The organism is Pseudomonas sp. MF6747, from assembly GCF_963890955.1.
GTDB lineage: Bacteria > Pseudomonadota > Gammaproteobacteria > Pseudomonadales > Pseudomonadaceae > Aquipseudomonas.
In genome coordinates this window covers 227302-282808 of record NZ_CAWPSZ010000003.1, presented here as the reverse complement: position 1 = coordinate 282808, position 55507 = coordinate 227302, and the positions used below count along the sequence as shown (strand labels likewise).

The 55507-nt window shown below is 60.5% G+C and carries 56 protein-coding genes, 1 other RNA gene, 1 pseudogene and 1 riboswitch (2 of these 59 running past the window's edge); of the genes and pseudogenes, 20 read left to right on the top strand and 38 right to left on the bottom strand.

All coding sequences use genetic code 11. From position 1 onward, the window contains the following. From ftsW to rsmI, 11 genes are all read right to left on the bottom strand, one after another. On the bottom strand, positions 1–813 hold the 5' portion of the coding sequence (gene ftsW / locus AACW30_RS05040) for a putative lipid II flippase FtsW (protein WP_106579565.1). It extends 405 nt beyond the left edge of the window; only the first 813 of its 1218 coding nucleotides appear in the window; it begins with the start codon at positions 811–813; its stop codon lies off the left edge, out of view. Further along, positions 810–2156 carry a UDP-N-acetylmuramoyl-L-alanine--D-glutamate ligase gene (gene murD / locus AACW30_RS05035; RefSeq protein ID WP_200624387.1) on the bottom strand — a complete coding sequence of 449 codons (1347 nt, stop codon included), beginning with the start codon at positions 2154–2156 and terminating at the stop codon, positions 810–812. The genes ftsW and murD overlap by 4 nt, the downstream gene beginning before the upstream one ends. A 6-nt stretch (positions 2157–2162) precedes the next feature. Continuing rightward, complete coding sequence (gene mraY / locus AACW30_RS05030; protein WP_003171875.1) at positions 2163–3245, bottom strand: phospho-N-acetylmuramoyl-pentapeptide-transferase; 1083 nt, start codon at positions 3243–3245, stop codon at positions 2163–2165. Continuing rightward, entirely contained in the window at positions 3245–4615 is a 1371-nt protein-coding gene (locus AACW30_RS05025; protein ID WP_200624386.1) for a UDP-N-acetylmuramoyl-tripeptide--D-alanyl-D-alanine ligase, read from the bottom strand. The genes mraY and AACW30_RS05025 overlap by 1 nt, the downstream gene beginning before the upstream one ends. Beyond that, positions 4608–6071, bottom strand: a complete 1464-nt coding sequence (locus AACW30_RS05020; protein WP_169368247.1) for a UDP-N-acetylmuramoyl-L-alanyl-D-glutamate--2,6-diaminopimelate ligase — start codon at positions 6069–6071, stop codon at positions 4608–4610. Before AACW30_RS05020 ends, AACW30_RS05025 begins: the two co-directional genes overlap by 8 nt. Continuing rightward, positions 6071–7813: a peptidoglycan D,D-transpeptidase FtsI family protein gene (locus AACW30_RS05015; protein WP_164487968.1), complete on the bottom strand. Its 1743-nt coding sequence runs from the start codon at positions 7811–7813 to the stop codon at positions 6071–6073. Before AACW30_RS05015 ends, AACW30_RS05020 begins: the two co-directional genes overlap by 1 nt. Further along, positions 7813–8106 (bottom strand): cell division protein FtsL, encoded by a 294-nt coding sequence (gene ftsL / locus AACW30_RS05010; protein ID WP_016974244.1) that lies wholly within the window; start codon positions 8104–8106, stop codon positions 7813–7815. Before ftsL ends, AACW30_RS05015 begins: the two co-directional genes overlap by 1 nt. Then, complete coding sequence (rsmH, locus tag AACW30_RS05005) at positions 8103–9050, bottom strand: 16S rRNA (cytosine(1402)-N(4))-methyltransferase RsmH (RefSeq protein WP_012722289.1); 948 nt, start codon at positions 9048–9050, stop codon at positions 8103–8105. Before rsmH ends, ftsL begins: the two co-directional genes overlap by 4 nt. Beyond that, complete coding sequence (gene mraZ, locus AACW30_RS05000) at positions 9047–9502, bottom strand: division/cell wall cluster transcriptional repressor MraZ (protein ID WP_003171868.1); 456 nt, start codon at positions 9500–9502, stop codon at positions 9047–9049. Before mraZ ends, rsmH begins: the two co-directional genes overlap by 4 nt. A gap of 355 nt (positions 9503–9857) precedes the next feature. Beyond that, positions 9858–10211: RNase P RNA component class A (gene rnpB / locus AACW30_RS04995), an RNA gene on the bottom strand. A 96-nt stretch (positions 10212–10307) separates the two neighbouring features. After that, the gene (gene rsmI / locus AACW30_RS04990) at positions 10308–11213 is read right to left on the bottom strand and encodes a 16S rRNA (cytidine(1402)-2'-O)-methyltransferase (protein ID WP_200624385.1); all 906 of its coding nucleotides are present in this window, start codon (positions 11211–11213) and stop codon (positions 10308–10310) included. Between the two features lie 165 nt (positions 11214–11378). Between rsmI and AACW30_RS04985 the strand changes: the two genes are divergently transcribed. The 4 genes from AACW30_RS04985 to AACW30_RS04970 all read left to right on the top strand — a co-directional run bounded on the left by AACW30_RS04985 (position 11379) and on the right by AACW30_RS04970 (position 14825). Further along, positions 11379–13190 (top strand): penicillin-binding protein activator, encoded by a 1812-nt coding sequence (locus AACW30_RS04985; RefSeq protein ID WP_106579570.1) that lies wholly within the window; start codon positions 11379–11381, stop codon positions 13188–13190. Continuing rightward, the gene (locus AACW30_RS04980; RefSeq protein ID WP_106579571.1) at positions 13190–13561 is read left to right on the top strand and encodes a YraN family protein; all 372 of its coding nucleotides are present in this window, start codon (positions 13190–13192) and stop codon (positions 13559–13561) included. Before AACW30_RS04985 ends, AACW30_RS04980 begins: the two co-directional genes overlap by 1 nt. Positions 13562–13653: 92 nt before the next feature. Next, positions 13654–14247, top strand: a complete 594-nt coding sequence (locus tag AACW30_RS04975) for a phosphoheptose isomerase (protein ID WP_003216190.1) — start codon at positions 13654–13656, stop codon at positions 14245–14247. Next, positions 14244–14825, top strand: a complete 582-nt coding sequence (locus AACW30_RS04970) for a BON domain-containing protein (protein WP_106579572.1) — start codon at positions 14244–14246, stop codon at positions 14823–14825. The genes AACW30_RS04975 and AACW30_RS04970 overlap by 4 nt, the downstream gene beginning before the upstream one ends. Positions 14826–14893: 68 nt before the next feature. Here AACW30_RS04970 and AACW30_RS04965 read toward each other — a convergent pair whose 3' ends face one another. From AACW30_RS04965 to AACW30_RS04935, 7 genes are all read right to left on the bottom strand, one after another. Next, a complete protein-coding gene (locus AACW30_RS04965) occupies positions 14894–15676 on the bottom strand; it encodes an OmpA family protein (protein WP_106579573.1) in 783 nt (260 codons plus the stop codon). A 222-nt stretch (positions 15677–15898) separates the two neighbouring features. Next, positions 15899–16540 (bottom strand): MBL fold metallo-hydrolase, encoded by a 642-nt coding sequence (locus AACW30_RS04960; protein ID WP_200624384.1) that lies wholly within the window; start codon positions 16538–16540, stop codon positions 15899–15901. 55 nt (positions 16541–16595) lie between these two features. Next, the gene (locus AACW30_RS04955) at positions 16596–19325 is read right to left on the bottom strand and encodes a LuxR C-terminal-related transcriptional regulator (RefSeq protein ID WP_119735344.1); all 2730 of its coding nucleotides are present in this window, start codon (positions 19323–19325) and stop codon (positions 16596–16598) included. 285 nt (positions 19326–19610) lie between these two features. Beyond that, positions 19611–20975 carry a DUF1329 domain-containing protein gene (locus AACW30_RS04950; RefSeq protein WP_106579575.1) on the bottom strand — a complete coding sequence of 455 codons (1365 nt, stop codon included), beginning with the start codon at positions 20973–20975 and terminating at the stop codon, positions 19611–19613. 43 nt (positions 20976–21018) lie between these two features. Further along, the gene (locus AACW30_RS04945; protein ID WP_124416454.1) at positions 21019–22878 is read right to left on the bottom strand and encodes a DUF1302 domain-containing protein; all 1860 of its coding nucleotides are present in this window, start codon (positions 22876–22878) and stop codon (positions 21019–21021) included. Positions 22879–23211: 333 nt separating this feature from the next. Then, positions 23212–24894, bottom strand: a complete 1683-nt coding sequence (locus AACW30_RS04940) for a fatty acid--CoA ligase (protein WP_119735342.1) — start codon at positions 24892–24894, stop codon at positions 23212–23214. A 1247-nt stretch (positions 24895–26141) separates the two neighbouring features. Continuing rightward, on the bottom strand, positions 26142–26774 hold the full coding sequence (locus AACW30_RS04935) for a LysE family translocator (protein WP_106578706.1): 633 nt from the start codon (positions 26772–26774) through the stop codon (positions 26142–26144). 84 nt (positions 26775–26858) lie between these two features. Between AACW30_RS04935 and AACW30_RS04930 the strand changes: the two genes are divergently transcribed. The 3 genes from AACW30_RS04930 to AACW30_RS04920 all read left to right on the top strand — a co-directional run bounded on the left by AACW30_RS04930 (position 26859) and on the right by AACW30_RS04920 (position 29698). Next, positions 26859–27824, top strand: a complete 966-nt coding sequence (locus AACW30_RS04930; RefSeq protein ID WP_124416452.1) for a 2-hydroxyacid dehydrogenase — start codon at positions 26859–26861, stop codon at positions 27822–27824. A 30-nt stretch (positions 27825–27854) separates the two neighbouring features. After that, positions 27855–28853: a class I SAM-dependent methyltransferase gene (locus tag AACW30_RS04925; protein ID WP_200624383.1), complete on the top strand. Its 999-nt coding sequence runs from the start codon at positions 27855–27857 to the stop codon at positions 28851–28853. A 50-nt stretch (positions 28854–28903) separates the two neighbouring features. Further along, positions 28904–29025, top strand: a riboswitch (yybP-ykoY riboswitch). Between the two features lie 88 nt (positions 29026–29113). Then, positions 29114–29698 carry a TMEM165/GDT1 family protein gene (locus AACW30_RS04920; protein WP_016974259.1) on the top strand — a complete coding sequence of 195 codons (585 nt, stop codon included), beginning with the start codon at positions 29114–29116 and terminating at the stop codon, positions 29696–29698. A 121-nt stretch (positions 29699–29819) separates the two neighbouring features. Here AACW30_RS04920 and AACW30_RS04915 read toward each other — a convergent pair whose 3' ends face one another. Continuing rightward, positions 29820–30638 carry a M48 family metallopeptidase gene (locus AACW30_RS04915; protein ID WP_145165144.1) on the bottom strand — a complete coding sequence of 273 codons (819 nt, stop codon included), beginning with the start codon at positions 30636–30638 and terminating at the stop codon, positions 29820–29822. Positions 30639–30866: 228 nt separating this feature from the next. Here AACW30_RS04915 and AACW30_RS31485 point away from each other — a divergent pair. Both AACW30_RS31485 and AACW30_RS31480 read left to right on the top strand, forming a co-directional pair. Continuing rightward, positions 30867–32147: pseudogene (locus tag AACW30_RS31485) on the top strand (HAMP domain-containing protein); the annotation flags it as partial. Between the two features lie 15 nt (positions 32148–32162). Continuing rightward, complete coding sequence (locus AACW30_RS31480) at positions 32163–33005, top strand: methyl-accepting chemotaxis protein (RefSeq protein WP_372239320.1); 843 nt, start codon at positions 32163–32165, stop codon at positions 33003–33005. A 104-nt stretch (positions 33006–33109) separates the two neighbouring features. On the opposite strand, the gene AACW30_RS04905 is transcribed toward AACW30_RS31480, so the two are convergent. The 3 genes from AACW30_RS04905 to AACW30_RS04895 are packed head-to-tail and all read right to left on the bottom strand — an operon-like array spanning position 33110 to position 34221. Beyond that, complete coding sequence (locus AACW30_RS04905; RefSeq protein WP_106578702.1) at positions 33110–33730, bottom strand: SOS response-associated peptidase; 621 nt, start codon at positions 33728–33730, stop codon at positions 33110–33112. Between the two features lie 36 nt (positions 33731–33766). Next, entirely contained in the window at positions 33767–34027 is a 261-nt protein-coding gene (locus AACW30_RS04900) for a putative signal transducing protein (protein ID WP_106578701.1), read from the bottom strand. 11 nt (positions 34028–34038) lie between these two features. Continuing rightward, positions 34039–34221, bottom strand: a complete 183-nt coding sequence (locus AACW30_RS04895) for a CPXCG motif-containing cysteine-rich protein (protein WP_106578700.1) — start codon at positions 34219–34221, stop codon at positions 34039–34041. Between the two features lie 131 nt (positions 34222–34352). Between AACW30_RS04895 and AACW30_RS04890 the strand changes: the two genes are divergently transcribed. Further along, the gene (locus AACW30_RS04890; RefSeq protein ID WP_177410108.1) at positions 34353–35516 is read left to right on the top strand and encodes a 1-acyl-sn-glycerol-3-phosphate acyltransferase; all 1164 of its coding nucleotides are present in this window, start codon (positions 34353–34355) and stop codon (positions 35514–35516) included. 120 nt (positions 35517–35636) lie between these two features. On the opposite strand, the gene AACW30_RS04885 is transcribed toward AACW30_RS04890, so the two are convergent. Continuing rightward, a complete protein-coding gene (locus AACW30_RS04885) occupies positions 35637–35894 on the bottom strand; it encodes a hypothetical protein (RefSeq protein WP_106578698.1) in 258 nt (85 codons plus the stop codon). A gap of 183 nt (positions 35895–36077) precedes the next feature. Here AACW30_RS04885 and AACW30_RS04880 point away from each other — a divergent pair, with 183 nt between their 5' ends. Beyond that, positions 36078–36287 carry a hypothetical protein gene (locus AACW30_RS04880; RefSeq protein ID WP_106578697.1) on the top strand — a complete coding sequence of 70 codons (210 nt, stop codon included), beginning with the start codon at positions 36078–36080 and terminating at the stop codon, positions 36285–36287. Between the two features lie 56 nt (positions 36288–36343). On the opposite strand, the gene AACW30_RS04875 is transcribed toward AACW30_RS04880, so the two are convergent. Continuing rightward, entirely contained in the window at positions 36344–36928 is a 585-nt protein-coding gene (locus AACW30_RS04875) for a YajG family lipoprotein (protein ID WP_064450736.1), read from the bottom strand. A 182-nt stretch (positions 36929–37110) separates the two neighbouring features. Between AACW30_RS04875 and AACW30_RS04870 the strand changes: the two genes are divergently transcribed. Both AACW30_RS04870 and mqo read left to right on the top strand, forming a co-directional pair. After that, positions 37111–37344 carry a hypothetical protein gene (locus AACW30_RS04870; RefSeq protein ID WP_200624381.1) on the top strand — a complete coding sequence of 78 codons (234 nt, stop codon included), beginning with the start codon at positions 37111–37113 and terminating at the stop codon, positions 37342–37344. Positions 37345–38068: 724 nt separating this feature from the next. Further along, positions 38069–39577, top strand: a complete 1509-nt coding sequence (gene mqo / locus AACW30_RS04865; RefSeq protein ID WP_200624380.1) for a malate dehydrogenase (quinone) — start codon at positions 38069–38071, stop codon at positions 39575–39577. Between the two features lie 69 nt (positions 39578–39646). Here the strand turns inward: mqo and AACW30_RS04860 are convergent, their stop codons facing one another. The 4 genes from AACW30_RS04860 to AACW30_RS04845 all read right to left on the bottom strand — a co-directional run bounded on the left by AACW30_RS04860 (position 39647) and on the right by AACW30_RS04845 (position 41748). Next, the gene (locus AACW30_RS04860) at positions 39647–39934 is read right to left on the bottom strand and encodes a PA4642 family protein (protein WP_106578694.1); all 288 of its coding nucleotides are present in this window, start codon (positions 39932–39934) and stop codon (positions 39647–39649) included. Between the two features lie 264 nt (positions 39935–40198). Beyond that, the gene (locus AACW30_RS04855; RefSeq protein WP_119736630.1) at positions 40199–40684 is read right to left on the bottom strand and encodes a hypothetical protein; all 486 of its coding nucleotides are present in this window, start codon (positions 40682–40684) and stop codon (positions 40199–40201) included. A 35-nt stretch (positions 40685–40719) separates the two neighbouring features. Continuing rightward, a complete protein-coding gene (locus tag AACW30_RS04850) occupies positions 40720–41187 on the bottom strand; it encodes a WbuC family cupin fold metalloprotein (RefSeq protein ID WP_200624379.1) in 468 nt (155 codons plus the stop codon). Positions 41188–41190: 3 nt separating this feature from the next. Further along, a complete protein-coding gene (locus tag AACW30_RS04845) occupies positions 41191–41748 on the bottom strand; it encodes a hypoxanthine-guanine phosphoribosyltransferase (protein ID WP_025856323.1) in 558 nt (185 codons plus the stop codon). A 164-nt stretch (positions 41749–41912) separates the two neighbouring features. On the opposite strand from AACW30_RS04845, the gene upp reads away from it, so the two are divergent. Further along, positions 41913–42551, top strand: a complete 639-nt coding sequence (gene upp / locus AACW30_RS04840; RefSeq protein ID WP_017138223.1) for a uracil phosphoribosyltransferase — start codon at positions 41913–41915, stop codon at positions 42549–42551. Positions 42552–42553: 2 nt separating this feature from the next. Continuing rightward, positions 42554–43828, top strand: a complete 1275-nt coding sequence (locus AACW30_RS04835; protein WP_106578691.1) for a uracil-xanthine permease family protein — start codon at positions 42554–42556, stop codon at positions 43826–43828. A 128-nt stretch (positions 43829–43956) separates the two neighbouring features. Here AACW30_RS04835 and hisC read toward each other — a convergent pair whose 3' ends face one another. From hisC to AACW30_RS04785, 10 genes are all read right to left on the bottom strand, one after another. Then, positions 43957–45009 (bottom strand): histidinol-phosphate transaminase, encoded by a 1053-nt coding sequence (hisC, locus tag AACW30_RS04830; RefSeq protein WP_200624378.1) that lies wholly within the window; start codon positions 45007–45009, stop codon positions 43957–43959. Between the two features lie 3 nt (positions 45010–45012). Further along, entirely contained in the window at positions 45013–46332 is a 1320-nt protein-coding gene (hisD, locus tag AACW30_RS04825) for a histidinol dehydrogenase (RefSeq protein WP_106578689.1), read from the bottom strand. 127 nt (positions 46333–46459) lie between these two features. Then, complete coding sequence (gene hisG, locus AACW30_RS04820; RefSeq protein ID WP_003188599.1) at positions 46460–47095, bottom strand: ATP phosphoribosyltransferase; 636 nt, start codon at positions 47093–47095, stop codon at positions 46460–46462. A 257-nt stretch (positions 47096–47352) separates the two neighbouring features. Next, entirely contained in the window at positions 47353–48618 is a 1266-nt protein-coding gene (gene murA / locus AACW30_RS04815; protein WP_106578687.1) for a UDP-N-acetylglucosamine 1-carboxyvinyltransferase, read from the bottom strand. 23 nt (positions 48619–48641) lie between these two features. Beyond that, positions 48642–48881 (bottom strand): BolA family protein, encoded by a 240-nt coding sequence (locus AACW30_RS04810; protein WP_008434291.1) that lies wholly within the window; start codon positions 48879–48881, stop codon positions 48642–48644. A 114-nt stretch (positions 48882–48995) separates the two neighbouring features. Then, entirely contained in the window at positions 48996–49301 is a 306-nt protein-coding gene (locus AACW30_RS04805; protein ID WP_106578686.1) for an STAS domain-containing protein, read from the bottom strand. Further along, positions 49298–49948 carry an MlaC/ttg2D family ABC transporter substrate-binding protein gene (locus AACW30_RS04800; protein ID WP_119736621.1) on the bottom strand — a complete coding sequence of 217 codons (651 nt, stop codon included), beginning with the start codon at positions 49946–49948 and terminating at the stop codon, positions 49298–49300. The genes AACW30_RS04805 and AACW30_RS04800 overlap by 4 nt, the downstream gene beginning before the upstream one ends. Positions 49949–49959: 11 nt before the next feature. Further along, positions 49960–50427, bottom strand: a complete 468-nt coding sequence (mlaD, locus tag AACW30_RS04795) for an outer membrane lipid asymmetry maintenance protein MlaD (protein WP_005784855.1) — start codon at positions 50425–50427, stop codon at positions 49960–49962. Then, positions 50427–51224, bottom strand: coding sequence for a lipid asymmetry maintenance ABC transporter permease subunit MlaE (gene mlaE / locus AACW30_RS04790; protein WP_106578684.1), 798 nt, complete (start codon positions 51222–51224; stop codon positions 50427–50429). The genes mlaD and mlaE overlap by 1 nt, the downstream gene beginning before the upstream one ends. Then, positions 51224–52033 carry an ATP-binding cassette domain-containing protein gene (locus AACW30_RS04785; RefSeq protein WP_200624377.1) on the bottom strand — a complete coding sequence of 270 codons (810 nt, stop codon included), beginning with the start codon at positions 52031–52033 and terminating at the stop codon, positions 51224–51226. The genes mlaE and AACW30_RS04785 overlap by 1 nt, the downstream gene beginning before the upstream one ends. Before the next feature lie 320 nt (positions 52034–52353). On the opposite strand from AACW30_RS04785, the gene AACW30_RS04780 reads away from it, so the two are divergent. The 5 genes in view from AACW30_RS04780 to lptB are tightly spaced (at most 8 nt apart) and all read left to right on the top strand, a layout consistent with a single transcriptional unit that may run on beyond the window. Continuing rightward, positions 52354–53328 (top strand): KpsF/GutQ family sugar-phosphate isomerase, encoded by a 975-nt coding sequence (locus AACW30_RS04780; RefSeq protein WP_106578683.1) that lies wholly within the window; start codon positions 52354–52356, stop codon positions 53326–53328. Next, entirely contained in the window at positions 53329–53853 is a 525-nt protein-coding gene (locus AACW30_RS04775) for a KdsC family phosphatase (protein ID WP_106578682.1), read from the top strand. A gap of 8 nt (positions 53854–53861) precedes the next feature. Beyond that, positions 53862–54434, top strand: coding sequence for an LPS export ABC transporter periplasmic protein LptC (gene lptC, locus AACW30_RS04770; RefSeq protein WP_200624376.1), 573 nt, complete (start codon positions 53862–53864; stop codon positions 54432–54434). After that, positions 54421–54996 carry a lipopolysaccharide transport periplasmic protein LptA gene (gene lptA / locus AACW30_RS04765; protein WP_119736616.1) on the top strand — a complete coding sequence of 192 codons (576 nt, stop codon included), beginning with the start codon at positions 54421–54423 and terminating at the stop codon, positions 54994–54996. Before lptC ends, lptA begins: the two co-directional genes overlap by 14 nt. Further along, positions 54996–55507, top strand: the 5' portion of a protein-coding gene (lptB, locus tag AACW30_RS04760; RefSeq protein ID WP_016974288.1) for an LPS export ABC transporter ATP-binding protein. It continues 214 nt past the right edge of the window; 512 of the gene's 726 nt are visible here — the first part of the coding sequence; its start codon is at positions 54996–54998; the stop codon falls past the right edge of the window. Before lptA ends, lptB begins: the two co-directional genes overlap by 1 nt.

Genomic DNA, 55507 nt, shown 5'->3' with positions numbered 1-55507 from the left:
CAGGTAGAACTGCTTCTGCACGCTGTTGCCCAGGCCCACACCCAGCCACTCGCCGCGACCAAAGGCGATCAGCGCCTGGGTCAGCTGGTAGCCGGAACCGAACTGATCGGACCACGGGTCGGTAAAGGTAATCAGACGGGCCATCCGATAAGGCTGCGCCTGCACCAGCACCGTCACGGCGGCCACGGCCAGCACCACCATCAAGGTGAAGCGGAACAGACCGACGCCACCGAGGAACAGCATTGCGGCGGCCGCGCCCATCATCACGACGGTGGCACCGAAGTCGGGCTCCATCAGCAACAGGCCGGCCATTGGGAGCAGCACGATGAATGGCTTGAAGAAGCCCATCCAGCTTTCGCGCACTTCCTTCTGACGGCGTACCAGGTAACCGGCCAGGTAGATCACCACGAACACCTTGGCGATTTCCGACGGCTGCACGTTGAACGCACCGAAGCCGATCCAGCGCATCGAACCGTTCACCTCGCGGCCGATGCCGGGCAGGATCACCATGATCAACAGGCCGAACGCACCGATCAGCATCATCCAGCCCAGGCGCTGCCAGGTGGCGATCGGGATCATCATGGTGACGATGCACGCGCCAAGGCCGATCACCAGATACACCAAGTGGCGGATCATCATGTACAGGGTGTTGCCCGACTGCACGGCGGCCACTTCGGAGGACGCCGAGGTGATCATCACCAGGCCCAGGCCCAGCAGCGCCAGGCAACCGGCGAGCATCGGGAAATCAAGGTCGACGCCACGGCCGGTAATGATCGGCGACGGGTACGGTTTGATGATATTTCTGAAATTCATGCCAAGGCCTCCACGGCGCGAGCGAACAGCTGACCGCGCTCTTCGTAGTTCTTGAACATGTCGAAACTGGCGCACGCTGGCGACAGCAGCACGGCATCACCCGGCTGGGCCAGGGCTTTGCACTGAGCGATGGCGTCGTCCAGGGACGTCGCGCGCACTTGCGGCACGGCGTCACCGAGGGCAGCGGCGATCAAGTCAGCATCACGGCCCATCAGCACCACGGCGCGACAATGGGCAGCCACCGGGCCTTTAAGGTCCTTGAAGTCGGCGCCTTTGCCATCGCCACCGGCGATCAGCACCAGCTTGCCTTCGATATCGGCGCCAAGGCCTTCGATGGCAGCCAGGGCAGCACCGACGTTGGTGGCCTTGGAATCGTTGTAATAGCTGACGCCGTTGAGGTCGCGCACCCACTGGCAACGGTGCTCAAGCCCGGCGAATGTGCGCAGGCTTGCGAGCATGGCGTCGAACGGCAGGCCAACAGCGTGACCGAGTGCCAGCGCCGCCAGGGCATTGGACTGGTTATGCGCGCCACGAATTTTCAGCTCGCGCACCGGCATCAGGTTCTGGAATTCGAAGGCCAGGTATTTCTCGCCGTTCTCTTCGCGGATGCCGAAGGCTTTGAAGTCCGGTTTGCCGAGGCCGAAGGTCCAGCACGGCAGGCCCTCGCCCATCAGCGGACGGCTCAGGGCGTCCTGGCGGTTGACCACCACTTGCCGGGCACCGCGGAAGATCCGGTGCTTGGCCAGGTGATAGGCCGGCAGGCCGCTGTAGCGGTCCATGTGGTCTTCACTCACATTCAACACGGTGGCGACTTCGGCGCCCAGGTCGTGAGTGGTTTCGAGCTGGAAGCTCGACAGTTCCATCACGTACAGCTCGACGTCGTCGCTGAGCAGGTCCAACGCCGGCGTGCCGAGGTTACCGCCCACGGCCACGCGTTTGCCGGCCGCAACCGCCATCTCGCCGACCAGGGTGGTCACGGTGCTTTTCGCGTTGGAACCACTGATGGCCACAATCGGCGCTTTCGCGTTGCGCGCGAACAGGTCGATATCGCCGGAGAGCTTCACGCCACGTGCGGCAGCGGCTTGCAAAGCCGGTGTCGCCAGGGCCAGGCCGGGGCTCACGTAGAGCTCATCGGCGCGGCACAGAAACTCGACATCCAACTCGCCACAACGCACTTCCACGTGCGGGTAGTCACGGCGCAGCGTGACCAGCTCCGGTGGATTTTCCCGCGTATCGGCGACGGCAAACGACGTGCCCCGGTTCGCCAGGAAGCGAACCAGGGACATGCCGCTCTTGCCGAGGCCGACAATGATGCGGAAGTGGTCTGAAGCGATCAGGGACACTCGTTTCTACCTCAGTTTCAGGGTGGCAAGGCCGACCAGTACCAGAATCACGGTGATGATCCAGAAACGGACAATCACGCGTGGCTCGGGCCAGCCCTTGAGTTCAAAGTGGTGGTGAATCGGCGCCATGCGGAACACGCGGCGCCCGGTCAATTTGAAGGAAGCCACCTGGATGACCACCGACAGGGTTTCCATCACGAACACACCGCCCATGATGAACAACACGATTTCCTGGCGAACGATCACCGCGATGGTGCCCAAGGCTGCGCCCAGCGCCAGTGCGCCGACGTCGCCCATGAAGACTTGTGCCGGGTAGGTGTTGAACCACAGGAAACCCAGGCCGGCGCCGATCAGCGCGCCGCAGAACACAATCAGTTCACCCGCGCCCGGTACGTACGGGATCAGCAGGTATTCAGCGAATTTCACGTTACCCGACAGGTAGCAGAAGATGCCGAGCGCGCCGCCGACCATCACCGTCGGCATGATCGCCAGGCCGTCGAGGCCGTCGGTCAGGTTGACCGCGTTGCTGGAGCCGACGATCACGAAGTAGGTCAGCACCACGAAGCCGATGCCCAGTGGAATGCTGGCGTCCTTGAGCATCGGAATGATCAGGGTGGTTTCAACTGCGCTTGGTGCAGTGGTGTAAAGGAAGATCGCGGCGGCAAGGCCGAATACCGACTGCCAGAAATACTTCCAGCGGCTTGGCAGCCCCTTGGAGTTTTTCTCGATCACTTTGCGGTAGTCATCGACCCAGCCGATGGCGCCGAACAACAAGGTCACCAACAGCACCACCCACACGTAGCGGTTATGCAGGTCGGCCCAGAGCAAGGTGCTGATGCCGATGGACGAGAGGATCAGCGCGCCGCCCATGGTCGGGGTGCCGGATTTGGACAGGTGCGACTGCGGGCCGTCATTGCGAACCGATTGACCAATTTGCAGGTTCTGCAGGGTGCGGATCATCCACGGCCCCAGGAACAGCGACAGAGACAGCGCGGTCAGCACACCCAGAATCCCGCGCAGGGTCAGGTACTGAAAGACCGCGAAGCCTTTGTGGAACTGTTGCAGATACTCAGCCAGCAGCAGCAGCATTAATGTTTCTCCGTACTTGAGCCACACAAGGCCGCGACGACGTTTTCCATCACCGCGCTGCGCGATCCCTTGATCAAAATGGTTGTGTGTTTGTCTTGTTCAGCCACGCCCAGCGCCTGGATCAGCTCGGCCTGGGTTGCGAAATGCCGCGCGCCGAGGCCGAAGGCGTCGACGGCGTGTGCCATGTTCGGGCCGACGGCATAGAGCGCGTCGACTTTCCCGCTGGCGTAGGCGCCGACTTCGCGGTGGCCTTGCTCTGCCCAGTCGCCCAATTCGCCGATATCACCCAGCACCAGAACCTTGCGCCCGGCAAAGCCCTTCAGCAGGTCAACAGCAGCATTAATGGAGGACGGGTTGGCGTTGTAGGTGTCGTCGATCACGCGCATGCCGTTAGTCGCCAGTTGCGCGACGGTGCGGCCCTTGACCGGCTGCACTGCGCCCAGGCCGGTAGCGATACCAAACAGCGACACACCCAGGGCATGCGCGGCGGCGGCGGCGGCCAAGGCGTTGGCAACGTTGTGGTTGCCGAGCAGATTCAATTGCACGTGCTCGTCGCCTTGCGGGGTGTGCAAGGTGAAGGACGGGCAGCCTCGGGCGTCAACGGTGATGTGGGAGGCGTGAAAATCAGCGGCGGCATTGGCCACGGCAAACGTCAGCACCTTGCGACCGGCGGCACGTACACGCCAGGTTTCGAAGGCCTTGTCGTCGAGGTTCAATACTGCGGTGCCGGATGCATCGAGGCCTTCAAGGATTTCGCCCTTGGCTTCGACGATTTTCTCTGGGCCACCGAACTCGCCAACGTGGGCGGTGCCGGCATTGTTAATGATCGCCACGTGAGGCTTGGTCAGCGCCACGGTGTAGGCGATTTCGCCGATGCGCGACGCGCCCAGCTCGATCACTGCCGCCGTGTGTTCCGGGGCCAGCTCGAGCAGGGTCAGCGGCGCGCCGAAATCATTGTTCAAGTTGCCACGGGTGGCGAGCACCGGCCCGCGCGTACGCAGGACACCGGCGAGCAGTTCCTTGACCGTGGTTTTGCCGCTGGAGCCGGTGATGGCTGCAACCGGTTTATCGAAGGCGGCGCGGTTCAATGCACCCAACTGGCCCAAGGCCAAACGGGTATCTGCAACCCGCAATTGCGGCAAGGTGGAATCGGTCACTTCACGCTGCACCAACGCCCCCACGGCACCTTTGGCGGCGACGTCGTTCAGGTAGTCGTGACCATCAAAACGCGGGCCGGCCAAGGCGACAAACAATTGCCCGGGCTTGATGTTCCGGCTGTCGATACTGACGCCGTCGAAGCTGCAATCGCTCGACACTACGCGGGCCGACAGGGCCTGGGTCAGTTCGCTGAACGTCATCGCTTTAAGCATGGGCGACCTCCCAGGCGGTCAAGGCATGATCGGCCTCGACCAGATCGGAGAAGGCATGGCGCTCGCCGTTGATTTCCTGATAGTCCTCGTGGCCTTTGCCGGCCAGCACCACCACGTCGTCAGCACTGGCGCTGGCGATCAACTGGGCAATGGCGGCGCCGCGACCGGCCACGAAAGTAGCCTTGGACGCGTCTTTAAAGCCGACACGGATATCGTCGAAAATCTGGCTTGGGTCTTCGCTGCGCGGGTTGTCGTCGGTGACGAGCACGCCATCGGCGAGACGCTCGACGATCTCGGCCATCAACGGCCGTTTGCCGCGGTCACGATCGCCGCCGCAGCCGAACAGGCACAGCAACTTGCCCTTGGCGTGTGGGCGCAGGGCTTCGAGGACTTTTTCCAAAGCGTCCGGGGTGTGGGCGTAATCGACCACTACCAGCGGTTGCGAACCCCCGCCCAAACGCTGCATGCGACCGGCCGGGCCTTCGAGCTTGGGCAACACGCGCAGGATTTCATCCAGTGCGTAATCCAGGCCAAGCAACGCACCGATGGCAGCCAGCACATTGCTCAGGTTGAAACGGCCGAGCAGGGTGCTGCGCAAGTGGTGCTCGCCCTGCGGCGTGACCAACGTGGCGAGCACGCCTTCGTCATTGAATTGGGCTTCGCGGCAATACAGGTACGCGCTGGAGTCTTCCAGGCTGTAGGTGATCAGGCGCGATTCGCTGTCCTCGGCTGCCAACTGGCGGCCAAAAGCGTCATCAAGATTCACCACTCGGCATTTCAGGTCATTCCAGGCGAACAGCTTGGCCTTGGCAGCGGCGTACGCCTCCATGGTGCCGTGGTAGTCGAGGTGATCGCGGGACAGGTTGGTCATCACCGCCACATCGAAAGCCAGAGCGGTAACACGGCCCTGGTCCAGACCGTGTGAAGAGACTTCCATGGCAACCGCCTTGGCACCGGCCTTTTTCAGGTCGGCCAGGGTCGCTTGCACAGCAATCGGGTTTGGCGTGGTGTGCAGGCCGCTTTGCAGCGCGCCATAAAAACCGGTACCGAGCGTGCCGACAATGCCGCAGTGCTGCCCCAGCAGGTCAAGCGCCTGGGCGACCAATTGGGTCACGCTGGTCTTGCCGTTGGTGCCGGTCACGCCGATCAGGTTCAGTTGACGGCTTGGGTCGCCATAAAAGCGCCCGGCGATGTCCGAGAGCTGCGCAGCCAGGCCTTTGACCGGAATCAACGGCACGTCGGTGATTGGCAGCACGGTGGCGCCTTCCACTTCGTACGCCACGGCTGCCGCGCCACGTTGCAGGGCATCGGCGATGTGCGCACGGCCATCGAACTTGCCGCCAGGCACGGCCAGGAACAGGTCACCGGCGCGTACGTTACGGCTGTCCAGGCTCAACTCGCGAATCAGCAGATCGCGTCCGGCGTGGGCAAAAATCTTGTTCAAGCTAAGAGACATCAGCCGCGCCCTCCATTGGCTTTGGCAGCAGCGGCCGGTGGTCCGGCGTTCGCTTGTTGAGTCGGCGGCAGGTTGTCCGGCGTAATGTTCATCAGGCGCAGGGTGCCGGACATCACTTTGCTGAACACCGGCGCCGATACCAGGCCACCGAAGTAGCCGGCCTTGCTTGGCTCATCGATCACAACAACGATGGCGTAACGCGGATCGCTCATCGGGCCGAAGCCGGCGAACAGCGAGCGGTACGAGTTCTCGGCGTAGCCTTTGGTACCGACCGACGTTTTACGTGCGGTACCGGACTTGCCTGCCACGTGATACGCCGGCACCTGGGCACGGAACACGCCGCGCGGTGCTTCGATCACTTGTTGCAGCATGCCTTGCATGGTCTTGGCGACGTTTTCCGGGATCACCTGGGTGGCTTTCGGGGCTTCGTCGACATGGATCAGGCTCAGTGGAACCATGCGGCCATTGTTGGCCAATACAGAGAAAGCGTGAGCCAGCTGGATCGCGGTCACCGACAGGCCGTAGCCATAGGAAAGCGTGGCCGTCTCGGCCTTTTTCCAGTCGCGATAGTTCGGCAGGTTGCCCACGCGCTCGCCTGGGAAGTCCAGACCGGTGGGTTGGCCCAGGCCGATTTTCTGCGCCAGGTGATAGATGGTTTCGCCGCCGATATCGAAGGCGACTTTACTCATGCCGACGTTACTGGAGTTGATCAGAATACCTGTCAAATCCAGCACCGGACCTTCAGTGCGGGACACGTCACGAATGGTGTATTTGCCCAGCTGCAAGGTGCCTGGGTAAACCTCGACTTTGTCGCTCGGCTTCCAGCGCCCGGTTTCCAGGGCCGCACTCATGGAGATGGCTTTCATGGTCGAACCCGGCTCGAACACGTCGATCATTGCGCGGTTACGCATCATCGCCGGTTGCAGGTTGCGACGGTTGTTCGGGTTGTAGGTCGGCTGGTTGACCATGGCGAGGATCTCGCCGGTCTTCACGTCCATGATCACCAGGCTGCCGGCCTTGGCGCCGTTCTCGATGATCGCGTTGCGCAGCTCGCGGTTGGCCAGGTATTGCAGGCGCAGGTCAATCGACAACGCCAAGGGCTTACCGGCCTTGGCGTTTTTGGTGACCTGGACATCCTTGATCAGTCTGCCGCGTCGATCCTTGATGACCTGCCGTTTGCCGGGAACCCCTGCCAGCCATTCGTCGTAGGCCAGTTCCACGCCTTCACGGCCGTGGTCATCGATGTCGGTAAAGCCAACCATGTGCGCGGTGGTTTCACCGGCCGGGTAGAAACGACGAAACTCCTCGATGCCATAGACACCGGGGACTTTAAGGTCGAGCACCTGCTGGCCCTGTTCAGGGGTCAGCCCGCGAACCAGGTAGATGAATTCTTTATTGGCCTGGGCTTCCAGGCGCTCGGACAAGGCTTTTGGGTCCTGGCCCAGGGCGGCAGCCAGTTCCGGCCACTTGTCCTTGGCGACCTGCAATTCCTTGGCGTTGGCCCACAGCGTGGTTACCGGAGTACTGACGGCCAGAGGCTCGCCATTACGGTCGGTGATCAGACCGCGGTGTGCAGGAATCGGGATATGCCGCAGGCTCCGGGCGTCGCCCTGACCGATCAGGAAGTCACGGTCAACCACTTGCAGGTCGATAATCCGCCAGGCAATCGCGCCCACCATCAACGCCAGCAAACCCAGCATCAGGCGGAAGCGCCAAGGGTAGAGTGCGCCTTCAAGTTTCATCATGGCGCCACCATCCGAACTTCGGCCGCGCCCGGAATGTGCATTTTCAACTGCTCGGTCGCCAGCACTTCGATGCGGCTATGGGCGGTCCAGGTGCTTTGCTCGAGGATCAACCGGCCCCACTCCGCCTGCGCTTTATCACGCACGCTCAATTCCCCGTACAGGGTATTGAGCAATTGACGGTTGTAGTGGGCGCTGTAGGACACCGCAATTGCGGACACCAGCACGCCGATAAACAGCAGCAACATAAAGAAGCTGCCGCCCGGAAGGGGCTTGGCGAAAAGCTTGCTCACCGCAACTTCTCCGCAACGCGCATGACGGCGCTACGGGAACGAGGGTTGGCCTTGAGTTCGGCTTCGGAAGCGAACTGCGCTTTGCCATGGATTTTGATTTTCGGCACAAAGGCTTCGAAACGCACCGGCAAGTTGCGCGGCAGGTTATCGGACTCGCCCTTGACCAGACGACGCATGAACAGTTTGACGATGCGGTCTTCCAGGGAGTGGAAGCTAATCACCACCAGGCGACCGCCCACTTCCAAGGCTTCCAGCGCGGCTTCGAGACCGGCTTCCAGATCGCCCAATTCGTTGTTGACGTGAATGCGCAGGCCCTGGAACGCACGGGTCGCCGGGTTCTTGCCCTTTTCCCAGGCAGGGTTGGCGACTTTGAGCACTTCGGCCAGGTCAGCGGTGCGTTCGAACGGCTGGATTTCACGGCGTTCGACCACAGCGCGGGCCATGCGCCCGGCGAAGCGTTCTTCACCGTATTCCTTGAACACGCGGGCAATTTCTTCCACCGGCGCGGTGGCGATGAACTGCGCGGCACTGACACCACGGGTGGGGTCCATGCGCATGTCGAGCGGGCCGTCGTTCATGAAACTGAAGCCGCGCTCCGGGTCATCGAGCTGCGGCGAAGACACGCCCAGATCGAGCAAAACCCCGGCCACCTTGCCTGCCATGCCGCGCTCGGCGACTTCGGCACCCAGCTCGGCAAAGCTACGCTGCACAACGACAAAGCGGCCGTCTTCGGCCGCTAGCGCTTGCCCGGTGGCAATCGCTTGAGGGTCTTTGTCGAACCCGAGGAGCTTACCGTCGGACCCGAGCTGGCTGAGTATCAACCGACTGTGCCCGCCCCGGCCGAAAGTGCCATCCAGATAGCAGCCATCCGCGCGTACGGCGAGAGCCTCAACGGCTTCGTCAAGCAGTACGGTGATGTGGTTAAAGCCGCTATCAATAGTCACAGGATCAAATCACGCAGTTCATCAGGCATGGCGCCCGGTTGTTGAATAGCAGCCAGGTCAGCTGCAGAAACAGCATCCCAGGCATCTTCGTCCCACAATTGGAACTTGTTCAGTTGGCCGACCAGCATTGCGCGCTTGTCCAGCTTGGCGTACTCGCGCAGACGCGGAGGCACCAGGAAACGACCGCTGCCATCGAGTTCGAGGTCGACGGCATTACCAATCAGCAAACGCTGCAGGCGGCGGTTTTCTTCACGCAATGAAGGCAGAGCGCGCAACTTGGTTTCGATCAACTCCCACTCATCGAGCGGGTAAACACACAAACAAGGGTCAACGGCATCAATCGTGATGATTAACTGGCCAGAACTTCGCGAAATGAGCTCGTCACGATACCGGCTCGGCATGGCGAGACGGCCTTTTGCATCGAGACTGATAGCGTTAGCTCCGCGAAACACAGATGCGTTTCTCCAAATTTTAGCGTTTTACGTTCAAAAAACCCACTTTGTGCCACTTTCCGCCACTTGCGCACACTATAGGAATGCGCCCACCACACCGTCAAGGCGCGGATTCAAGGAAAAGCCTTACAGAACGGAGATTTAGGAGTGTAAAAGGAGGAGAAACGCGAGTTCGGCGATGTTTTTGACTCAACAACCGCAAATAGCTCATGGAGCTATGGCTTAAAGTTAAAGTAATTTATTAAGAGTAAGATTTTTTTGGTATTACGAAGATGCATCTGCCAATGATTTGGCAGGGAGGGATTCTTGCGTTACTACCGGGTTTCTGCACGAGATTCGGACAGAAGGAAAAAAGGTGGAGAGTCGATCTGTAAGCCGGGTTCTGTCTTGAACAGTCATTCGTCTACGATGGCCATCACTGGACATCTTTAGCAACCTACCCGGTCCCAGCGCGGGCCACGCCTTGGGACCCTATTTGGTCTTGCTCCAAGTGGGGTTTACCTAGCCACGAACTGTTGCCAGTCGTGCGGTGCGCTCTTACCGCACCTTTTCACCCTTACCGGCACCGAAGTGCTTAGGCGGTTATTTTCTGTGGCACTTTCCGTAGGCTCACGCCTCCCAGGCATTACCTGGCACTTCGCCCTATGGAGCCCGGACTTTCCTCCCCCCCCTAATTTTCATAGAAGGCAGCGACTGTCCAATCGACTCTCCGCCGCGCAGGTTAACGGCACGGCGGGCTGAGGACAAGTATTAAAAGCGCAGCAATGCCATCACGTTCGGACGGAATGCCGGTTCGCCCCCGGAACTATTCGGCTTTCTGTTTATCCAGCGCGACCTGATACAGCACATTCTTGCGCACGCCGGTAATTTCAGCGGCCAGCGCTGCAGCACGCTTGAGGGGCATTTCCTTGAGCAGCAGATCGAGAATGCGCACGGCCTCGCTGCCCACAGCATCCTCATCCTCCGGCGCCGCCCAACCGGCCACCAGCACCACACACTCGCCACGCTGTTGATTGCTGTCGCCTTCGACGAAGGCACGCAACGCTTCCAACGGCAGACCCTTGAGGGTTTCGAACGTCTTGGTCAGCTCACGCGCCAGCAGCGCAAGGCGCTCGCCGCCAAACACCAGCTCCATGTCTTGCAGGCATTCAAGGATGCGGTGCGGGGCTTCATAGAAGATCAACGTACGCGGTTCTTCCTTGAGTGCCTGAAGCCGCGCGCGGCGCCCAACGGTCTTGGCCGGCAGGAAGCCCTCAAAAATAAAACGATCCGACGGCAACCCGGCAGCCGATAATGCAGCAATCAGCGCGCACGCTCCCGGAACAGGCACTACATTGATACCAGCGGCTCGCGCCTGGCGGACCAAGTGGTAGCCGGGATCGGAAATCAGCGGCGTACCGGCATCGGAGATCAGCGCCACATCGTCGCCGGCCAGCAGGCGCGTGATAAAACGGCTGCCTTCTTCGCGTTCGTTATGTTCGTGGCAGGCGGCCAAGGGCGTGCTGATACCAAAATGCTGCATCAACCGCTGGGAATGCCGTGTGTCTTCCGCCGCGATCAATTTTACGTCGCGCAACACTTTCAGCGCCCGGGCACTGATGTCGTCCAGGTTGCCAATGGGCGTCGCCACGACAAAAAGCGAGCCTGCAGTGGAATTCAAAGGACCTGGAGCAGTCAAAACGCACACCTCGATGGTTGGGAAAAGTCGCATTGTAGCGCGTAGGCGCCTCGATAATATGCCCTCAAGGTCGGCCTTCGATGGCTGTTGGCAGCATTTGCACGACCTAAATCGACGGTTTCACGCCAGTAACATCGCGCCTGGGCCAGTGCTTGGGTACAATTCCACGCTAATTTGATCGGTATCAGGAACACTTACATGATCGCTTGCCTGCGGCTGCTCTCCGCCCTCTGCCTCGCTGCCTTATTGGCTGCCTGCGCCAGCTCGCCCTCGTCCAGCCTTGGCGACCTCCCCCGGACCCCGGATGCCAGTATCGAGCAACTGCTCGAACAGGCTACCTCCGCCAACACGCCAGAAAAGGCCGCGATGCTGCGCCTGAGTGCGGCTGACCTGGCCTACCACCAGAACAACCCTGGGCGTTCGTCGCAGATTCTCGCGCAGGTGCCCCTGGATGTCCTGAAGCCGGCCGCGCAAGTGTTTGCCAGCACCCTGGCCGCCGAACTGGCCATGGCGCGCAATCAGCCCAAGGCTGCATTGGCAGCCCTGAACCATCCCAGCCTGCAGAGCCTGAAGGAGCTGCCGACCGATCAGCAGATCCGTACCGGCACCGTGCATGCCCGCGCCTATGAGGCCGATGGGCAGACCCTGGCCGCCGCGCGAGAGCGTGTCGCCATGGCTGCGCTGCTGACGGGCGACGCTGCCAACAGCAACCACGAAGCCATCTGGGCGCTGATTGCCGCGCTGCCGGCTGACCAGTTGCAAGCCAGCGGTAACCCGACGCTTGATGGCTGGATCAGCCTGGCCAAAGCCGTCAAAGGCGCCGGCACCCTGGAGCAACAACAAGCCGCGATCGACACCTGGCGCGCGCAGAACCCTGGGCACCCGGCCGCAGTGCAACTGCCGACGCCGCTGACCAAGCTCAAGGAACTGGCCAGCCAGCCGCTGAACAAGATCGCCCTGCTACTGCCGCAGGACGGTCCGCTGGCTGCGGTCGGCAAGGCGCTGCGCGAAGGCTTCATGGCGGCTCACTACCAGGCCGAACAAGCCGGGCAGAAACCGCCGGTCATCGAGTTCTATGACAGCTCGCGCCTGACCTCCCTCGACGACTTCTATGCCAAGGCCCAGGCAGCCGGCGTACAACTGGTCGTCGGCCCGCTGGAAAAACCGCTGGTCAAACAACTCGCAGCTCGCCCGCAACTGCCGATCACGACGCTGGCGCTGAACTACAGTGAATTGAATGAAAACCCGCCACAGCTGTTCCAGTTCGGCCTGGCCGCTGAAGACGAAGCCCGCGAAGTCTCGCGCCGTGCCCGCGCCGACGGCTTGCACCGCGCCGCCGCCATGGTGCCGCGTGGCGAATGGGGTGAGCGTGTCTACAAAGCCTTCCGCCAGGATTGGGAAGCCAATGGCGGCACCGTCGTCGGCGTCGAGTACGTTGACCAGCCGGTCGCCCTCGCCCAGCAGATTGCCGACCTGTTCCAGCTGCGCAAAAGCGAAGGTCGCGCCAAGAGCCTGCAAAGCGCCGTTGGCACTGACGTAGCGGCGCAACCGTCGCGCCGCCAGGACATCGAGTTCATCTTCCTGGCTGTGACGCCGCAATTAGCCCAGCAGATCAAGCCGACCCTGAACTTCCAGTACGCCGGCGACGTGCCTGTGTATGCGACGTCCCATGTGTTCAGCGCCAGCGGCGACAAAAACCAGTACCTGGACATGACCAACGTCATGTTCTGCGAAACCCCTTGGCTGCTCAACACCACCGACCCGCTGCGCAACCAGGTTGCCGCGCAATGGCCACAAGCCAATGGCAGCCTGGGCCGCCTGTACGCGATGGGCGCCGACGCCTACCGCCTGGCACCGCGCCTGGGTCAACTCAAGGCGCTGCCGGATACGCGCGTCGACGGCCTCTCGGGCAGCCTGGGCATCAGCGCCAACCAGCGTGTCGACCGCCAGATGCCGTGGGCGAAATTCGTTGGTGGCGACATCCAGCGCCTGCCGGACACCTCGCGCTGATGCCCGAGCGGTCCAGCGCACAAAGCGGCAAGGATGCCGAACTTCAAGCCCTCCAATATCTGCAACAACAGGGTCTGCGCCTTCTGGCGCAGAACTGGTTGTGTAAACGCGGTGAGCTTGATCTGGTCATGCTTGACGGCGATACAGTAGTATTCGTCGAAGTCCGCTACAGAAAACACGCACAATGGGGTGGCGCGCTCGCCAGTATCGACGGGCGCAAGCGTCAGAAGCTGATACTCGCCGCGCAGTTTTTCCTGCAAAAAGAGCATCGCTGGGCTGACTCCCCCTGCCGTTTCGATGTGGTTGCCATAGAAAGCACACCGTCTGGCCCCGCTGATCTGAATTGGCTTAAAGATGCCTTCGACAGCTGATTCACCGGACATCTTCACCACACACTTTTGCTCTTTGCTTTGCGGGCTGCACATTCCTGTGCCAAACAGCCGCGCTACTTAAGGTCACACAGATGGACATGCAATCCCGAATTCGCCAGCTTTTCCAGGCCAGCATCGACACCAAGCAACAGGCGATGGACGTACTTGCACCGCACATCGAGCAAGCCAGTCAGGTCATGGTCAATGCCTTGCTCAACGAGGGCAAAATGCTTTCGTGCGGCAACGGCGGTTCGGCCGGTGATGCCCAGCACTTTTCCTCCGAGCTGCTCAACCGCTTCGAGCGCGAGCGCCCGAGCCTGCCGGCCATTGCCTTGACCACCGACACGTCGACGATCACCTCGATCGCCAACGACTACAGCTACAACGAAATCTTCTCCAAACAGATTCGCGCCCTGGGCCAACCCGGCGACGTGCTGCTGGCGATCTCCACCAGCGGCAACTCGGCGAACATTATTCAAGCGATCCAGGCCGCACATGATCGCGAAATGATTGTCGTAGCATTGACCGGTCGTGACGGCGGCGGCATGGCCTCGCTGCTGTTGCCGGAGGACGTTGAAATCCGCGTACCGGCCAATGTCACTGCACGCATTCAAGAAGTCCACCTGCTGGCGATCCACTGCCTGTGCGATCTGATCGACAGCCAACTGTTCGGGAGTGAAGAATGACCGTTAACCGCCTCAGCCTTTTGGCCATTACGCTGTGCCTTGCCATCAGCGGCTGCAGCACGGCAATCACCGCGACACGTGACACACCGATTCAGGATGACCGGGGCACACGTACTTTCGGCAGCACAATCGACGACTCGCTCATCGAAACCAAGGTCAAGGTCAACGTCGCCAAGGCCGCTACAGACTTGGGCAATGGTGCCTCGCGCATTGTGGTGACCAGCTTCAACGGCGTGGTACTGCTGGCCGGCCAGACGCCGCGTGCGGAGCTCAAGGCCCAGGCAGAACAAGCCGCCTCGTCGGTTCAGCGGGTCAAGAAGGTCCACAATGAACTGCAGGTCATGGACCCTATTACCCTGCTGGCCATCAGTAACGATGCGTTGCTGACCACCAAAATCAAGGCGCAGATGCTTACCGACAGCGCCGTGCCGGGCTCGCGCATCAAAGTCGTCACCGATAACGGCATCGTTTACCTGATGGGCCTGCTGACCCAGGCGGAAGCCACCCGCGCGTCCAACCTGGTTCAGGGTGTGTCCGGCGTACAGAAGATCGTAAAAGTGTTCGAATACATCGACTGATGTCATTCGCAGCCACAAAAAAGGGCGCCGTGCATTGACTGCACGACGCCCTTTTTAGTGGCCTGCGTTTATTGGTACTGCTGGTACGGGTTGCCCTGGAACTGGTTGTTCTGCTGTGGCGCCTGTTGCTGTTGTTGCTGCTGACCCGGTTGGCCGTATTGCTGACCTGGGATCGGGCCGAGGTTGACCTCTACGCGACGGTTTTGCGCACGGCCATTCACGTCGGCGTTGCTGGCAATCGGATTATCCGGGCCGGCACCGCGCGCACTCAGGTTGGTCGGGCTCACGCCCTGCGACGTCAGGTAGTTGGCCACGCTCTGCGCACGACGCTGGGACAGGTCCATGTTCAACTGGCGGCTGCCGGTACTGTCGGTGTAGCCGACAATCTGGATGGTGTTCTGGTTGAACTGCTTCAGCGAGTTCGCCAGGTTGTTCAGTGGCGTATAGAAGCTGCTGGCAATCGCGTCCGAGTTGGTGGCAAAGGTAATGTTACCCGGCATGATCAACTTGATCTGGTCGCCCTGGCGCTGCACTTCAACACCGGTGTTGGCCATGCTTTCACGCAGTTTCTTTTCCTGTTGGTCGGCGTAGTAGCCGTAACCGGCGGCGCCGATACCGGCGATAGCACCACCGATCAGTGCACCCTTGCCACGGTTGTTATGGTCGATGGCTGCACCGGCCAATGCGCCAGCCAGCGCACCCAGGCCGCCATACTTGGCGGTTTTGCTGATACCGCCTTGCGAACCATCATTTGCCTGCCCCTGGCTGCCGTCATAAGGATTGGGCGAGGCGCAGCCGGACAACAGGGCTACGGCGGTGGCAACAACAAGAAGACGACGTGGAGTAAACATGAAGGGAGCTCCTACTTTTGCATTCTGTGGTGCAAAGGACATTGGCAATGGACCTGTGCCGGGTTTTGAACGCGACAAACGGTAAAAATTCCGTGGCCATCGCCCTTGCTGTGACAAAGGCTGGCCAGCATCACCGCTAAGGAAACCGTAGCAGACCCAGGCTGAACGCGAGCTGCGACGACGATTCTTTGTATAGAACAGCCTCACACCCTTGGTTATTCCCTACGCCCGCACAAACGGATTCTCACGCATCTCATCGCCCAACCGGGCGTCCGGCCCGTGCCCGGTAACCACCGTCGCGCCCTCATCCAGGGTGTACAAACGCTGCTTGATCGAACGCACGATAGTCGCCTGGTCCCCGCCCCACAGGTCGGTCCGCCCTACGCCGCGCTTGAACAACGTGTCGCCGGCAATCAACAACTTGGCATCGGCAAACCAGAAGCTCATCGAACCTGGCGTATGCCCTGGCGTGTGCAAGGCCACGCCGCAACCACAGGCCAACGCCTCATCATCTTCCAACCAGCGATCCGGCGACGGCACCGGCGTATAAGGCACGCGAAACATCTGGCACTGCATTTCCAGGTTATCCCACAGGAATTTATCGTCCTTGTGCAGATGCAAAGTGGCGCCGGTTTTCTCTTTCAATTGGCCGGAAGCCAGGAAGTGATCGAGGTGCGCATGGGTATGGATGATGCTCACCACCTTGAGGCCCAACGCCTCCAGGCGAGCCAGGATCAGCTCGTGATTGCCGCCGGGGTCGACCACGATGGCTTTTTTGGTGATCGGGTCACCGATGATGGTGCAGTTGCACTGCAACGGGCCGACGGGGAAGGTTTCGCGAATCAGGGCTGGTAGCTGAGACATCAGAGCGAACTCGATCATTTGTAAGTCAGCGATTTTGGCACAAATGCGTTGCCCCCTACCCCAACAACCCCATCTCCTGCGCCCGCGCTACCGCCTGGGTTCGGCGCTCCACGCCCAGCTTGCTGTTGATATGGCTGGCGTGGGTTTTGACCGTGTGCAGGGAGATAAACAACTGGTTGCTGATCTCCTGGTTTGAGCAGCCTTGGGCGATCAGTTGCAGCACTGCCAGCTCGCGGGTGCTGAGGGTTTCGTGCGTGGGCAGGGCCTCGGCGGCGGCAACCACCGGCAGCAGCGCCAACAGGCTTTGGTTCAACAGCGCATGCGGGGTCTTGCCGAGTTGCTCGCGCATCCAGTCAGGATAACGTTCCAGCAGCCGCTGGAACGGTTGCAGCGCGCCACCAACGCCCGCCTCGAGCGCCTGGGCCACGATCGGTCGCGCCTTGGCCTCCTGGCCGCACTCCAGCAATACATGCGCCTGCTGTGTCAGGGCCATCAGGGCAATCATCTGGCGCCCGCTGTTATGCGCCTGCTGCGCCAGCTCTTCGAGGCGCTGCAGGGCCGCAGCCGGTTGATGGCGGATCGCGTCGAGTGCGGCCTGCTGCAGCCCGATGTGTTGCGCCAGGTGCGGATGAAACTCCGGTGCGGCGGCGGCGTGCTCACCGTTATAGGTCTGCCCCAGGCGGGTCAGCCAGGCGTCGGCGAGGTCGGTGCGGCCTTGGGCCAGCCATAATTCGCATTTGATCAGGGTGATCATCGCCAGGTAATAGATCGGCGGCACGTCCCAGATATGCATCAAGCGCTCGGCTTCGGCAAGTTCGGCGAAGGCCTTGGCGAAATCACCGCGCCGCCCTTCGAAATTGGCGATCACACAATGCCCGATGAGCACGCTGATATCGCGGCACGCGCGCGCTTCGCTCAGGCCAGCACGCAAGCGAGCAAGGCCAGCGTCAGACTGATAACGCACCAGCAGCAGATAACCTTCGTACAGCGATAGCCGCGCGCGTACGGCGTACAGCCGTTGAGGCGCAAGGCCCTGCAGGCGTTGCAGCCCCTGGCGCACTTCGTCCAGAGAACGCAGAATTTCGCCGCGCGCCTGCAACACGCGCGCGCGGTCGTAATGGGCCAGGGCCTCGAACAGCGGGTTGCCGACGCGCTGCGCCAGCTCCAGAGATTCGCGATTCAGGCCACGCGCGCGCCACAGGTCGGCATCGACAATGGCCAGGTTGGACAGGGTCGACAGGCACATCAGGCGCTGGCCATAGCGTTTGTGCGGCAGGCTTTCCAACGCCTCGCTGCAATAACGCTGGGTCAATTCACGATCACCTCGCCCGCGGGCGATGATCCCGCTCAGCGCCAGCCATTGGGCCAGCATCGACTTTTGCGCAGTGGCCGACGGCGCCGGCAGGAAGCGACTGAGGTAGCCTGACAATTCTTCTGCCGCATCCAACTGGCACGCCAACCCCAGCGCCCAACTGTAGAGCACGATCAAGCGCGGCGTGCTGATCAGCAGGCTGTCGGGCAAGTCCATCTTCCAGCGCAGCAGCATGCCCACATTCTGCTCGGCCAGCAGTTGCTCCTCTGACAGGTTCTGCACCAGGTTTGCCGCCACATCGAGGTGGCCGGCGCGCAATGCCTGCTCTACGGCTTCGTCGATAAAACCCTGGGCGTTGAACCAACGACAGGCCCGCAAGTGCAGGCTGGCAATCGGCAAGGTGGCATTGCTCACGCGGCGCGTGCGCAGCAAATCGGAAAACAAATGGTGGTAACGGTACCAGTGGCCCTGTTCGTCCAGCGGCACCAGAAACACCTGATGGGCCTGCAAATAGCGCAGGATTTCCGCGCTGTCGTGGGCCTCGCGCACGGCGTCGCACAGCTCGCTGCAGAAACGATCCTGAGGCGCCGTGTCGTACAGGAACGCCTGCACTTCAACCGGCAGGCAGTCGATGACCTCTTCGAGCAGGTAATCACGAATCAGCCCTTCGCCACCGTGCAAGCTGTGCGGCAACGCGCTTTCATTGCCCGCTTCGGCGATTGCCAATAGCCAGAAACGCAGGCCGGCGACCCACCCTTCACTGCGCCGGATCAAATTGTCCAGCGCCTCGCCGCGCAACGAACTGCTGTGCCGATCCAGCACGGCCAGCGATTCGTCGTGGGTCAGGCGCAGGTCCTGTTCGTGCAGCTCCAGCAGGTGCCGGGACAGCCGCAGGCGCGCCAGGTGCCAGTCGGGACGTTGGCGACTGGTGACCATGACCACCAGCCCATCGGGTAAATGATTGAGGAAAAACTGCAGGCAACGATCCAGCACCGGGCCCTGAGCCAGATGGTAGTCATCCAGTACCAGCAACAAGGGCGCACGCGTGGACAAGTGCAACGTCAGCTCATCGAGCAGGCCGTCGAGCCATTCTTCAAAGGCAAAGGGTTGGTGACGCTGGCGCATTTTCAGCAGGCCCAGGGATTGGGCGCCGAGTTGCGGGAAGTACTGCTGCAAACCGTCGAGCAGGCGCTCGAGGAAACGGCCCGGGTCGTTATCGCGTGGGCTCAGGCCCAGCCACAGGCTTTGCCAATGCGCCGGCAAACTCTGGCAGAACTCTACCGCCAGCGAACTCTTGCCGAACCCCGCCGGAGCGCTGACCAGTAGCAATCGCCCCTCCAGGCCAGCACTCAGCCGTTCGCACAGGCGCGGGCGTAGCACATAGCCATCAGGCAGAGGTGGCCTGTAGAAGCGCGCTTCCAGGGTCGGAATTACTGCGCTTGCAGGCCCTTGGATTCGGGACAGATCAGTCATCGCCGGGCTCTTGTAGAAGGCTGTTGTCGGCATTGCAGATGTCCGCAGACTAGCGGTAAAAGCGGCAGGGTTGTAGATCTTTGCAACATTTACCTGAAAAAGAACTACGACAAAAAATGTGGGAGCTGCCGTGCGCGAGGCTGGCTTGTGTGGGAGCTGGCTTGCCTGCGATAGCATCAACTTGGTGTAACTGATACACCGAGGCGCCTGCATCGCGGGCAAGCCCGACTCCCACACAAGCCAGCTTTACACAAGCCAGCTCCCACATTGTCGAGTGAGTGTTGCTTAACGCACGCCATCCTGGCGCAGGGCCGCCGGGGTGAAGTCGCTGGTGGTGGCGGTAAAGCCGAAGTCATACGCCTGCTTCTCTTCGTTCTTCATGCCCAGGGCCAGGTAACGGCCGGACTGCAGGTCGTAGAGGGTTTCGAGGGCATACCACGGCACTTGTTTGTCGTAGTAGTTCTCAGCGTGAGCTTCAGCCACGCGCCACAATTGGCCACGGCCATCGTAGTGGTCGATCACAGCGGCTTGCCAGGTGTCTTCGTCGATGAAGAAGTCACGCTTGGCGTAGATGTGGCGCTGGCCTTCCTTCAAGGTTGCGACCACGTGCCAGACGCGACGCAGCTCATAACGTGCCAGGTCCTGGTTGATGTGGCCGGCCTTGATGATGTCGACATACTTGAGCTTCGGATCGTCGATCTTGTAGCTGTTGGAGGCGATGTAGATTTCTTTCTTGCCTTCCAGTTTCCAGTCGTAGCGGTCCGGTGCGCCGTTGTACATGTCGAGGTTGTCGGAGGTACGCAGGCCATCGGCGGCAGTGCCCGGCCCGTCATAGGACACTTGCGGCGCCCGGCGAACACGGCGTTGGCCGGCGTTATAGACCCACGCCGAACGCGGCTCCTTCACCTGGTCGAGGGTTTCGTGCACCAACAGCACACCACCGGCCAGACGTGCCGGCGCGGTCACTTGCTGCTTGAAGTAGAACAGCACGTTGCCCGGGTTTTTCGGGTCGTAGTCCTTCATCTTGTCGCGGAACACAAACTGATCGCGAAAGTACACCAGGCTGAACGAGCCGTTGGTTTGCGGCGTGGCCTGGGTGACCAGACGCGTCACGCTGCCGCCGCGATAGCGGGTGATGTGGTTCCAGATCACTTCCACGCCGCTTTTGGGGATCGGAAACGGAACCGCGGTTTCGAAATTTTCCAGGCCGTTGCCGCCAGACACGAGGTTGGTATTGGTGGCGTTCTTCTTGATGGCGGCGAACACATCAGCCGGCACGGTGGCGCCGCGATGGGTCGGGTAGACCGGCATCTTGAAGGTGTCCGGGTAACGCTTGAACATCGCGTACTGCCCCGGCGCCAGCTTGTCTTTGTATTGCTCGACGTTCTGCGCGGTGATCGTGAACTGCGGCTGCTCGCTGGCATACGGGTTGGCGAGGAAACCACGGGCATCCACGGCGCCGGCATTGGTGGGCAGCGGCGACCATTTGGGGATGGTGCCGGCCGCGTTACCGGCCATCTCTGCGCCCATCGGGGTCAGGGTCGTGCCCAGCTTCGCGGCTTCATCGGCCGAGACTGCCGCCATGACGCTACCCGCCATGATCGACAGCCCAAGCACACCCACGTGCAACAGACTTTTAGTTATTTTCATGTTCTGGCTCTTCCTGAAATGCATGCATCTGAAAAAGAAAGTCTTAGAAGTTCACGCCGGCACTCAAGGCGATAAAGTCGCGATCATCCACCGTGGTGAACCGGCCACCAAAGAAGTTGGTGTAGTTCAAGCCGACGGTGTAGGTGTTCTGGTACTCGGCATCGACGCCCAGGCTGACGGCCTTGCGACCTTCTTCAAAGTTGCCGCCAGGGCCTGGCGAATAACCTTTGACGTCATGGGACCAGGCCACGTTGGGCTTGAGGTTCACACCGGCAAACACATCCGGGTATTCCCAGATCGCCCGGGCGCGATAACCCCAGGACGTCGCGGTGGTGTAGCCGTCGTTGTTGCAGTTGGTGTTCAGGCCGGATGCATTCGGCAGGCCCGCCCCCTGAGCGGTCGAATTGTTCAGCGCGTTGCAGAAACCACCCGGCAGCGTGCCAGGGCCGAACACCGGATCGCGGCCATAACGCGCAGTGTTTTTGCTTTCCAACCCGCCCACATGGGTCACGCCGATTTCGCCCACGGTGGTCAGGCGGGTCGCGCCCATCACCTGGTCAAAGAAGTGCGTGAAGGTGGTCTGGAACTGGGTCACTTCCTTGCGGTTGTAGCCGTGCAGATCCTGGCCCGGCGTGCCCTTGAGCACCGACGCATTGCCATAGCCCGGAATCGGCGTAACGCCCGCGTACAGAATATCGGTGGTGCTCAGTTGCACCGGCGCGTTCGGCCGGTAGCTCAATTCACCACTCCAGGCGGTGCCGGTAGGCAGCGTGGTGGAGAAGCTCAAGCCATACAGGCGGATATCCTCCGGGTACTCGACGAAGTACTGGGAACTGCCCGCCACGATCAGCGGACGCAATGCCGCCAACGGTCCCAGTGGACGGGTGTAGGCCGAGTTGGGCGCACCTGTCGCGCTGAAGATCGGCGCACGGCTGTGGTAGTTCATGAAATACGCGCCGAACTCGGTGTCCAGCGGTTCGAAGTTGTAGTGCATGGCCACGCCGAACTGGCCGCTGTCCCGTGCATCACGGTCACCGCCACGTTTTACCAGCACGCCCTCATTGTTAACGTCCACACCCAGAGCATTCAATGTCGGCAAGGCCGCGCCAGGGATGGTGGAACGCTTGTTCAAGACCCGCAGGTTATTACTGCAACCGTCGGCAATCACGTCTGGCTGGGAGAAGAACGTGCCGCAGTTATCCACCACGGTCTGGTCCCACTCCAACTGGTAGAACGCCTCTGCGGAGAGGTTGTCAGTGAGGGTCTGGGACACGTAGAACATGTTGACCGGAATCAAGCCTTCCTTGATCTCGGCGCCCGGACGACGGAATGCAGATACGTCGATCGGGTTGATCGAGTTGATACCGCCACCAATGAACGTACTTTCGCCCCAGCTCACTACCTGCTTGCCGAAGCGCACGCTGCCTGGCTCATCGGCAACGGTGTAGTTGTGATAAATGAACGCATCGAGGATCTGCCCGCCAGAGGACTTGGCGCCCTCTTTGCGGTTGTTGTTGCTGACGTTCTTGAAGTCCAGGTCTTCGTTTTGCAGCGCGAAGTCATACCAGTATTTGCCACGCACAAAAATGCCGGTGTCGCCGTATTTCAATTCAAGGTCATGGATACCCTTGAAGATCTTCGAGAAGGAATCACCCTTGTTGAAGTTCAAGTGGCCGTCATCGGAGGTTTGCGAAAGCCCCTTGCCGCCGTTGTTGACACCAATCAGGTCTTTATTGCGACCCGCAGTCGACCAGCTCGCCCCCACCGACAGGGAGGAGTCAAAACTACCTTCGATTTCACCGATGTTGAAACTGACGCCGAATGCGGGCCCGGCGAGCGTAGAAGCGAGACTGACGGCCAGGGGCAGTCTTGCCCGGCGCCAGAACTGGTTTACTGAGGTCATCGACGCTACTCCATGTGCATTATTGTTATGGCAGTGAGTTCTTTCTTCTGGATGCATGTACCGGCCGGAATACAACGATTCCAATGCCGAACGGCAACCGAGCCCCCATGGCCCGAAGCGCAACATCCTTGAAAAACTCTGAGATGGACTATAGCCAGCAGGGGGTACCGCTTGATCCCTCTAAAGTGTGATTTGCATCACCAACCCGTCTGCCACAGTCCTTTCGCCACGCCGACGAAGGCCGGCGCGGCAAGGATGGCTGAAAATTGGCAAATCACAAGTGAAGGCTTGAGATAGAGCATTGCCGCGCCCGATCGGGTGCGGCGGGAGGCATCAGAGGGTGGACAGGAACGTGCTGTTATTGGCCTGCCATTCAATGATGTCGATACGGATACGTTTTTTGTCGAGCTTGCCGACACTGGTCTTGGGAATTTCAGTAACAACGGCAATCTGACTTGGAATCGCCCACTTGCTCAAATGGCCCAGTTCGACAAAAGGCTTGAGGTGTTCCTTGAGCTCGCGAGCACCTATCACTTGGCCATCATGCACCACCAGCAACGCAAACGGGCGCTCGCCCCACTGCGGGTCGGCGATGCCCACCACCGCTACTTCGCGTACCGCCGGGTGACGGCTGACCAGGTCTTCGAGGGCCAGGGAGGAGATCCACTCGCCGCCGGTCTTGATCACATCCTTGATGCGGTCGCGAATGTCGATCACGCCAAATGCGTCCAGCGTGGCCACGTCGCCGGTGTGCATCCAGCCGCCCTCCCACAGCTCGGCACCCTTTTGCGGCTCGTTGTAATAGCCTTCGGTCAGCCACGGTGCGCGCAGCACCAGCTCACCCTGGGACTCGCCGTCAGCGGGCAGGAAGTTGCCTTCGCTGTCGACAATTGCCGCTTCCACCAACGGCCCGGGCACGCCGGCCTTGATGCGGTAGGTGGTGCGCTCGTCCTCGGTGCCGGCCATCAGTTCTTCGTTGAGGTGGGCACACGACACCAACGGCCCGGTCTCGGACATGCCGTACGCGGCAGTCAGTTGAATACCGCGCGCCTTGGCGGCTTCATACAGCGTGCGATTGAGCGCGCTGCCGCCGATGACGATTTTCCAGCCGCCAAAATCCACGCCTTGCGCCGCCTTGGCGTTGAGCACCATTTGCAGGATGGTCGGCACGCAGTGGGAGAAAGTGACCTTTTCCTTGCGCCACAACTCCACCAGGTATTCCGGGTCGTAGCGGCCCGGATAGACCTGCTTCAAACCGAGCATGGTTGCCACGTACGGCAGGCCCCAGGCGTGCACGTGGAACATCGGCGTGATCGGCATGTACACGTCGTTGGTGCCCAGCAGGCGCACGCTGTCGACGCTGCCCATGATCGTCGCAACGCCCATGGTGTGCAGCACCAGTTGGCGGTGGGTGAAGTACACGCCTTTGGGGTTGCCGGTGGTGCCGGTGGTGTAGAAGGTGGTGGCGACGGAGTTTTCGTCGAAGTCCTGAAAGTCGTACGTGGGGCTGGCGGCCGCCAGCAGGGTTTCGTACTCGCCGACCAGGTTGGGCAGCTCGGCGGTTTTTTCGTCGCCATCGGTGAGCAGCAGCGTTTTGTCGACCGTGGTCAGGTGGCCGGCGATGGCCTGGTAAAGCCCCACGAACTCGCTGTTGACCAGCACGAAGCGGTCTTCGGCGTGGTTCATGGTGTAGAGAATCTGTTCGGGCGACAGGCGCACGTTGATGGTGTGGATTACCGCGCCGATCATCGGGATGGCGAACATGCATTCGAGGTAACGGTGGCTGTCCCAGTCCATCACGGCGACGGTGTCACCGGCCTTGACCCCGGCCTCGGTCAGCACATTGGCCAGGCGCGCAACGCGCTCGATGAGGGTGGGGTAGGTGTAACGCAGTTTGTCGCGGTAGATGATTTCCCGGGTTTTTTCGTAGCGGGTCCCGGACATCAGCAGGCGTTTGATCAACAGTGGGTATTGGTAAGCGCCTTCGGCGGGTGGGATAACACGGGTCTGCAACATACGAATCCCTTATCTGACTGCACGGTGTTGGCTTGAAGACCTGCACTTTAGAGAGCTTATGTGTCAGCTAAATCAGCCAAAGGAATGATTTGCAGAGGCCGATGAATGCTAGCTTTGCGCCACCATTTAGGTGGTGTGTGAGTTCAGCGTGAGGGCCGGGATTGTTTGCGATGAGGTGGTAGGGCTGGGACTTGCGGTGGTTGCAGGGCTGGGACCATATCCGTTATTTGGGTGACGGCGGGTATGGGTTCCGCCCTTACGGCGGGTCACTTTGGAAAAGCCCCAAAGTAACCAAAGGGCTCTTGCCCCACCACTCGGCACCTCGCTCACGCTTCGGTGTGCCCTCACGCAGGCTTGAATCCGTGGGCCGCCGTGACGGGCCATCCATGGCCCAACACGGCTAACCCGGCGTCCTGCCGGGTTACCCACGGATTCAAGCCTGCGTTCGGCCAGCGTGGTTTAACGGGGCGCCTAAGATCAAAGTCAAAAGCAGATCAAGATCAAGATCAAAAGCAGAGCACGGCGGCCTAGTAGCCGACCTGAGTGGTTAGATCAAAAGCGGACGCGAGGCGGCCTGACAGCCGACCTGATTCTTGAAGATGAACTCAATCAAATGTGGGAGCTGGCTTGCCTGCGATGGCATCGACTGGTTGTGCCTGATACACCGAGGTGTCTGCATCGCAGGCAAGCCAGCTCCCACAGAAAAGCCAAGCAGTGCGGTGGCGGCGGCTGAACTCGGTCAACTTGTGGGAGCGGGCTTGCTCGCGAAGGCGGTGGGTCAGCTACACATGAGCTAACTGACCCACCGCCTTCGCGAGCAAGCCCGCTCCCACATTTAGAACTCTGTGCATCAGATAGAAGTGTGTTGCTGTGCTTCTGCCCTGCTTTTGCTTCAACCACTCAGGTCGGCTACTAGGCCGCCGTGCTCTGCTTTTGATCTTGCTCTTGATCTGACAGGCCCCGTCAACCACGCTGGCCGAACGCAGGCTTGAATCCGTGGGTAACCCGGCAGGACGCCGGGTTAGCCGCGTTGGGCCATGGATGGCCCGTCGCGGCGGCCCACGGATTCAAGCCGGAGTGAGGGCACACCGAGCCTAAGCGAGGTGCCGAGTGGTGGGGCAAAGACCTTTTGGTTACTTTTGGGGCGTTTGCCAAAAGTGACCCGCTGTAAGAGCGGAACCATACGTGGCCGTTACCGCAGCAACGGATATGCACTCACTCCCACAGCACAAACCAAAGCCCACCCCTCACTTCATACTCGTAAACGCAAGCTTCACACCAATCGCAATCAAAACCGCCCCCATGGTCCGATCAAACCAATGCCCCATCCGCGCAAATCCCGCGCGTACCCGCTGCTGACTGAACAACATAGCCACCAGGCAAAACCACAACGCCGTCGCCACCGCCAGGTACACACCGTACCCAGCCTGGATCGCCAGCGGCGTGTGCGGGTTGATCACCACAGTAAACAGCGACAGAAAAAACAGCGTGGCCTTGGGGTTCAAACCATTGGTCACAAACCCCGCTGTAAACGCCGCACGCGGAGTGCGCTCACCCACTTCAGGCCGCAACTCGCCCTCGGCAACCGGCTTGGCCGGCTGCGCACGCAACGCTTTGAAACCGATGTACAACAAGTACGCCGCCGCCGCCCACTTCAGTGCGTTAAACAGCACGATGGACTGCGACACGATCAAACCAATCCCCAGCAGCGAATAGCCCACGTGCAGGAAAATCGCCGAGCCCACACCCAAAGCGGTCCAGGTGCCGGCGCGACGGCCATGGGTCACACTCTCGCGCACCACCACGGCGAAATCCGGGCCGGGGCTGGCCACCGCCAACAAGTGAATCAAGGCTACGGTCAAAAACTCGGCGGCGTACATGCTCACTCCATTAAGTAACTGATTATTTCATCTGATAGGCTCGGCAGATTACGCCTTCGAACCCTGTCGCAAAAGGTACAGTTGATGACGAACAATCGCCGCGCCGTCTTCCTTGATCACCCGTCCCTGGACCTGGGGGACCTGGACCTCAGCGAATTGCGCAACAGCTTCAGCGACCTGCAGCTTTACGCGCACACCACGCCGCAGAATGTGGTCGAACGCCTGCAAGGCGCTCAAGTGGTCATCAGCAACAAGATCGCGCTGAATACCGAAACGCTGCAAGCCTGCCCCGAACTCAAGCTGATCCTGGTATCGGCCACCGGCACCAACAACGTCGACCTCGCCGCGGCCCGCGCCCATGGCATTACGGTGAGCAACTGCCAGGGCTACGGCACGCCGTCGGTGGCGCAGCACACAATCATGCTGTTGCTGAATCTGGCGACGCGCCTGAACGACTACCAACGCGACGTCAGCGCGGGCAAATGGCAACAAGCCAAACAGTTCTGCCTGCTGGATTACCCGATTGTCGAGCTAGAGGGCAAAACCCTCGGCCTGCTCGGCCACGGCGAACTGGGTAGCGCCGTCGCGCGCCTGGCCGAAGCCTTCGGCATGCGCGTGGTGCTCGGCGCGATTCCGGGCCGCCCTGCCCGCGCTGACCGCGTGCCACTGGATGAACTGCTCGCGCAAGTCGACGCGCTGACCCTGCACTGCCCGCTCAATGAACACACCCGCGACTTTATCGGCGCTCGCGAATTGGCGCTGCTCAAGCCCGGCGCGTTTATCGTCAACACCGCGCGCGGTGGTTTGATCAACGAACAAGCCCTGGCGGACGCGTTGCGCAGCGGCCATCTGGGCGGTGCGGCCACCGATGTGCTGAGCGTGGAGCCACCGGTAAACGGCAACCCGCTGCTGGCCGGCGACATTCCTCGCCTGATCGTGACACCCCACAACGCCTGGGGCAGTCGCGAAGCGCGGCAGCGCATCGTTGGCCAACTGGCGGAAAACGCCCGCGGCTTTTTCAACGGCACCCCGCTGCGCGTCGTCAGTTGATAAACTGCGCCCCTTTTCAAGGAGCAGACCATGGATCCGCGCAGTGAAGTACTGCTTCGTCAGGCCGAACTTTTTCAAGGCAACCTGCTGCTGGTAGGTTTGCCCGCCGACGATTTGCTCGGCCGCCTGCCCAATGCCCACGGCTGGAGCTGGCATGCCGGCGACCAGGCGGCGCTCGACGCACGCTTCCCCGAACGCAGCCATTTCGGCGTGAACGTGCCCGAACGCGGGTTTGATGCGGCGGTGATTTTCCTGCCCAAATCCAAGGACCTCACCGATTACCTGCTCAACGCCGTGGCCGCACGCCTGCCCGGCGCCGAGCTGTTTCTGGTCGGCGAGAAAAAAGGCGGTATCGAAAGCGCCGCCAAGCAGATGATTCCGTTCGGCAAGCCCCGCAAGCTCGACAACGCGCGGCACTGCCAGCTGTGGCAGGTCACCGTGGCCAATGCCCCGCAAGCGGTCGAACTGCAAAGCCTGGCGCAGGTGTTTGAAGTGCCGCTGGCCGAAGGGCCGCTCAAGGTGGTGAGCCTGCCGGGCGTGTTCAGCCACGGTCGCCTGGATCGCGGCACCGAGCTGTTGCTTGCACACCTGGACAAGTTGCCCAACGGGCACTTGCTCGACTTTGGCTGCGGCGCCGGCGTGCTAGGCGCTGCGGTCAAGCGTCGCTACCCGCACAACACGGTGACGATGCTTGACGTGGATGCGTTCGCCGCCGCCAGCAGCCGCCTGACCTTGGCGGCCAATGGCCTGGAAGCCGAGGTATTGACCGGTGACGGCATCGACGCTGCGCCGATGGGTTTGAACGCGATTTTGAGCAACCCGCCGTTCCATGTCGGCGTGCACACCGATTATTTCGCCACGGAAAACTTGCTGCGAAAAGCGGCGAAACACCTGGCAAAAGGCGGCGAACTACGCTTGGTGGCCAACAGCTTCCTCAAATACCAACCGCTGATCGAAGAGCACTTGGGCGTGTGTGCAATCAAGGCCGAAGGCAACGGTTTTCGCATTTATCGTGCCAAACGCGGCTGATGGCTTTTTGAAAAAGAAGGCTTGCCGAATGGATTTTGCCTAGGCAGAATCCGCTCCGTCCTAGGGGAGTAGTCTCCCACGAGCGCCACGCTCGTCCGGCATACGTCAACATACTTGGTCAGCAGACCATGGCGTATGCGACCCAGGAGTCCGCACAGACGGACCGGGGTTTGACAAGACCTATGACACGCACACCTTACCCGGGGCGGGAAGGCTGTACGTGTCATAGCCGTGTCGACCCGCCCCTGGAAACTTACCTGATGCTGGATTCATTACTCGTTCCTACCGCAATCGTTGCCTTGGCCGAAATCGGCGACAAGACGCAACTGCTCGCGCTCATCCTTGCTGCTCGCTTCCGCAAGCCCTGGCCGATCATCGCCGGCATCGTCGCCGCGACCCTGGCCAACCATGCGGCTGCCGGTGCCGTGGGCGCCTGGTTCGGCAGTTTCTTCTCGGATGCGGTGTTGCACTGGATCCTCGCGGCGAGCTTCTGCGCTACGGCACTGTGGACCCTGGTGCCGGACAAACTCGACGATGACGAAGCCAGTACCACGCGCAAGTTCGGCCCGTTTCTGACCACGCTGATTGCGTTCTTCCTCGCCGAAATCGGTGACAAGACGCAGATCGCCACGGTGATGCTGGCGGCGCAATACCCTGAGCTGTGGCTGGTGATTATCGGCACCACCCTGGGCATGCTGATTGCCAACGTGCCGGTGGTTCTGGCGGGGAATTTCGCCGCGGAGAAACTGCCGCTGACCCTGATTCGTCGACTGGCGGCTACGGCGTTTTTCGTTCTGGCAGTGGTGGCGGTGTACAAGGCCATGCAAAGCAGCGGCTGGATCTAGACCTGTAAACCCCATCCAATGTGGGAGCTGGCTTGCCTGCGATGGCATCAACTCGGTATTTCTGAAGGACCGACCCGCCTGCATCGCAGGCAAGCCAGCTCCCACATGGGTCCGCGTTAACTCAGGATTTCTTGGCCTGCTGGTAAAGCGGCATGACTTTCGGAATCGCCGCCTGCAACGAGGCGATCCGGCTGTCGGAGGCCGGGTGCGTGCTCATGAACTCAGGCGGCGCACCTTCCGAAGCCTTGGCCATCTTGTTCCACAACGTGATAGCCGCGTTCGGGTTGTAACCGGCCCGAGCCGAGAGCTCCAGGCCGATCAGGTCGGCTTCGTTTTCATTGGCGCGGCTGTTGGGCAGCGTCATGCCGTAGTTGGCCACCGTATCGGCCAGCGCCAGGCTGTCCTGGCCCAGACCGAACAAGGCACCGGCGCCCTGCTTGGCCATCTCGATGCCGTAGGCCTTGGACATGGCTTCACGGCCGTGTTCGCGCAAGGCATGCGCGATTTCATGGCCCATCACCGCGGCCAGTTCGTCATCGGTGAGCTTGAGGTTGTCGATCAACGCGCTGTACACGAAGATCTTGCCGCCAGGCCCGCAGTTGGCGTTCATCTCATCACTTTTGATCAGGTTCACCTCCCACTTCCACTGCGCCGCATCCGGGCGAAAGGTCGGCGCCTGGGCGATCAGTCGATTGGCGATGGCCTGCACGCGCTTGGCGTTGGCACTGGTTTTATCGAGCATGCCTTTGCCGCTCGCCTCACCCAGCGTCTGCTGGTAGGACTGGGCATACATCTGGTCGACTTCCTGGCTCGACAACATGCTGAACATGTACTGCTTGCGCTCTACCCCGACGGCGCCGCCGCTGGTGGTGTTAACCGACTGGCAACCCGCCAGCAGCATCGCCGCAACCAACCCACTTACCGCCAATGACTTCTTCATGAACACGCTCCCTGAAAACATGGCGCGTATCCTAGGCGCTCATGTGTATCGGCGCCAGATACAACAGACGTGTAACCGCTAACTTTCAGATACATCCCACCTGCCCACAGCGGCGGCCAACAGTCCATTTGCGACATCCGGCACTATTTCACCCACCGAGACTTAAGCCTCCCGAGCCCGTGGCCGATACACAAAGGCAGCCCACCTGCCCCTGCGCCCGGAGCTTTCATGAAATTCAAGTCGATTCAGTTTTCTGTCGCAGCACTGACCGGGGCCATCGTGCTGAGTGTGGTCGCCGTTTTGGTGCTCTACGCGGTGTTCGCCGGCGCGCGCACCCAGGAACTGGTGCAGGAACGCACCCAGGCGCAGTTCGAGCAGATCATCGAGCAACGGCTCACCGCCCTGGCGCACACCCAGGCCACGTTGATCCAGCGTGAATTGGAAGCGCCCTTGGTGACCGCCAAAGGCCTGGCCACGGCCAACGCCCTGCTCGGCATGAAAGACGCCAAGGGCGAACCGGCCTTGCAAGTGGGCCGCGAGCAACTGATCAACCTGTTGCACGAAACCGTGGTGCGCAACCCGAAAATTCTCGGCGCCTATATCGGCTGGGAACCCAATGCGATCGACCATAACGACGCCGCCTACGTGAACACGCCGATCGTCGGCATGGCCGCCGACGGGCGCTTCCTGCCGTGGTGGTACCGCAACGCCGATGGCAGCCTGGGCCTGGATAAACTCGCCGACGTCAACGACCAGAACATCCTCGCCACCGGCGTGCGGGCCAGTGAGTACTACTTGTGCTCCAAAGAAAGCAAGAAGCCCTGCGCCATCGACCCTGCGCCTTACAAGGTCGGCGATGCGATGGTGATGCTGGCCTCGTTTATCGAACCGATCATGATCGACGGCACTTTCCAGGGCATCGTCGGCGCCGACCTGTCGGTGAACTTCATTCAGGACATGCTCACCCGCGCCGACCAGAACCTCTACAACGGCGCCGGCGAACTGGCGCTGATTTCCAGTAACGGTCGCCTGGTGGCCTACACCAAGGATGCGAGCAAGCTGGGCGAAAAAGCCGCTGACTTGCTCGACAGCAACGCGCTGGCCAATCTCGGCCAGTTGAAAGTCGGCGAAGTGCGCTACGACATCGATAAGGAACACGGGCACATCGAGCTGTTCCTGCCCTTCAGCATCGGCCAGGCCGAAGCGCGCTGGACCTTGATGCTGCAACTGCCGCTGAACGCGGTGATGGCCGATTCGCAAAAACTGCAAAGCGACCTGCAAGCCCAGCGCAAGACCGACACTTTCGGCATGGCCATGGTGGGCCTGTTGATCGCCGGCCTCGGCTTGCTGGTGATCTGGCTGGTGGGCCACGGCATCGCCCGCCCCCTCAAGCAAATGGTGGCCATGCTCAATGACATCGCTCAGGGCGAAGGCGACCTGACGCGCCGCCTGACCAGTGACCGGGCCGATGAACTGGGCGCGATTGCCACCGGCTTCAATACTTTCCTGATCAAGCTGCAGGGCATGATCACCCAGGTGGTGAGCTCGGTGCAGAAGGTCAGCGATTCGTCGGAGCACACCGCCGACATCGCCATTCGCACCAACCAGGGCGTGCACAAACAGATGGTCGAGATCGACCAGGTGGCCACCGCCGTGCATGAGATGACGGCCACCGCCCAGGACGTGGCGCGCAACGCCACCCAGGCCGCGCAAGCCGCCAGCCACGCTGACCAGGCCGCAAGCCAGGGCATGCGCATCGTGCGTGATACCTCGACGTCTATCGGCGCATTGGCGCAGGAAATCGGTAAAGCGGTGGGCGTGGTGCAAACCCTGGCCAAGGACAGCGAGAACATCAACGCGATCCTCACAGCGATTCGCGGGATCGCCGAGCAGACCAACCTGCTGGCGCTTAACGCCGCCATCGAGGCCGCGCGGGCCGGCGAGCAAGGCCGTGGTTTTGCGGTGGTGGCAGATGAAGTGCGCAACCTGGCGCAGAAGACGCAGAAGGCCACCGAAGAAATCCAGACCATGATCCAGCAGTTGCAACAAGGCACGCGCGATGTGGTTAAGGTGATGGAAGACAGCCAGAACCGCACCGATGAAAGCGTGCAGCATGCGGCGAAGGCGGCCGAGGCGCTGGAGACGATCACTCAGGCGGTATCGGTGATCAACGACATGAATACCCAGATCGCCAGCGCCGCCGAGGAGCAGAGCGCGGTGGCCGAGGACATCAATCGCAATGTGATCAATATCGGCCAGGTGGCCAATGAAGTGGCGGGCGGCGCGGATGAATCGAGCGCAGCCAGTGCGGAGTTGACCAAGCTGGCGGAGCAGCAGCGGCGCTTGATCAATCAGTTTAAGGTTTAGGAATTGGCGGTGGTCTTCAGGCCGCTATCGCAGGCAAGCCAGCTCCCACATTTTGATGTGTGAACACCTTCAAATGGAGGAGCTGGCATGGAGTGAGCCCGACTTCAGCCTGGGGTCAGGCACTCCGGCCCATTCAGTTTCGGATCATTGACCATATTGGCCAACACCCGCTCGCGCAACGCAGCCGGCTCACTGGCCAGCAAACCCTGCAACACCGGCAACGGCGTCTGCGGATTCAGCCACGCCTCCTGCCCCGCCGCATCCAGGATCAACGGCCGCCGCTGACTCTGCGCCGCCTGGGTCACCACCGCGGTGCTCAGCCACACCTGTTCCTGCACCGGATACGCCTCCCAGATCGCCGCAAAAAACAGCGTCGAGCCCTCGCCCGGCGTCAGCCAGTACGGGCGCTTGCGCTGGGTGCCGCGCCATTCGTAAAACCCGTTGGCGGGCAGCAGGCAGCGGCGCTGGCGGAAGGCTTCGCGGAACATCGGTTGCTCGGCCAGGGTTTCGGCGCGGGCGTGGGCCGGGGTGCGGGAAAGGTCAGTCAGCCAGGGCGGCGTCAGGCCCCAGCGCGCCCGCGCCAAGGTGCGCTGGCCTTCGCTCAAGCGCTGAATCAGCACCGAATCATTCGGGGAGATGTTCCACTGCGCCTGCTGGTCGGCCGGGAAGCCCGGCAAGGCAGCAAACGTAGGGTTCCAGCGAAACAGGGCATAACGTCCACACATGGGGTAACACGACTCTTGGGTAAACCGACCGACAGCCTAACAGACCAATACGTCGGGAAAGCTGTCGGGTTCATCGCCGGGCAACGGTTGCGCACCGATGTAGGCCGTAATCAGCTCACGGGCGTAAACGGCCTGGTCGTTGTCCACCTCCAGGCCCAGCAGGCCGAAAATCGGCAATTCGCCGGTACCGCCGAGCAAATGGCGCCCCACCAGGTGCGCCTCGATGCCCTCGCTGGCGAGCATTTGTTGCAGCAACTCGCCTTCCATCAGGTTTTCCGGTTCATAGATTCGCTGCATGGACGTACCTGTTACTCGTTTTCGCTGCGGACCGTGAGCATCCATTCGTCATCGTGTACCTGCAGATCAAAAATTATTGGCCGGCAACACACCGGGCAGTCTTCAATGTATGACTGATCGCCGCCGGAAAGGTCCAGCACGGCCTCAGCCGGCTCACCACAATAAGGACAATCGTACGACTCGGTTTCCAGCATCGCGGTCTCCCAGGTGACTTGTGCGTATAATCGCCGGTCTATTTACAGGGCTATTCACGGCAGAGCCAATATTGCGGCCGCACCCTGATATTTCCTTTACTTACACTAGCCGTTTCTAACAAGAGAGCATGATGGGCGAATTCGATACCATCCGACCTTACAACGACAGCGAAGTCCCGGCAGTGCTGGCGCGTCTGTTCAGTGACAAGGCCTTTCTGGACATCCTGACCCACTTCCGCTTCCCGCGCTTTGCCGGCGCCCTGGGCTGGCTGCTCAAGCCGATGATCGCCCGCAAGCTGCGCCGCGAGTTCGCCGGTGTCACCACCGTGGCCACGCTGCAGGACAAAGTCGAATATTACGTCGACCACACCATTGACCGCGCAACCGACGGGGTGACGTACACCGGCGTCGAACAGCTGAAGTCGGGCACCGCCTACCTGTTTCTGGCCAACCACCGCGACATCGTGATGGACCCCGCCTTCGTCAACTACGCCGTGTACCACGCCGGCCTGCCGACGCCGCGCATTGCCATTGGCGACAACCTGCTGCAAAAGCCGTTTGTCAGCGACCTGATGCGCCTGAACAAGAGCTTCATCGTGCACCGCTCGATCACCGGGCGAAAGGAAAAGATGGCGGCGTATAACCTGCTGTCGGCCTACATCAACCATTCGATCCGCAACGACTGTCAGTCGATCTGGATCGCCCAGGCCGAAGGCCGGGCCAAGGATGGCGATGATCGCACCGAGTCGGCGATCCTCAAGATGTTTCACGTCAGCCGCAAGGATGAGCCGTTTGCCGAGGTGATCCAGTCGCTGAACCTGACGCCGGTGTCGATCAGCTACGAATACGACCCCTGCGACACGGCCAAGGCCCGCGAACTGTATATCCGCGCCACCACCGGCACCTACAGCAAGGCGCCGGGCGAGGATGATGTGAGCATCGCTCTGGGCATCACCGGCTACAAGGGCCGTGTGCATGTGAACTTTGCGCCGCCGATCACCGAACGTTTCGAGGACACCAAGTTGCTGGCGGTGGAAATGGACCGGCAGATTCTCGGCGGCTATCGCCTGTTCCCGGTGCATTACCTGGCGTACGCGCAGTGGAGCGACGCCGACCCGCAATTGCAGGTGCCGACGGCGGCCGAGGTGTTCCCGGCCGACGAGCTGGCCAAGGCGCAAGCGGAGTGGGAACGGCGCTTGAGTGAGTGCCCGGCCGAGCACCGGCCGTATCTGGTGGTGCAGTACGCGACGCCGGTGAGGAATCAATATCGGGTTAAAGCCGGGATTGCACTGTAAACACCGAAGCAAAATGTGGGAGCGGGCTTGCACGCGAAAGCGCGGGTTCAGTCAAGGATGTATCGACTGAAACCCTGCCTTCGCGAGCAAGCCCGCTCCCACATTTGTTTTGTGGTGTTTTTAGAGGTGAGTACTGAGCCAGGACGTGGCCAGCGCCAGCCCGAGGCAGGCAAACCCTAAGCGATAAGCCAGACGATGCGCCCGTTCGGTGCGCACATCCAGAAACAACATCGGCTGGTCAATCGCGCGATCTTCGCTTTGCGCGGTCAGATCGGCCAGTGCGCGCTGCTCGCGCAAACGGGTGATGAACAGCAGCGCTGCGCCTGGGCAGGCCACCAGTAGAGCCACAACATTGATCAGCAGTGCAGGCAGCGCCATCGCAAACCTCAGTCGTACAGTGTGCTGGTATCAATTCAGATACAAACCTGAGTGATATTGGCCTCCTGCCGCTGAAACGTTCCGTCCCCCAAGTACGATCAATGTATCCATTAATTTACAGCGTCACCTGAACGTCACCTTAACAAGCCACGCTGTTGCCCTTCGAACACCCGGGAGCTTGTCATGCTGCATGCGCAAAACCAGGATCGGCTGTATTTGATCGCCCCAAACGATGAGCAAGAGGCGCTGGTTGGCGCACTCGCCTTCAACGTCCAGGATCGCCACTGGCTGGTGTATTGCGCGCTGGGCGGGCACCAGCACGCCGACCTGCCGGAGCTGGACCTGCTCACCGGTGTGAGTGTGCTGGACTTTTATGTCGAAACCGCGGCATGAAGCGACAGGCGTAAAAAAACCGGGCTCATCGCTGAGCCCGGTTTTTTTATGCAGGGTTACTGCGCGCTGAGCAGTTGGCCGATGCTTGGGTCTTTGAACAGGCGAGTCAGGGCGTCACTGAGGACGTCGCTGACCAGCTTGGTGTTGGTCTCTTGATTGGGCGACATGCCAAAACGCTGATTCAGCGATGCGCCGTAGCGGCCGCTGTAGCGACGGGTGCCGGCACTGACGTCGGACTTGAACGTCGCGCCAATGGAGGCTTCAGTCACGTACAAGCCTTCTTTGGGCGACTGGTATTTCAGTTCGGCCAGGGTGATGGTCAGCTGAGGCGCGCCCGGCGAGTTGGCCGGTGTGAAGCCCAACAGGCGCACGGCGGCTTCGGCCTGGGCCTGCAGCTTGGGCAGCACGTCTTGACCGGTGACCGAAATAAGCGCGGTCTCAGGGTACAGCCCTCCACGCGAACCCAGCGTCGGCGACGGACGACCGTCCACCACACGCACCGATACCGGCTGGCCGTGACCGACAGGCGCCAGCTGCGCGGTGACTTTAGGTTGCGGGCTGAGTTGTTGCGGGCTGTTGGCGCAGCCAACCAGGGTCAAACTGGTCACAGTGATCAAACCGAACAACAGGCGTTGCAACATACTCATTTCTCCAGGACTAGATGCAAACAGGGCGCCAGTATAACGGTGCATGCGCGCCACTCACCAGCCATCCTGAACGGCAGCTGAAGGCATGCTCAAATTACAATTTCGCATAAATCCGTCATTCCAATGTCATGCCACACTGGCAACCTTCAAGCATGTAACGCAACAGGTACAAAGCCATGCGCCTTCTCAAGTCATTGTTCATGCAACACACCCGTCATCGCCACTATGCGCTGCTTGATGCGCACGGCCATTGCCTGGCGTTCAAGCAGTGCAACCTGCCGCCTGTCGGCGAAGGTTGGGTGGAAGTCTCGGAGACTCATCTGGGCTGGATGCACCGCCCGCTGCCGGCAAGCGCGCGGGTCAGCCCGAAGGTTATGCACGCACAACCCCGGCATGCGTTGGCCTCCTGACCGAGACACGAATAAAAGTCATAAAACACGCCCATTTCCCCGGCGTTCTTCGCTACAATCTCCCCCCGATTATAAGGACGTCTCCTGATCGGGCCTCGCAGCATCGTTAATGCCTCGGTATTAACCCATGAATCGCCCACAGAGAGCCGCCCACACAGATCGAGTGAAGCTGGCGCGCTTGCTGTTTTCTTTGCAACCCACCCGCCTTACCGAATCTGCCAGAGCTGCCATTGCGCTCGGCCACTTGAGTTGTTTGCCTGTTTTGCCGCGTGTCGGCAGAGGTTTGCGGGCCAGGTGCCAGGCTGGGGCAGCCCTTTTTTGAGGTTCACGTCTTCAAAAGAGCGTGAAAAAACGGGTTTTCACAACTTCACAAGAGTGTGGCGAGCAAATGAATAGTTTGGCGTTTGTACAAGCACCATCAGCGTCTGGAACAGCCCAACCACACAGGACCGAGCACTCCTCAAACACCGGAGCTTGAGCCTGTCCGCTACGGATTGGTTGCACAAATCGCACGCTTTGACCATAAGTCGAATTGCCACAGGCGCCTATGAATGCGTTCATAGGCAGATTAGCCCGGCAGGAAGCGTGTGCTGAAGTTGCAAAGAATTGCGAATCGGACATGGCGATCCTGGCCATGGGTAATCTGGGGCAACACGTGAACCGCCCCGTCACTCCTGGCAGCCATGCCGTCAATTTGGTGCTGCAGATTTTGGAGACGCGTTAAATGGCGCATAACGAAGCAGTCGACGTAGTACTGGTAGGGGCCGGCATCATGAGTGCCACCCTGGCCGTACTGCTCAAAGAGCTCGACCCCGGCCTCAAGCTGGAAGTCGTTGAGCTGATGGATTCGGGTGCCGCGGAAAGTTCCAACCCGTGGAACAACGCCGGTACCGGTCACGCCGGGCTGTGTGAGCTGAACTACACACCGCAGGCCGCTGATGGCTCCATCGACATCAAGAAAGCCGTGCACATCAACACCCAGTTCGAGGTGTCGAAGCAGTTCTGGGCGTACCTGACCAAAAAAGGCACCTTTGGCTCGTCCAAATCCTTTATCAGCCCCGTGCCGCACCTGAGCTTCGTGCAGGGCGAAAAGGGCGTGTCCTTCCTCAAGAAACGCTTTGAAACCCTCAGCCAGCACCACGCGTTCTCGGACATGCACTACACCGAAGACCGCAGCGAGATGGCCGAGTGGATGCCGCTGATGATGCCGGGCCGCCCGCTCGACGAAAAAATCGCTGCCACCCGCGTGATGAATGGCACCGACGTCAACTTCGGCGCCCTGACCAATCAATTGCTGTCGCACCTGACCAGCGCACCGGATGCTCAGGTCAAGTACTGCAAGCGCGTCACTGGCCTCAAGCGCAACGGCGCGGGCTGGACCGTGAGCATCAAGGACGTCAACAGCGGCAACAGCCGTGAAGTCGACGCCAAGTTCGTGTTCCTCGGCGCCGGTGGCGCGGCCCTGCCGCTGCTGCAAGCCTCGGGCATCGAAGAAAGCAAAGGCTTCGGCGGCTTCCCGGTCAGCGGCCAGTGGCTGCGCTGCGACAACCCGGAGGTGGTCAAGCACCACCAGGCCAAGGTCTACAGCCAGGCCGCGGTAGGTTCGCCGCCGATGTCCGTGCCGCACCTGGACACCCGCGTGGTCGATGGCAAGAAATCCCTGCTGTTCGGGCCCTATGCCGGCTTTACCACCAAGTTCCTCAAGCACGGCTCGTTCCTGGACCTGCCAATGTCGATTCGCGCCGGCAACATCGGCCCGATGCTGGCCGTGGCTCGCGACAACATGGACCTGACCAAGTACCTGGTCAGCGAAGTGCGCCAATCCATGGAGCAGCGCCTGGAATCCCTGCGCCGCTTCTACCCTGAGGCGAAAGCCGAAGACTGGCGCCTGGAAGTGGCCGGTCAGCGAGTGCAGATCATCAAGAAAGACCCGAAAAAAGGCGGCGTGCTGCAATTTGGCACCGAGCTGGTTGCAGCCAAAGACGGCTCGCTGGCCGCCCTGCTGGGCGCGTCTCCAGGTGCTTCGGTGACCGTGTCGATCATGCTGGAACTGATCGAGCGCTGCTTCCCGCAAAAGGCTGCGGGCGAGTGGGCGGCCAAACTGCACGAGATCTTCCCGGCGCGCGAAAAAGTCCTGGAGACCGATGCCGAGCTGTATCGCAAGATCAATACGCAGAACAACATCAGCCTGGAACTGGTTGAGCAAAGCAACGAAGCCGAAAGCTACGCTTAAGGCTTCGACGCAATAAAAAACGCCCCGCTCTCGGCATGAGAACGGGGCGTTTTTGTGTGGCTTGGATAATCAGCCGCGAGCGTTGTCGATCAGCTCAATGTACTCGGCGGCGTTACGCTGATCCTTGATCAGGTCAACGAAGGTCTGGCCATGCTCGTCCTTGCCGTCCAGATCCAGGCCAGCTTCCTTGAAAAAGCCCAGGAACCGCGCGAAGTCGTCGATGCGCAAGCCACGGTAGGCTTTGATCAGTTTGTGCAGGGACGGTGAAGTCGCGTCAACCGGCTCGAAGTCCAGGAACAACTTGATCTGGTCGTCGCCAATCTCGTCACCAATCACCTGTTTCTTATCTTTACGCATTACCGACTCCAGCCTGCAGACATTACACGGGAAACGCAGTTTACCTGCGGCACACACGCTTCGGAAGCGACCAAGAACCTATGGGGGAGCTGGCTTGCCTGCGATGGCGGTGCATCAGTGACAGTTGGGCCCACTGACCCGCCACCATCGCAGCATAAAAGGCCGCCACATCCCCTGTGGGAGCGGGCTTGCCCCGCTCGCCTCAAAAGCTCGCCTGCTGCAGATTTGTGTTCGCCAACAGTTGTGTAGACACCTGCGGTCCCACTATTTAGCGCGAACGGCGCCGGTGTGCAGGTCCGCCCAAATGTGCCCGTTGGCATAGCTGAGGAACTGCACATACACCGTGTCGTTGCGCAGCAGGTCGACAATCACGCGGTACTGGGCCACCGGGTAAGACAAGGTCAGGGTCTTACTGCTCTCATCGAACACCGGCTTTTTCAGGCTTTTGCTTTCAGCGTCAAAATTGAGCACCACCTGGGCGATGGTCGCGCCTTTGTTCAAGGGTTTGCCCTTGAGGCGAATCATCAGCGGCGACGTCACCGGGATCGGCTGCTGAGTCGATTGACGCTGATTGCCGACCACCACCGCATATTCGGTGATTTGCAGCAGTTGCTGCTGATCGGGCGTGGCGGCACGCAAGGTAAGGTCGTCGGGCGGCAGGAACTGGCTGTGCATCGGCGCAGGCGCCGCAGCCAGCGGCAAGCTGAGGGTCAACGCCAGGGCGGCGCAGGTGCGTTTCAACAGGCTCATGGGCCGCTCCGAGAGAGATGGCCGAGCACTGTAGCTCAATCGAACTGGGCGAGCATCCAGCGTCGATACTCGGCAGCGCCGGCATCGCCTTCGTGTGGCGCCCAGTCAGCCAACTCGCCCTCGCCTACGGGTCGATACGGCCCGGCCTTGCATTCAAACATCACGCTGTCGGGCTCCAGCACCACCAGGCCGTGAAATACGCCGGGCGGCAGGTCGACACCTGCACACTCGCCGCCCGCCCGCAGGACGCGCTTGGCGATCACCTCACCGGTTTCGCTGAAAACCAGCAGGCCCAGGGTGCCCTTGAGCACCATCAGGGTCTCTGCTTTATCCGCACTCAGGTGCCGATGCGGCGGCACATAGGTGTCGGGTTGCATGCCAACGGCCAGGCGATGGCAAGGCTCTTCCATCTGATGAAAGTTATGATGGTGCCGGCCACGGGGGCTGGCGGCCGCTTTCTCGGCCAGTTCGGTGAACAGTGTTTGATCAAGAAAGCGGACCATGGCTTACATCCCTTTGACGGCGAAGATCCCATTGGCATTACGCCAGTAGCCTTTGTAGTCCATGCCGTAACCGAAAATGTAGCGGTCGATGCATGGCAGACCGACGTAATCGGCTTTCAGGTCCGGACGTGCTTTGCGGTCATGGTCTTTGTCGATCAGCACGGCGGTGTGCACTTTGCGCGCGCCGGCGTGTTTGCAGAAGTCGATGATCGCGCCCAGGGTGTGCCCTTCATCGAGGATGTCGTCGATGATCAGCACGTCGCGGTCGATGAACGAGACTTCCGGCTTGGCTTTCCAGAACAGGTCGCCGCCGCTGGTTTCGTTGCGATAACGGGTGGCGTGCAGGTAGGAGGCTTCCAGCGGGAACTGCAGGTGAGTCAGCAGTTTGCCGGCGAAGATCAGGCCACCGTTCATCACGCAGAAGACCACCGGGTTGGTGTCGGCCATTTCGCGGGTGATGTGCGCGCCGACCTTGGCGATCGCCTCTTCGACTTGCGCTTCGGTGTACAGGCAGTCAGCCTCGCGCATGATTTGACGGATATGCTCGAGATCAGCGGACATGGCGCTCTCCAAGGGGGTGCTGTGGCAAGAAAAGCGGGCAAAGGTACGCATGTGAGGCGCAACGATCAAGCCTTAATGGACTAACGTACTAGATGTCTATAGGACAACACCCTCGGATAGATTAATCTAGGCCGGTTTTTTTGCCCGCCGCCGGAGCTTTTCCCATGCCCACTCGCGAGATCCGCCACCCGCTGATCAGACACAAACTCGGCCTTATGCGCCGTGCCGACATTAGCACGAAGAACTTCCGTGAGCTTGCTCAGGAAGTCGGAGCGCTGCTCACTTACGAAGCAACCAAAGATTTGCCCCTGGAAACCTACGAGATTCCTGGTTGGGCCGGCCCCGTCCAGGTCGAGAAAATCGCCGGTAAGAAAATCACCGTGGTACCGATCCTGCGCGCCGGTATCGGCATGCTCGAGGGCGTGCTCAGCCTGATCCCGGGCGCCAAAGTCAGCGCCGTCGGCGTTGCCCGTAATGAGGAAACCTTGCAGGCTCACACCTACCTGGAAAAACTCGTTCCGGAAATCAACGAGCGCCTGGCGATGATCATCGACCCGATGCTCGCCACCGGCAGTTCCATGGTCGCCACCATCGACCTGCTGAAAAAAGCCGGCTGCAAAGACATCCGCGCCATGGTGCTGGTGGCTGCGCCCGAAGGCATCGCCGCCGTCGAGAAGGCCCACCCGGACGTGCAGATCTACACCGCGTCCATCGATGAGCGCCTGAACGAACACGGCTACATCATCCCAGGCCTGGGCGATGCCGGTGACAAGATCTTCGGCACCAAGCAGAAGGACGCGTGAGCATGCAGGATGATTTCAACGACCCGCTTTGGCGCCAGATCCTGTCTGGCGCACAGATGCTCTTCGTAGCATTTGGCGCGTTGGTGTTGATGCCGCTGATCACAGGTCTTGATCCAAACGTCGCACTGTTTACCGCTGGCCTGGGCACGTTGCTGTTCCAGGTGGTGACAGGGCGGCAGGTGCCGGTATTCCTGGCATCGAGCTTTGCGTTTATCACCCCGATCATTCTCGCCAAGGGCCAGTTCGGCCTCGCGGCGACCATGGGCGGGGTGATGGCGGCCGGTTTCGTTTATACCTTCCTCGGCCTGGCAGTGAAGGTCAAAGGCACCGGTTTCATCGACCGGCTGCTGCCGCCGGTGGTCATCGGCCCGGTGATCATTTCCATCGGCCTGGCCATGGCGCCGATTGCCGCCAACATGGCAATGGGCAAAGCCGGGGATGGCAGCGAGCTGATCCATTACCAGACGGCGATGCTGATCTCGATGCCGGCGCTGCTGACCACGTTGATCGTGGCGGTGTTCGGCAAAGGCATATTCCGCCTGGTGCCGATCATTTCCGGTGTGCTGGTGGGCTTTGCCATGTCGTTCTACTTTGGTGTAGTCGACACGGCGAAGATCGCCGCTGCGCCCTGGTTCGCCCTGCCCCACTTCACCGCGCCGGAGTTCAACTGGCAGGCGATTCTGTTCATCGTCCCGGTGGCCCTGGCCCCGGCGATCGAGCATATCGGCGGTGTAATTGCGGTGGGCAGCGTGACCGGTCGCGACTACCTGAAGAAACCTGGACTGCATCGCACGCTGTTGGGTGACGGTATTGCCACCACGGCCGCCGGCCTGTTTGGCGGCCCGCCGAACACCACCTACGCCGAAGTGACCGGCGCGGTGATGCTGACCAAGAACTACAACCCGAAAATCATGACCTGGGCGGCGGTATTTGCCATCAGCCTGGCGTTTATCGGTAAGTTCGGCGCACTGCTGCAAAGCATCCCAGTGCCGGTGATGGGCGGCATTCTGTGCCTGCTGTTCGGCTCGATTGCGGCGGTGGGCATGAACACGCTGATCCGCCACAAGATCGACCTCGGCGAGGCGCGCAATCTGGTGATTGTGTCGGTGACCCTGGTGTTCGGGATTGGCGGTGTGCTGGTCGGCACCGGCACCGGCCCGGATGATTTCGGCCTCAAGGGCATTGCCCTGTGCGCGGTGGTAGCGATTGGTTTGAACCTGCTGCTGCCGGGCAATGATGGCTGGAAGAACAAGAAGCCGGATGAGCCGCTGATCTAACTGCCAACGCAACACGAATGTGGGAGCGGGCTTGCTCGCGAATGCAGTGTGTCATTGAGCACATCAGTGACTGAACCTCTGCATTCGCGAGCAACCCCGCTCCCACATTTTTTGAGCTTCAGTGTGGCTTAGAGCTCGCCCAACGCATCAATCAGCGCCTGGTTCTGCTCAGGCGTGCCAATACTGATCCGCAGGAACTGGGCAATCCGCTCCTGCTTGAAGTGCCGCACAATCACCCCCTGCTCCCGCACTTTGGCCGCCAGCCCGGCAGCGTCGTGCCCTGGATGCCGAGCAAAGATGAAGTTGGCCGCAGACGGCAGTACTTCAAACCCCTTGGCTTCCAGTTGCGCCACGAGCTTTTCACGGCTGTCGATCACCAATTGGCAGGTCTTCTGGAAGTACTCACGGTCTTCAAACGCCGCCGCCGCGCCGACAATCGCCAGGCGATCCAGCGGGTAGGAGTTGAAGCTGTTCTTGACCCGCTCCAGCGCCTCAATCAGGTCCGGGTGCCCCACCGCCAGGCCTACACGCAGACCGGCCAGTGAGCGCGACTTGGACAGGGTCTGGGTCACCAGCAGGTTCGGGTAACGGTCTACCAGGCTAATAGCGGTTTCGCCGCCGAAGTCGATATAGGCTTCATCGACCACCACCACCGAGTCCGGGCTGGCCTTGAGGAGTTGCTCCACCGCGTCCAGCGCCAGTACGCAGCCGGTAGGCGCGTTCGGGTTGGGGAAGATGATCCCGCCATTGGGCTTCGCGTAGTCGGCCACACGAATCTGGAACTGCTCGTCCAGCGGCACCGGTTCAGACGTGATGCCGTAGAGCCCGCAGTAGACCGGATAGAAGCTGTAGCTGATGTCCGGGAACAACAACGGCAAGTCGTGCTGGAACAGGCCGTGAAAGATGTGCGCCAGGACTTCATCGGAACCGTTGCCGAGAAAGACCTTGCCGGCGTCGATTCCGTAATACTTGGCTACCGCCTGCTTGAGCAGGTCGCTGTTGGGGTCCGGGTACAGGCGCAAGTTGTCGTTCAACTCGACCTGCATTGCCGCGAGCGCCTTGGGCGATGGGCCGTAGGGGTTCTCGTTGGTGTTGAGCTTGACCAGCTTGGTCAGCTTCGGCTGCTCGCCGGGCACGTACGGCACGAGATTCTTGACGAAGGGGCTCCAGAATTTGCTCATGTCTCAGTTCCCCTCTTCAAGGATGCGGTATTCGGCGCTGCGGGCGTGAGCGCTCAGGGATTCACCACGGGCCAGCACCGAGGCGGTCTTGCCCAGCTCGGAAGCGCCTTGTGGCGAGCAGAAGATGATCGAGGAGCGCTTCTGGAAGTCATACACGCCGAGCGGCGACGAGAAACGCGCGGTGCCGGAGGTCGGCAGCACGTGGTTCGGGCCGGCGCAGTAGTCGCCCAGGGCTTCACTGGTGTGGCGGCCCATGAAGATCGCGCCAGCGTGGCGAATCGACGGCAGCCAGGCTTGTGGGTCGGCCACGGACAACTCCAGGTGCTCCGGCGCGATGCGGTTGGCCACCTCGATGGCCTGCTCCATGTCGCGTACCAGGATCAGCGCGCCACGGCCATTGATCGACTTCTCGATGATCTCGGCGCGGTCCATGGTCGGCAGCAGCTTGTCGATGCTGGCGGCGACCTTGTCGAGGAACTCGGCGTCGGGGCTGACCAGGATCGCCTGGGCGTCCTCGTCATGCTCGGCCTGGGAGAACAGGTCCATGGCGATCCAGTCCGGGTCGGTCTGGCCGTCACACACCACCAGGATTTCCGAAGGGCCGGCGATCATGTCGATACCGACCTGGCCGAACACGTGGCGCTTGGCGGTGGCGACATAGATGTTGCCTGGGCCGACCACTTTATCGACCTTCGGCACACTTTCGGTGCCATAGGCCAGGGCCGCGACAGCTTGAGCGCCGCCGATGGTGAACACGCGGTCAACCCCGGCGATGCACGCGGCAGCCAGCACCAACTCGTTGATTTCGCCACGCGGCGTTGGCACGACCATGACCACTTCGGTCACGCCCGCCACTTTGGCCGGGATAGCGTTCATCAACACCGACGACGGGTACGAGGCTTTACCGCCCGGCACGTACAGCCCCGCGCGGTCCAGCGGCGTGACCTTCTGGCCCAGCACGGTGCCGTCGGCCTCGGTGTAGCTCCAGGAATCCTGTTTCTGTTTTTCGTGGTAGCTGCGTACGCGTGCCGCTGCCACTTCCAGGGCTTCACGCTGGGGCGCGGTGATGCGTGTGAGGGCCAGCTCCAGGCGCTCGCGCGGCAGGATCAGGTCGGACATCGACGCGACGTCGAGGCCGTCGAACTGGCGGGTGAAATCTACCAGCGCCGCATCACCGCGCTCGCGCACGGCCTTGATGATGTCGAGCACCCGCTGGTTGACCGAGTCGTCGGACACGCTTTCCCAGCTCAGCAGATGATCCAGATGATGGGCGAAATCCGGGTCGGCAGCGTTGAGTCGGGCAATTGCAGTGGACGTGGTCATAGCGAGGGCCTCATAGGATTGGCAAAAATGCTCAGGCGCCGAACGTTAGCAGTCGATCCGCTTGGGCACCTGAGAATTCTGGCTATGAGGCGGATAGACGGGCGCGACCTAGGGCCGCGCAGGTGAGTCAACCGCGGTGTCGAGACTCCACTGCCTTGCGCAGGGTGTCGATCAACGCCTGGATACGGGCGTGTTGCATTTTCATCGAAGCTTTGTTGACGATCAGTCGCGAGCTGATGTCGGCAATAAAATCCTGAGGCTCAAGGCCGTTGGCACGCAGCGTGTTGCCGGTGTCGACTACGTCGATGATCTTGTCGGCCAGGCCGATCAGCGGTGCCAGTTCCATCGAGCCGTAGAGCTTGATGATGTCGACCTGGCGACCTTGCTCGGCATAGTAACGCTTGGCAACGTTGACGAACTTGGTCGCCACGCGCAGGCGGCCTTTGGGCTCGACGTCACCGACACGGCCGGCGGTCATCAGCTTGCACAGGGCAATACGCAGGTCCAATGGCTCGTACAGGCCCTGGCCGCCGTATTCCATCAACACGTCTTTACCCGCGACACCGAGGTCGGCCGCGCCATGTTCAACGTAAGTCGGCACGTCAGTGGCACGCACGATCAGCAGGCGAACGTCGTCCTGGGTCGTGGGGATGATCAGCTTGCGGCTCTTGTCCGGATTCTCGGTCGGCACGATGCCCGCTTCAGCCAGAAGCGGCAAAGTGTCGTCAAGGATGCGGCCCTTGGACAGTGCGATGGTCAACATGGGAAACGTCAGTCCTTCATCAGGCTATTGCTGTCCGGTCGCAGACGGCGCCAGACACAGATCGAGGCCATTACAGCCTCGATTTGAAACAAATTCAGCAGGGACACACTCAGTTAACAGCAAAACACCATCCCGTGGCGAGCGGGCTTGTCCAACGCTGGACTGCATAGCAGTCCCGTCTTGGAGGGCGCTACGCGGCCGGTACGACGACTCGACAAGCCCGTTCGCCACAGTGACGGTGTTTACCGCTACTGCGACTAGCCCGGCACGCGGCGGATCTTGGCGCCGAGCATCTGCAGTTTCTCTTCGATGCACTCGTAACCACGGTCTATGTGGTAGATGCGGTCGATCAGCGTGTCGCCGTCAGCGCACAGTGCCGAGATGACCAGGCTGGCCGACGCGCGCAGGTCGGTAGCCATCACTGGCGCGCCCTTGAGCTTGTCGATACCGGTGACGATGGCGGTGTTGCCTTCGACCTGAATCTTGGCGCCCATGCGGTGAAGTTCATACACGTGCATGAAGCGGTTTTCGAAAATGGTTTCGATCACGGCACCGGTGCCTTCGGCAATCGCGTTCAAGGAAATGAACTGCGCTTGCATGTCGGTCGGGAACGCCGGGTAAGGAGCGGTCCGCACGTTGACGGCTTTTGGCCGCTTGCCGTGCATGTTCAGCTCGATCCAGTCGGCACCGGTGGTGATTTCAGCACCGGCTTCCTTGAGTTTTTCCAGGACGGCTTCAAGGATGGTCGGATCGGTGTCCTTGACCTTGACGCGGCCACCCGTAACGGCGGCAGCCACCAGGTAGGTGCCGGTCTCGATACGGTCCGGCATCACTTTATAAGTGGCCGAGTGCAGACGCTTAACACCGTCGATGGTGATGGTGTCAGTGCCGGCGCCGGTGATGTTGGCACCCATGGCGATCAGGAAGTTGGCCAGGTCGACTACTTCCGGCTCGCGCGCGGCGTTTTGCAGGACGCTGCGGCCGTTGGCCAGGGCTGCGGCCATCATGATGTTCTCGGTACCGGTCACGCTGACGGTATCAAAGAAGAAGTTGGCACCACGCAGGCCGCCTTCCGGCGCCTTGGCCTTGATGTAGCCGCCTTCGACGTCGATGGTTGCGCCCATGGCCTCAAGGCCACGGATGTGCAGGTCGACCGGACGCGAACCGATGGCGCAACCGCCAGGCAGTGCCACTTCGGCCTCACCGAAACGGGCAACCATAGGGCCCAGCACCAGGATCGATGCGCGCATGGTTTTCACCAGCTCGTACGGAGCGATCAGAGTCTTGATGGTGCGCGGGTCGATTTCGACGGACAGTTTCTCGTCGATCACAGGCTCAATGCCCATGCGACCGAACAGCTCGATCATGGTGGTGATGTCGTGCAAGTGCGGCAGGTTGGCCACAGTCACCGGGCCATCGCACAGCAGGGTCGCTGCCAGAATCGGCAAGGCAGAGTTTTTCGCACCGGAAATGCGGATCTCGCCATCAAGGCGGGCACCGCCGGTAATAATCAATTTATCCATAAGAATCTCGACGCCTTGGGGGCTCAGGTGCGCTCGGCCCAGGCCGCGCGGCTGAAAAATTTCATAGTGACCGCGTGGATGCTGCCATCGGTGATCCACGGGTTTAAATGGGCATAGATCTGCTGTTGACGCTTGACCGGGCTCAATGCCGCCAGTTCATCGCTAATCACGTTCAGCTGGAAATTGCAGCCTTCGCCTTCAACTTCTACGTTCGTTTCGGGCAGCTTTCCTTCAAGGAAGCTTTTAACTTCTAGGGCCTGCATGCTCAACCTCTATCGGCGCCCAGTGCGCACGGGTCGCACATCATACAAAAAAGCCCCGCGCCTGCGAACCCCGCATAGCAGGACTCTGACGGGGGGCTTCCTTGATATTGGCTATTAAGGATGCGCCAGAAGCTCGGTCAGACCGGAAACTTCGGCAATTTCGCGCATGTCCTCAGGCAACGCACGGATGCTGACCGGCTTTTTGACCGCCTCGGCATCACGCATGAAGCACAGCAACAATGACAAACCGACGCTGCTGGACTTGGTCACTGCCGAGCAGTCCAGCACCAGCGCAGGCGCGTTGCTGCTGTTGATCAGCGCCTGGCCCTGCTTGCGCAGGTCAGGCCCGGAGCGGTAATCGAGCACGCCGCTCAGAAATAACTCGCCAGCGTCGCCAAGCCGAACAGCCGACTCGGTCATTGCGCAGGCTTCCCGGCAGCTTGTTTGTCGGTTTCTTCCTTGGCCTTGGCGACTTCACCGGCCCAACCATTGATGGTTTTGTCCAGGTCGTTGCCATTGCGCTGCATGGCGTCAGCGAACTGATCGCGGAACAGCTTGCCAATGTTGATGCCGTTGATGATCACGTTGCGCAGTTTCCACTCGCCTTTGACCTTCTCCAGCGTGTACTGCACAGGGTAGACGGCGCCGTTGGTGCCTTTGACGGTCATGTTGACGCTGGTGCGGTCACCTGACTCATCCCCGGCCGGAGCAACGGTAATCCCCTGGTTGTTGTATTCCAGCAGGGCATTACCGTAGAACTGGAACAGGCCCTTTTTGAAGTTTTCCTGGAAGGTCTGCATCTGCGCAGGCGTTGCCTTGCGCGAATACTTGACCGTCATGATGCTGCGGGAAATGCCTTCGGCATCAACCACTGGCCCGACAATGGTGTTGAGCGCATCGTAGAACTTGCTTGGGTCTTGCTTGTACTGCTCTTTGTTGGCAGTCAGGTCAGCCAACATTTTGTTGGTCGTGTCCTGCACCAGATCGTGCGCAGAACCCGCCGCGTTGGCCATCAAGGGCAGCGCTGCAAGCAGCACCAGCAGGCCACGTCGCAAGGTAGAGATCATGAACAGATTCCTCATTTGGCGTCTTTATTGACCGTATTGAGCAGGAATTTACCGATCAAGTCTTCAAGCACCAGCGACGACTGTGTGTCGTGGATTGTCGAACCATCCTTGAGCAGGGCTGTTTCCCCGCCCACGCTGACGCCGATGTACTTCTCGCCCAGCAGACCCGCAGTGAGAATAGATGCAGTGGAGTCAGTCGGCAGATTATCTACCTTCTTGTCTACCTGCATGGTTACTCGCCCGGTGAAGCTGTCGCGATCCAGATCGATTGCCGTGACCTTGCCGATGGTCACACCGGCCATGGTCACTTTAGCTCTGACAGTCAAACCGGCGATATTGTCGAAGTAAGCGTAAAGTTTATAAGTATCGGCGGTCGGGCTGGCCGAAAGGCCACTGACTCGCAGGGCCAGCAACAGTAAAGCCAGGATGCCAGCCAGCAAGAAAAGGCCGACACCGATTTCCACAGTGCGGTTTTGCATCAGAAATCTCCAAACATCAAGGCGGTCAAAATGAAGTCAAGGCCCAGTACCGCCAGCGAGGCGTACACAACGGTCTTGGTGGTGGCGCGACTGATCCCCTCTGAAGTGGGCTCACAGTCATAGCCTTGGAATACGGCGATCCAGGTCACTACAAAGGCGAAAACGATGCTTTTGATGATGCCATTGAGCACGTCGCCGCTGAAGGTCACGCTGTTTTGCATGTTGCCCCAGTACGAGCCGTCATAGACGCCCAACCAGTCAACCGCCACCCACGAACCGCCCCAGATGCCTACCACGCTGAAAATCATCGCCAGCAGTGGCAGGGAAATGAAGCCGGCCCACAGGCGCGGGGCAACGATGTACTTGAGCGGGTCCACGCCGATCATTTCCAGGCTGGACAACTGCTCGGTGGACTTCATGTTACCGATCTCGGCAGTCAGCGCAGAACCTGCGCGCCCGGCAAACAGCAAGGCGGTGACCACCGGGCCCAGTTCACGCAACAGCGTCAGGGCGACCATCTGCCCCACTGCCTGCTCCGAGCCGTAGCTGGAGAGAATGTTGAACCCCTGCAACGCCAGCACCATGCCGATGAAAATCCCGGAAACCACGATGATGACCAGGGACATCACGCCGACGGAGTGCAGTTGTTTGAGCAGCAGACCAAAGCCGCCACCAATGCCGCCGCGACCGAGCAACGCGTGAAACAGGAAAATCGTCGAACGCCCAAGCACTTCGACCATGTCGATGCCCGAGCGACCGAAAAGGCGAACCTTTTCGATGAGAGATGTCTTGCGCATCAGCGCTTCCCCAGAAGATCTGAGCGGTAGTCCGCTGCCGGAAAATGAAAAGGCACCGGGCCATCGGGATCGCCGGTCATGAATTGGCGAATGCGCGGGTTGTCAGCGTTCATCAACTCTTCAGGCGTGCCTTGTCCCAGCACCTGACCATCGCCTACTACATAAAGGTAGTCGGCGATGCTCGCGGTTTCAGCCAGGTCGTGGGACACCACGATACTGGTGATGCCGAGCGCATCGTTGAGCAGGCGGATCAACCGCACCAGCACGCCCATGGCGATGGGGTCCTGACCGACGAAGGGCTCGTCATACATGAGGATCTGCGGATCGAGAGCAATGGCACGCGCCAAAGCGACACGGCGCTTCATGCCGCCGGACAATTCATCAGGCATCAGGTCAATGGCGCCGCGAAGGCCAACGGCCTGCAGTTTCAGCAACACGATGTCACGAATCATTTCATCGGACAGCTCGGTATGCACCCGCAGCGGAAACGCCACGTTTTCGAAAACATCGAGGTCGGTGAACAAGGCGCCGCTCTGGAACAGCACGCCCATATGCTTGCGGGCATCGAACAGATCGCTGCGCGACAGCGTCGGCAGGTTCTGGCCGTTGACCCACACTTCGCCGGCGCTAGGGCGCAATTGCATACCCATCAGGCGCAACAGGGTGGTCTTGCCGCAACCGGAAGGCCCCATGATGCCCGTGACTTTACCGCGGGGAATGCGAATATCGACGTTATTGAAGATGCTGCGCGTCCCGCGCTTGAAGGTAAGGCCCTTCAGCTCGACCGCGTAGGCGTTATCGGCACTCATCTAATCTCCTTGGGATGCAGCCTTTCACTCAGACACCATGTTTGCGACATTCGTTTGCAATGGTCGCGCAATAGTTTGCAACGGGTGCGCATTATTTAGTCACATGGGTTGGGCGGACCGAACTGGCGGCGAACTATATCACTGCTGGTACAGAGCCCCCAAGGCCGGAACAGCGCTCGTTCAGATTGGGGACAGGGAAAAAAACCCTGCCGGGCATGATTCTCTTGCTCAAGCAGAATAAACCCTGACGAACTTGCGTGAGGGAATTGATCATTACCGCTATAATCGCCGACTTTTCGTCAGGCTATACGATTTCAGACATGAGCCAATCCAGCGACCTTATTCAATCCGCACAACGCACCATCCGTCTCGAGCTAGAAGCCGTAGAAGGCTTGCTGGCCCATATCGACGCGGATTTCGTACGTGCCTGCGAGATGATTCTGGCCAGCAAAGGCCGCGTTGTCGTGGTTGGCATGGGCAAGTCAGGCCACGTCGGCAACAAGATTGCCGCTACGTTGGCCAGCACCGGAACCACGGCTTTTTTCGTACACCCGGCCGAAGCCAGCCACGGCGACATGGGCATGATCACCAAGGATGACATCATCCTGGCATTGTCGAACTCCGGCACCACCAACGAAATCGTGACCCTGCTGCCGCTGATCAAGCGCCTGGGCATCAAGATGGTCAGCATTACCGGCAACCCGGATTCGACGCTGGCCAAGGCCGCGGAAGTGAACTTGAATGTTCACGTCGCCCACGAGGCCTGCCCGCTGAACCTGGCGCCGACGTCCTCGACTACCGCTGCCCTGGTGATGGGCGATGCCTTGGCCGTGGCGCTCTTGGAAGCCCGCGGCTTTACCGCTGAAGATTTCGCGTTTTCGCATCCAGGCGGCGCTCTCGGCCGTCGCTTGCTGCTGAAAGTGGAAAACGTCATGCATTCGGGCGATGAACTGCCCCACGTCCAGCGCGGCACCCTGCTAAAGGACGCGCTGATGGAAATGACCCTCAAACGCCTGGGCATGACTGTCATTCTGGAGTCCGACGGGCGTCTGGCCGGCGTTTTCACTGACGGTGACCTGCGCCGTACGCTGGACCGCAATCTCGACATTCAAACGGCGACGATCGATGAAGTCATGACCCCTCACGGCAAGACCGCACGCCCGGAAATGCTCGCGGCCGAAGCGTTGAAGATCATGGAAGACCACAAGATTCTTGCGCTGGTAGTCGTCGACGGCGACGATCACCCGGTTGGCGCCCTGAACATGCACGACTTGCTGCGTGCGGGAGTGATGTAAATGACCAGCGACCTGCTGCAACGCGGTAAACACATCAAACTGGCGATTTTCGACGTCGATGGCGTGCTGACCGACGGCCGCCTGTACTTCCTCGAAGATGGCAGTGAATTCAAGACGTTCAACACCCTCGACGGCCAAGGCATCAAAATGTTGATGGCCGCGGGCGTGCAAACTGCGATTATCAGCGGTCGAAAAACACCGGTTGTGGAACGCCGTGCACAAAACCTGGGTATTCCTCACCTGTATCAGGGCCGTGAGGATAAACTGGTGGTTCTGGACGAGCTTCTTGGCCAACTCAACCTAAGCTATGAGCAGGTCGCCTACTTGGGCGATGACCTGCCCGACCTCCCGGTTATCCGCCGCGTAGGTCTGGGCATGGCCGTTGCCAATGCGGCGACCTTTGTTCGCGAGCACGCCCATGGCATCACCACGGCCCGTGGCGGCGAAGGTGCCGCCCGCGAGTTCTGTGAATTGATCCTGCGTGCCCAGGGCAGCCTTGAAGCGGCACATGCCGCCTACTTATAGAGCGTTTTATGCTGAGCAAAAAGATTCGCAATTTCCTGCTGTTCGGGATCATCGCCGCGCTGTTTCTGGCGGTAGGCTACTGGAATATCAGCCCCGAACGCTTTCTCGACAAGCCTGTCGGGCAGGTTGACACAGGCGCTATCGACTATTACGCAACCAACGCCTACAGCGTACAGTTCCTGCCGGATGGCAAGGTTCAGTATGAAATGACCTCGGACAAAGTCGAGCACTTGAAGTCGTCCGAAGTCACGTTGCTGACCAACCCGGACATGAACTTGTACCGCGGCACTGAGTTCCCTTGGCATGTCACCAGCAAGCATGGCGAAGTCAACCCGGACGGCACTCAGGTAGAACTGATCGACTCGGTACGTGTTGCACGTACTGACGATAAGAACCGCGACACTATTATTACCAGCAGTCGCATGACCGTTTTCCCACAACAGCAATATGCGCAGACCGAGCAAGACGTTAGAATCGACGGCGCTGGCGGTGTATCGACTGGCAAGGGAATGAAAGCGTATTTGAAAGAAAGCAGGATACACCTGCTATCGAACGTAAGAGGACAGTATGAGGCTCGTTAAAACCCTCCCTATTTTGCTCGGTCTGGGCGCAGCACTGGGAAGCGTGAGCGCCTGGGCTCTGCCGAACGATAGCCAGCAACCGATCCACATTCAGGCTGACGATGCACAGCTGGATGACAAGCAAGGCGTTGCAACCTACACCGGCGCCGTGATCATCACCCAAGGTTCGATGAAGATTACCGGCAACACGGTGACGCTCACGCGTACGCCTGCGGGTGACATCGACGTGGTGACTTCGGTGGGTAACCTGGCCTATTTCGAACAGAAGCAGGCTGCTGCAGATCCTGCTCCGATGAAGGGCTACGGCAAGACCATCCAGTATCACGCCCAGCAGAACCGTATCATCCTGATCGATCAGGCCAGGGTTGTGAGCAGCGACGGCAATACCACGGACGGTGAGAAAATCACCTATGACACCGTGAAGCAGATCGCTCAGGCTGGTCGTGCCACCGGCGCGAAGATCGGCACGCCGAAGCCGCGTATCGACATGGTTATCCAGCCCAAGCAGAAAGACGCTGCCGCTCAGCCTGCGGCTAAACCCGCTGCGAAGAAGGCAAACTAATGGCAACCCTCAAAGCCCAGCATCTGGCCAAGGCTTACAAAAGCCGTCAGGTCGTGCGCGACGTCAGCCTGTCGATCGACAGTGGCCAGATCGTCGGCCTGCTCGGCCCTAACGGTGCCGGCAAAACCACATGCTTCTATATGATCGTCGGGCTGGTCCAGGCGGATCAGGGCCGTGTATTGATCGACGACCTCGACGTGAGTCACCAGCCAATGCACGGTCGCGCACGCGCAGGTATCGGCTATCTCCCCCAGGAGGCGTCGATCTTTCGCAAACTGTCGGTGTCGGACAACATCATGGCGATCCTCGAGACCCGCAAGGAACTCGACCGTGACGGCCGCCGCAAGGAGCTGGAAAGCCTGCTTCAGGAATTCCACATCAACCACATTCGCGACAACCTCGGCATGAGCCTGTCCGGTGGTGAGCGCCGTCGCGTGGAAATCGCACGTGCACTGGCAACCGCACCGAAGTTCATCCTGCTGGACGAACCGTTTGCCGGCGTTGACCCGAT

Excerpts from the sequence above, each read along its gene's own strand:
- mraY (WP_003171875.1), bottom strand. The coding sequence starts at position 3,245 with ATGCTGCTGCTGCTGGCTGAGTATCTGCAACAGTTCCACAAAGGCTTC.
- AACW30_RS05025 (WP_200624386.1), bottom strand. The coding sequence starts at position 4,615 with ATGCTTAAAGCGATGACGTTCAGCGAACTGACCCAGGCCCTGTCGGCC.
- AACW30_RS05020 (WP_169368247.1), bottom strand. The coding sequence starts at position 6,071 with ATGTCTCTTAGCTTGAACAAGATTTTTGCCCACGCCGGACGCGATCTG.
- AACW30_RS05015 (WP_164487968.1), bottom strand. The coding sequence starts at position 7,813 with ATGAAACTTGAAGGCGCACTCTACCCTTGGCGCTTCCGCCTGATGCTG.
- rsmI (WP_200624385.1), bottom strand. The coding sequence starts at position 11,213 with ATGCGACTTTTCCCAACCATCGAGGTGTGCGTTTTGACTGCTCCAGGT.
- AACW30_RS04985 (WP_106579570.1), top strand. The coding sequence starts at position 11,379 with ATGATCGCTTGCCTGCGGCTGCTCTCCGCCCTCTGCCTCGCTGCCTTA.
- AACW30_RS04980 (WP_106579571.1), top strand. The coding sequence starts at position 13,190 with ATGCCCGAGCGGTCCAGCGCACAAAGCGGCAAGGATGCCGAACTTCAA.
- AACW30_RS04975 (WP_003216190.1), top strand. The coding sequence starts at position 13,654 with ATGGACATGCAATCCCGAATTCGCCAGCTTTTCCAGGCCAGCATCGAC.
- AACW30_RS04970 (WP_106579572.1), top strand. The coding sequence starts at position 14,244 with ATGACCGTTAACCGCCTCAGCCTTTTGGCCATTACGCTGTGCCTTGCC.
- AACW30_RS04965 (WP_106579573.1), bottom strand. The coding sequence starts at position 15,676 with ATGTTTACTCCACGTCGTCTTCTTGTTGTTGCCACCGCCGTAGCCCTG.
- AACW30_RS04960 (WP_200624384.1), bottom strand. The coding sequence starts at position 16,540 with ATGTCTCAGCTACCAGCCCTGATTCGCGAAACCTTCCCCGTCGGCCCG.
- AACW30_RS04955 (WP_119735344.1), bottom strand. The coding sequence starts at position 19,325 with ATGACTGATCTGTCCCGAATCCAAGGGCCTGCAAGCGCAGTAATTCCG.
- AACW30_RS04950 (WP_106579575.1), bottom strand. The coding sequence starts at position 20,975 with ATGAAAATAACTAAAAGTCTGTTGCACGTGGGTGTGCTTGGGCTGTCG.
- AACW30_RS04945 (WP_124416454.1), bottom strand. The coding sequence starts at position 22,878 with ATGACCTCAGTAAACCAGTTCTGGCGCCGGGCAAGACTGCCCCTGGCC.
- AACW30_RS04940 (WP_119735342.1), bottom strand. The coding sequence starts at position 24,894 with ATGTTGCAGACCCGTGTTATCCCACCCGCCGAAGGCGCTTACCAATAC.
- AACW30_RS04935 (WP_106578706.1), bottom strand. The coding sequence starts at position 26,774 with ATGTACGCCGCCGAGTTTTTGACCGTAGCCTTGATTCACTTGTTGGCG.
- AACW30_RS04930 (WP_124416452.1), top strand. The coding sequence starts at position 26,859 with ATGACGAACAATCGCCGCGCCGTCTTCCTTGATCACCCGTCCCTGGAC.
- AACW30_RS04925 (WP_200624383.1), top strand. The coding sequence starts at position 27,855 with ATGGATCCGCGCAGTGAAGTACTGCTTCGTCAGGCCGAACTTTTTCAA.
- AACW30_RS04920 (WP_016974259.1), top strand. The coding sequence starts at position 29,114 with ATGCTGGATTCATTACTCGTTCCTACCGCAATCGTTGCCTTGGCCGAA.
- AACW30_RS04915 (WP_145165144.1), bottom strand. The coding sequence starts at position 30,638 with ATGAAGAAGTCATTGGCGGTAAGTGGGTTGGTTGCGGCGATGCTGCTG.
- AACW30_RS31480 (WP_372239320.1), top strand. The coding sequence starts at position 32,163 with ATGATCACCCAGGTGGTGAGCTCGGTGCAGAAGGTCAGCGATTCGTCG.
- AACW30_RS04905 (WP_106578702.1), bottom strand. The coding sequence starts at position 33,730 with ATGTGTGGACGTTATGCCCTGTTTCGCTGGAACCCTACGTTTGCTGCC.
- AACW30_RS04900 (WP_106578701.1), bottom strand. The coding sequence starts at position 34,027 with ATGCAGCGAATCTATGAACCGGAAAACCTGATGGAAGGCGAGTTGCTG.
- AACW30_RS04895 (WP_106578700.1), bottom strand. The coding sequence starts at position 34,221 with ATGCTGGAAACCGAGTCGTACGATTGTCCTTATTGTGGTGAGCCGGCT.
- AACW30_RS04890 (WP_177410108.1), top strand. The coding sequence starts at position 34,353 with ATGGGCGAATTCGATACCATCCGACCTTACAACGACAGCGAAGTCCCG.
- AACW30_RS04885 (WP_106578698.1), bottom strand. The coding sequence starts at position 35,894 with ATGGCGCTGCCTGCACTGCTGATCAATGTTGTGGCTCTACTGGTGGCC.
- AACW30_RS04880 (WP_106578697.1), top strand. The coding sequence starts at position 36,078 with ATGCTGCATGCGCAAAACCAGGATCGGCTGTATTTGATCGCCCCAAAC.
- AACW30_RS04875 (WP_064450736.1), bottom strand. The coding sequence starts at position 36,928 with ATGTTGCAACGCCTGTTGTTCGGTTTGATCACTGTGACCAGTTTGACC.
- AACW30_RS04870 (WP_200624381.1), top strand. The coding sequence starts at position 37,111 with ATGCGCCTTCTCAAGTCATTGTTCATGCAACACACCCGTCATCGCCAC.
- mqo (WP_200624380.1), top strand. The coding sequence starts at position 38,069 with ATGGCGCATAACGAAGCAGTCGACGTAGTACTGGTAGGGGCCGGCATC.
- AACW30_RS04860 (WP_106578694.1), bottom strand. The coding sequence starts at position 39,934 with ATGCGTAAAGATAAGAAACAGGTGATTGGTGACGAGATTGGCGACGAC.
- AACW30_RS04855 (WP_119736630.1), bottom strand. The coding sequence starts at position 40,684 with ATGAGCCTGTTGAAACGCACCTGCGCCGCCCTGGCGTTGACCCTCAGC.
- AACW30_RS04850 (WP_200624379.1), bottom strand. The coding sequence starts at position 41,187 with ATGGTCCGCTTTCTTGATCAAACACTGTTCACCGAACTGGCCGAGAAA.
- AACW30_RS04845 (WP_025856323.1), bottom strand. The coding sequence starts at position 41,748 with ATGTCCGCTGATCTCGAGCATATCCGTCAAATCATGCGCGAGGCTGAC.
- upp (WP_017138223.1), top strand. The coding sequence starts at position 41,913 with ATGCCCACTCGCGAGATCCGCCACCCGCTGATCAGACACAAACTCGGC.
- AACW30_RS04835 (WP_106578691.1), top strand. The coding sequence starts at position 42,554 with ATGCAGGATGATTTCAACGACCCGCTTTGGCGCCAGATCCTGTCTGGC.
- hisC (WP_200624378.1), bottom strand. The coding sequence starts at position 45,009 with ATGAGCAAATTCTGGAGCCCCTTCGTCAAGAATCTCGTGCCGTACGTG.
- hisD (WP_106578689.1), bottom strand. The coding sequence starts at position 46,332 with ATGACCACGTCCACTGCAATTGCCCGACTCAACGCTGCCGACCCGGAT.
- hisG (WP_003188599.1), bottom strand. The coding sequence starts at position 47,095 with ATGTTGACCATCGCACTGTCCAAGGGCCGCATCCTTGACGACACTTTG.
- murA (WP_106578687.1), bottom strand. The coding sequence starts at position 48,618 with ATGGATAAATTGATTATTACCGGCGGTGCCCGCCTTGATGGCGAGATC.
- AACW30_RS04810 (WP_008434291.1), bottom strand. The coding sequence starts at position 48,881 with ATGCAGGCCCTAGAAGTTAAAAGCTTCCTTGAAGGAAAGCTGCCCGAA.
- AACW30_RS04805 (WP_106578686.1), bottom strand. The coding sequence starts at position 49,301 with ATGACCGAGTCGGCTGTTCGGCTTGGCGACGCTGGCGAGTTATTTCTG.
- AACW30_RS04800 (WP_119736621.1), bottom strand. The coding sequence starts at position 49,948 with ATGATCTCTACCTTGCGACGTGGCCTGCTGGTGCTGCTTGCAGCGCTG.
- mlaD (WP_005784855.1), bottom strand. The coding sequence starts at position 50,427 with ATGCAAAACCGCACTGTGGAAATCGGTGTCGGCCTTTTCTTGCTGGCT.
- mlaE (WP_106578684.1), bottom strand. The coding sequence starts at position 51,224 with ATGCGCAAGACATCTCTCATCGAAAAGGTTCGCCTTTTCGGTCGCTCG.
- AACW30_RS04785 (WP_200624377.1), bottom strand. The coding sequence starts at position 52,033 with ATGAGTGCCGATAACGCCTACGCGGTCGAGCTGAAGGGCCTTACCTTC.
- AACW30_RS04780 (WP_106578683.1), top strand. The coding sequence starts at position 52,354 with ATGAGCCAATCCAGCGACCTTATTCAATCCGCACAACGCACCATCCGT.
- AACW30_RS04775 (WP_106578682.1), top strand. The coding sequence starts at position 53,329 with ATGACCAGCGACCTGCTGCAACGCGGTAAACACATCAAACTGGCGATT.
- lptC (WP_200624376.1), top strand. The coding sequence starts at position 53,862 with ATGCTGAGCAAAAAGATTCGCAATTTCCTGCTGTTCGGGATCATCGCC.
- lptA (WP_119736616.1), top strand. The coding sequence starts at position 54,421 with ATGAGGCTCGTTAAAACCCTCCCTATTTTGCTCGGTCTGGGCGCAGCA.